This is a genomic window from Roseovarius salis (assembly GCF_044472985.1).
GTDB lineage: Bacteria > Pseudomonadota > Alphaproteobacteria > Rhodobacterales > Rhodobacteraceae > Roseovarius > Roseovarius salis.
Genome location: NZ_JBISDG010000003.1, coordinates 57,226 through 112,133, shown reverse-complemented (window position 1 = coordinate 112,133; position 54,908 = coordinate 57,226). Strand labels below are relative to the sequence as shown.

The following is a 54,908-nucleotide window of genomic DNA, read 5'->3' as shown; positions in this document are numbered from 1 at the left end:
GGTTCGAAATAGCCGGTGAACAGGGCGGCACTCCCGTTCTCGATGACGACCGGACGGAAGAACAGCTCGAAGAAAGACTTGGCGTCGGGCTTCTTGGCGGCGAGGGCGCAAAGGGCGCGCCAATCGGGATCGCGGAGGTTGGGACAGGTCACCAGAAAGGTGTCGAGGGCCTCTTCGTGATCGTCGAATTCCCATCCTTCCAGTTCGTCGAAATCAAGGATCTTGTGGGTGACATCCTCGGCCTTGGCGACAGGCGCCAGGACCAGCAGGCAGAGTGCAACCCACAAGAGGGCTTTCATTCGCCCGTCGCGACAAGCCGCCAGTTCGGGTCGTCGGATCCCATGACCCGTTCGAACGTCCACGTATCCTTCTGGCGTTTGGACTGGCCGGGCTTGCCCTCGATGATTTCACCATTGCTGTCGCGGACGACAGATATCAGCTCGCCAACGAATTTCACCGTAATCTCTGCGCGGTTTGTCGCGTTGTCGAACTTTGCATCATCCAGCGTCGTACCCCGCACGCCGACAAACTCCGCCTCGATCGTCAGGCCTTGCGCCTGTCGTTCATCGACGACCTGTGCAAAAGCTTCGTACACATCCTCGGCGAGGAAGGGGGCGACTTCGTCAAGGTTGCCGCGCTCGAAAGCCATGAGAATCCACTCATACGCCTGCCGCGATCCCTGCAGGAATTCCGTCACGTTGAATGCCGGCTCCACCCGCTTCATGTCCGCCAGCGCCGTGGCGGCATCGGAATCCTCGGAGACGTGATCGATGATGTCGTAATCGGGGCCGCCCTCGATCACTTCGAAGCCTTGCCGTTTTTCGCTATTGGCTGGCTCGCTTGGCGCTGCGCTACGCGGCGGTCCCTCGAACCCGTCACGCGTTCCCAGAACGCTCTTGAGGCGCAGGATCAGGAAGATTGCTATGCCTGCCAGCACCAGAAGCTGAAGGAGGGGAGAATTCATAAAGACCTCGTCGCCTGAACCCATGGTAACACATGGTGGTGGTCATTATGTAGGAGAGTGTCGCCGGCAAGTCCACCGTGCGCATCCCGCTTGTACAAGAGGTACTGTTCATGTTGCTTTTTCTGGCTTTCCTGATCGTCCCGCTGATCGAGATCGCCCTATTTATCCAGGTGGGCGGCGCCATCGGGCTGTGGCCGACACTTGGCATCGTCGTGCTTACGGCCGTGCTCGGGGCGTGGCTGGTCCGCGCACAGGGCGCCATGGCGATCGGCCAGTTACGCACATCATTTGCCCGGCTCGATGATCCGGCCGAACCGCTGGCGCATGCTGCCATGATCCTGATTGCCGGTGCGCTGCTGCTCACGCCGGGTTTTTTCACCGACGCCATCGGTTTCGCCCTGCTCATGCCGCCCGTGCGCCGCGCCGCTTTCGGATATCTGCGGCAGCGTGTTCATGTCCAGCGGTTCGAGATGGGTCCAGGGCATCCGCCAAACGACCACCGGCATCGGCATCGGCCCGATATCATAGAAGGTGAATACAAGGATCTCGATCCGCCGCACGACTCCGACCGTCCGGCCTCCGGCTGGACGCGGAGGCATTGAGGCCCGCGCACCTTCCTGCTAAGCCCGCGGCGAAATCGGTTTGCTTCGGAGACAGCCATGGCTGAACAGGAAAACGGCGGCGGTGCGCAGGAGACGCCAAAGGTCAAGATGGACATACTCACGCAGTTCGTCCGCGACTTGTCCTTCGAGAACGTGCTGGCACAACAGGGCACTGGCGGTGAGGTGACACCGGACGTTCAGGTTGGTGTCAACCTGGAACCGCGCAAGCGGCAAAAGGAGCACCAGTACGAGGTCGCCGTCAAGCTGACCGTCAGCTCCAAGAACAAGGGGACGGATCAGCAGCTTTTCCTTCTCGAACTGGAATATGCCGGCGTTTTCCATGTCGAGGGTGTACCCGACGACCAGCTGCATCCCTTCCTGATGATCGAATGCCCGCGGATGATCTTTCCGTTCATCCGCCGCATCGTGAACGATGTCACGCGCGACGGCGGGTTCCCGCCACTGAACCTCGAGAACATCGACTGGGTGCAACTCTACCGAAACGAGATCGCCCGCCGTCAGTCGGCGTCCGGGGAACCTGCCACGCCAGATGCCTGATCCGGGTTCAGCCGTTTCCAGAGAGCGTTGTCGCCCAGCCGGGTGACAAAGTCGCTGTGCCTCTCGGCCTCTTCGCGCGACAGTCTGCTTGGTAATGGCTCCGGCCGGGGCGGGGGACGCCACGACAGTTCGTCATCAACGGCTGCGCCGCCGTCCGAGACAGGCCCGGTGGTCAGACCGAAATCTGGTTGCCGCCCGCCGATCAGCTCAAGATAGACTTCGGCAAGGATTTCCGAGTCGAGCAACGCGCCGTGAAGGGTCCTTGCCGAATTATCGATCGCGAAGCGACGACAAAGTGCATCTAGCGACGCGGGTGATCCGGGAAACTTCCGCCGCGCGATGTCCAGGGTATCCACGGCGCGATCATAGGGAATGGCCGGGCGGCCCAGCCAGCCCAGCTCGGCGTTTATGAACTTCATGTCGAAAGCGGCATTGTGGATCACCAGCCGGGCATCACCGACGAATTCCAGGAACGCATCGGCGACATACTCGAACGCGGGATGGGTGCGCAGGAATTCTTCTGCGAGTCCATGCACATCGAACGCCTCCTGCGGCATGTCACGTTTCGGGTTGATATACTGGTGATAGGTGCGCCCGGTGGGCATGTGATTATGGAGCTCCACCGCACCGATCTCGACGATCCTGTGGCCTTGCTCGGGCTCCAGCCCGGTGGTTTCGGTGTCGAGGACGATCTCACGCATTTTCCAGCCTTTTCCGAATATCCGCGACGATGGCCTGCACCTGTTCGCGGGCATGCTCCATCGTATCCGTCTCGATGACATAGTCAGCCCGTGCCTGCTTTTCCGCATCCGACATTTGCTTTTGGCGGATGGCGTCGAAGTCTGCTTCGTTCATCGTGCCTCGTGCTAGAACGCGCTCTTTCTGTGTTTCATGTGAAACGGTCACGCAGGCGACCGCGTCCATCAACATATCACCGCCGGTTTCGAACAGTAGGGGGATGTCGAACACGGCTATGTCGGCTGACGTCGAGCGCAGGAATTGTTCCCGATCGCGGGCCACCAGCGGATGCACGATTTTTTCGATCCGGGCAAGCGCGCTAGGATCTTGCGCCATGATATCGCGCAATCGCGATCGACACACCGCGCCGCCATGAACTGCCTGCGGATAGACCTCGGCAATCGGGGCGACGGCCGCACCGTCGCGGGCATAAAGGCGATGAACGGCCTCATCGGCATCCCAGATGGCGCATCCTTCCTCGGCAAACAAGCGTGCCGTCGTGGATTTGCCCATACCGATGGATCCGGTGAGCCCTAGACGGAACGTCATCTCAGAACGGCGGCCCGCGTTGCGCTATCCACTTCCGGCCGAATACCGAACCAACGTTCGAAAGCCGGAACGGCCTGATGCAAAAGCATGCCAAGGCCATCCACGATCGTGCAGCCCATCTCTTCGGCTTCGGCCAGGAAGTCCGTCTTGAGCGGGGCATATACCAGATCATTCACCACGCAGCCCGGCTGCAACCCGTCGAGCGGTATCCGCAGGGGCGGTTTGCCAACCATGCCAAGCGAGGTGGTATTCACCGCTGTCACCGCATCGTCGAACATGTTCCCGGCCTGGACCCAATCGACGACCTGCAGCCGCTTGCCGAAATCCGCGCGCAAGGCATCCGCCCGCACGCGGGTTCGGTTAGAGATCCTGATTTCCGGTACTCCGGCATCAAGCAATGCCGCAACGACCGCTCGCGCCGCTCCGCCGGCGCCGAGAACCGCGGCCGGGCCGGCTGAAGGATTCCAGTCCGGCGCGTTCTGCCGCAGATTGTTGATGAAACCATACCCATCCGTGTTGTCGGCGTGAATCTTGCCATCCGCCCGGAAAATCAGCGTGTTGGCAGCACCTATGACGGTTGCCCTGTCCGTCACGAGATCGGCGATTTCCAGGATCTTTTCCTTGTGGGGGACGGTGATGTTCACCCCGACGAACCCCATCCTGGGAAGATCGGTGATAACCTGCCGCAGGTCATCGGCGCTGACATCCATCGGGATATAATAGCCCGGCAGCCCGTTGACCTTCAGCCAATGGGCGTGAAGCTGTGGCGATTTGGAATGTGCTACCGGCGAGCCGATTACCGCCGCAAGGGGAATCCTTTCGTCGCTCATGTATCAATCACCCCACGCAGGCCAAGATAGCCAAGAAGCTCCAACAGCGGGAGACCAAGCACGCAGAAGTAGTCGCCCTGTACCTGAGAAAACAGTCTCACGCCTTCTTCTTCAAGTTTGTATCCTCCGACACAAGCAGAGATCGCCGGCCAGTTGCGCTTCAGATACGCCTCGAGAAAAGTGTCGGAAAACTGCCGCATCGTGAGACGCACCACGCCGACATGGCGCCACACCGGTGCACCGTCTTCGTAGATCACGGCAGCGGATAGCAGTTGGTGCGTGCCGCCGCGCAGGCGTGTCAGCTGTTCCCGGGCTGCATCCTTGTTGTCCGGTTTGGCCATGATCGTCCCGTCAAAGGCAAGGACCTGGTCACACCCCAGCACGAGGGATGCTTGCAGGCGTGAGGCCGTTTTGCGTGCTTTCATTTCTGCCAGTGCATCGGCAATGTCTCTGGGATACGCGCCTTCCGCCGTCATCGCCTCCCGCAAGCTGTCCTCGTCCACGCGGGCCGGTTGGATGTCGAAATCGACCCCTGCATTTCGTAATAGCTTTTGGCGCGTTACGGACGCGGAGGCGAGCACGAGTTTCTTGGCCATTGTGGATACTTTCGGGGGTTTCTTCAGGAACTGTTAGGTACCGAACCCGTATAACACCTGTCATGCAGCGGGACGACCGACGTCACGGGGAGAACAGCCGGGTTTTGTGGGTTTTCTACCCTGTTGACGAGGATATCTTCTCGGCTGCGGCCAATCGGCCCATGCGGGAACTATCCACATGTTCATCACCCGACTCACGATGTCGTTGATAGTCCCAACATACTGAATAAATTATATTTTTTCTTTATCTGCATGATATCCAGCAGATATCAACAGCTCCGTGCACCATTTTTCAACTTGTTGATTGGTCTGTGGATGCCTGGATAATCCCCAACACTGGGCAGTCCTACAATCACATCATCCTTTCTTCTTTTCTTTTTATTTTATAGGACACCGGCGGAGCATGGAGTGGACATGACCGATTTCCTCTGGGCGCTTTATCCGTGGATCAAGGCCTTTCACATCATGGCGGTCATCTCGTGGATGGCTGGTATATTCTACTTGCCCAGGCTTTTCGTCTATCACGTCGAACAGGCTGACGGGCAGGACACTGTTTTCGAGATGATGGAAGAGAAGCTGTATCGCATCATCATGCAACCGGCGATGATCGTTGCGTGGGCGTTGGGGCTGTGTCTTGCCCTGACCCCGGGCATAATCGACTGGGGGTCGCTCTGGCCGTGGCTCAAGACCGGTGGCATCCTCGCAATGACGTGGTTCCATTTCTGGCTCGACCAGCGTCGCAAGGATTTCGCGTCAGGCGAGAACACGCTGTCGGGCCGTCATTACCGCATGATGAACGAGGTGCCGACGATACTTATGGTCGTGATCGTTCTCTCCGTGGTCGTGAAATTCTGACGGACATTGACTCCCGGCCTGTCTGCGTTTAGCTAACGCGCCAGCACCCGTCCGGGTGTGGTACCTTCCTCAAAGAACTCTGGGATCCGCGCCGCGCCGTTGCCGGATCGAAGGTGATGAATCATGTCAAACGACCGTCTCAATCTTTCCGATCTCAAGGCGCATACTGCCAAGGATCTCCTCGCCATGGCAGAGGAGCTCGAGATCGAGAACGCTTCGACCATGCGCAAGGGCGAAATGATGTTCCAGATCCTGCGCGAGCGCGCGGACGAAGGCTGGACGGTTTTCGGCGATGGCGTGCTGGAAGTTTTGCAGGATGGTTTCGGTTTCCTTCGTTCGCCTGAGGCAAATTACCTGCCCGGTCCAGACGACATCTATGTTTCCCCCGAAACGATACGGCACTTCTCGTTGCGCACGGGCGATACGGTGGAGGGCGAGATCCGCGCGCCGGACGACAACGAGCGGTACTTCGCACTGACGAACGTAACGCAGATCAATTTCGAAGAGCCGGAGCGCGCGCGCCACAAGATCGCGTTCGACAACCTGACACCGCTTTACCCGGATGAACGGCTGCGGATGGAAATCGAGGATCCGACCATCAAGGACAAGTCGGCGCGAGTCATCGATCTGGTAGCTCCGATCGGCAAGGGGCAGCGATCGCTGATCGTTGCGCCGCCACGGACGGGCAAGACCGTCATATTGCAGAACATTGCAGCAAGTATCGAGCGCAACCACCCCGAATGCTACCTTATCGTTCTTTTGATCGATGAGCGGCCGGAAGAGGTCACCGACATGCAGAGATCGGTCAAGGGAGAGGTGATAAGCTCTACCTTCGACGAACCTGCAGCGCGGCACGTGGCCGTGGCCGAAATGGTGATAGAAAAGGCAAAGCGCCTGGTGGAACACAAGCGCGATGTGGTTATCCTGCTCGACTCGATCACGCGTCTCGGCCGGGCCTACAACACGGTCGTTCCATCATCGGGCAAGGTTCTGACGGGTGGCGTTGACGCCAACGCCCTGCAAAGGCCAAAGCGCTTTTTCGGCGCTGCGCGGAACATCGAGGAAGGGGGGTCGCTGACCATCATCTCGACCGCGTTGATCGAAACCGGCAGCCGGATGGACGAGGTGATCTTCGAAGAGTTCAAGGGCACCGGCAACTCAGAGTTGGTTCTTGATCGCAAGATCGCGGATAAACGCGTGTTCCCGGCCATCGACATCCTGAAATCGGGCACGCGGAAAGAGGACCTGCTTATCGACAAGGCGGATCTCCAGAAAACGTTCGTGTTGCGGCGTATCCTGAATCCGATGGGAACGACCGACGCGATCGAGTTCCTCCTCAGCAAGTTGAAGCAGACCAAGACCAACGCGGAATTCTTCGACTCGATGAACACATGATGGTGCCGGCAATCCCGGGGCGAAGGCATGGACACGATCTTTGCGCTTTCAACAGCGCCGGGTAAGGCTGGCGTTGCGGTCATCCGGGTTTCCGGCCCGCAGTCTCACGCCGCAGTGGAACGCCTTTGTGGTGATGTTCCACCAGAGCGGTTGGCATCTTTGCGTGTGTTGAAGGACGAACAGGGGCACCGTCTGGACGAGGCGCTGGTGCTGGTATTCGCTGAGGGCGAAAGTTTTACCGGTGAGAAAAGCGCGGAGTTTCAGGTGCATGGCAGCCCTGCGGGCACGGCGGCCGTACTCGACGCATTAGCCGTACAGCCCGGACTGCGACCGTCCGTGGCGGGTGAATTCACGCGCAGAGCCATGGAAAATGGTCGGTTGGATCTGGCCCGGGTAGAGGGGCTGGCCGACCTCATCGATGCGGAGACGGAGGCACAGCGACGGCAGGCGATGCGCGTTTTCTCCGGCGATCTCGGAAAGAAGACCGAGCGGTGGCGCACGAAGTTGATCCGTGCCGCCGCGTTGCTGGAAGCGACCATCGACTTTGCTGATGAAGATGTGCCTGTGGACGTATCGCCGGAAGTGAGCGAGCTCGTCGGTTCGGTAACGTCGGACCTGATAGATGAAATCAAGGGTGTGCGGATCTCCGAGCGTATACGCGCCGGGTTCGAGGTCGCGATCGTCGGGGCGCCGAATGCTGGTAAATCCACGCTGCTCAACGCGCTGGCGGGACGGGAAGCGGCAATAACGTCAGAACATGCGGGGACGACGCGCGATGTGATCGAGGTCAGAATGGATCTTGGCGGTTTGCCGGTGACCCTTCTTGACACGGCAGGATTGAGGGAAACCGCGGACGCGGTGGAAACAATCGGCATCGACCGCGCCCGTAGCCGGGCGCATCAGGCTGACCTTCGCGTGTTTCTGGTAGCGCCCGGTGGTACACCCGAGATGGAACCGGAAGCCGATGATATCGTTGTTGTTTCAAAGGCCGACCTGCACGGATCGAGAGAGAACGGTGTGTCCGGAAAAACCGGGTACGGGATTACCGAGCTGGTCGAGAAGATCTCCGATACGCTGTCATCGAGGGCGGCGGCGTCAGGTGTCGCAACGCGGCTGCGGCACAAGGAGGCGATGCAGCGCGGTCTGGTTGCCCTGGAAGAGGCGCAGCGATTGGTGCCAATGGGCGAGGATGTAGCGGACGTGGCGGCGGAAGAGCTGCGGACAGCTATCCGGGCGCTTGATTCTCTGGTAGGACGCATAGATGTGGAAAGCGTGCTGGACGAGATTTTCGCGAGTTTCTGCCTCGGCAAGTGAGGAGTGTTTCACGTGAAACAATTCGATGTCATCGTAATCGGAGGCGGTCATGCCGGCGCGGACGCGGCCCACGCCGCAGCGCGAGTCGGTGCGCGAACCGCGCTGGTGACCCTGTCGATGGACGGTATCGGGGTAATGTCGTGCAATCCGGCAATCGGTGGCCTTGGTAAAGGGCATCTCGTGCGCGAAATCGACGCTCTGGACGGTCTCATGGGTCGCGTGGCCGACCGGGCGGGCATCCAGTTCCGCCTGTTGAACCGGCGCAAAGGACCGGCGGTACAGGGACCGCGGGCCCAGGCGGATCGGAAAATCTATCGTGAGACCATGCAGGCAGAGGTTGCCAGACAGGACCGGTTGGAGGTGATAGAGGGCGAGGCAGCCGATTTCACGATGCGTGGCGGCCACGTGACCGGTGTGGTGCTCGCCGATGGGACAGAACTGACAGCGCGCGCCGTTGTCCTGACGACGGGTACATTCCTGCGCGGAGTGATCCATATCGGCGACGTCTCGCGACCCGGTGGCCGTATGGGCGACAAGCCATCGGTAAAACTTGCCGAACGCGTTGATTCCTTTGGCCTGACGATGGGGCGACTGAAAACCGGAACGCCGCCGCGGCTGGATGGCAGAACCATCAATTGGGATGTGCTGGAAAGCCAGCCCGGAGACAGCGAGCCCACGATGTTCTCTTTTCTGTCCACCGCACCGGCGGCGCGGCAGGTGTCGTGCGGGATAACGCATACGAACTCTGCAACTCATGACATAATCCGGGAAAATCTAGAACGTTCCGCGATGTATGGCGGGCGCATAGACGGTGTCGGCCCAAGATACTGCCCCTCGATCGAGGACAAGGTTGTCAGGTTCGCCGATAAACAGTCACACCAGATTTTTCTGGAGCCGGAAAGCTTGTCGGATTCGGTGATTTATCCCAACGGGATTTCAACCTCGCTGCCGGAAGGCGTGCAAACAGAGTATGTGCGGTCTGTCGCAGGGTTGGAACAGGCTGAGATTCTTCAACCCGGTTATGCCATCGAGTATGACTATGTCGATCCTCGCAACCTCGATGCGACATTGGCGGTTCGCTCGGTTCCAGGACTTTACCTTGCCGGGCAGATCAATGGCACCACGGGATACGAGGAAGCGGCGGCACAAGGGTTGGTGGCCGGGCTTAACGCTGCGCTGGCGGCTGCAGAGCGGGAGCCGATTATCTTTAACAGGTCAGACAGCTATATAGGCGTCATGATAGACGACCTCATCACGCGGGGCGTGAGCGAGCCCTATCGCATGTTCACGTCGCGCGCGGAGTTCCGGCTGTCCTTGCGCGCCGATAACGCCGACCAGCGGCTGACGCCAGTTGGTATCAGGATTGGCTGTGTCGGAGCGGAACGCCGGAACGCCTTCGCGGACAAGATGGACCGCCTTGATCATGCGCGAGAGCGGCTGGAGTCCATGAGCTTTACACCGCGCGAGCTGGCCAACGCGGGGTTGAAGGTCAATCAGGATGGTGCGCGGCGATCAGGGTTTCAATTGCTGTCCTTCCCGGAGGTTGATTTCACGACGCTCGAAAAATTGGCACCGGACGTTTCCGATATCGACCGAGATACGCGCAGGCAGATCGAGAAGGATGCGCTCTACGCGAACTACATCGAACGTCAAAAGCGTGATGTTGAAATGATGCGGCGGGACGAGGCGCAGGCGATACCGCCTGACTTTGACTTCCAGCACATAGATGGGTTGTCGAATGAGCTGAAGGCGAAACTTTCGGCGACACGCCCTGCCAACCTCGCTCAGGCGGGCCGTGTGGATGGCATGACACCGGCGGCGCTGACCTTGATCCTCGCACGCTTGCGGCAGAAGGCGAGAGAGAAATCCGCATGAAGGCAGAGGGGCGGCTGGATGTTTCACGTGAAACAATCGAGCGCCTGGAAACCTATGCCACCCTGTTGCGCAAATGGAGCCCGCGGATAAACCTCGTCGCGAAATCGACGCTGGATGACCTCTGGACGCGGCATATCATCGATTCCGCGCAAGTTTTTGCCTTGGCACCACGGCCCGTCCGGCATTGGGCGGATCTCGGTTCGGGCGGCGGTTTCCCAGGGATCGTCGTGGCAATCCTCGCCGCCGAGGCCGGCCACCAAACAAAGGTGACGCTGGTAGAAAACGACCAGCGAAAATGCGCTTTCCTTCGTACCGTTCTACGGGAAACGGCCGTCGCGGCGGATGTGGTGCGTGGACGCATCGAGGAAATTCCACCCTTGCAGGCCGATGTCGTTTCCGCACGGGCACTTGCCGATCTGACGACATTACTGGGATACGCCCATCGCCACATGCCTTCGGACGGACTCGCCCTTTTTCACAAAGGGGTCACGTGGAAAAAAGAACTGGAAGACGCGCAAACGTCGTGGAAGTTCCAATACCGGGTTGCTAGAAGTGAAACTGGGGAAGGCCCCGTGATTTTGAGCATCTCAGGAGTATCCCGTGTCTGATCCAACCCGGCAGAGCGCACCCAAGATAATTGCCATTGCAAATCAGAAGGGCGGCGTGGGCAAGACGACAACGACGATCAACCTTGGCGCCGCCCTCGCGGAATCGGGGTGTCGTGTGCTGATCGTCGATCTCGATCCGCAGGGCAACGCCTCGACGGGCCTCGGGGTAGAACCGGAGGACAGACAATACACGACCTATGACTTGCTGCTGGACGACATCGACCTTGGTGAGGTGATCCGTCCAACCGGCGAATCGAACCTTTCGATCATTCCGGCAAATGTCGATCTAAGTTCCGCCGACATCGAACTGATATCAAACGAGAAGCGTAGTTTCCTGCTGCACGACGCCCTGCGGCAGCCGGGTATCGACCATTTCCAGTTCGATTACATCCTCATCGACTGCCCGCCCTCGTTGAACATGTTGACGGTGAATGCCATGGTCGCAGCGCATTCCGTGCTGGTGCCGTTGCAATCGGAATTCTTCGCGCTCGAAGGCTTGTCCCAACTCATGCTGACGGTTCGGGAAGTCCGGCAATCGGCCAATCCCGACCTGCGGATCGAGGGGATCGTGCTGACCATGTATGACATGCGCAACAATCTCTCTGCCCAGGTCGAGGCGGATGCGCGCGACAATCTCGGTGATCTGGTGTTCAAGACGCTCATACCCCGGAACGTCCGGGTCAGCGAGGCGCCCTCCTATGCGGTTCCGGTCCTGCGGTATGACAGTGGTTCCAAGGGCGCGCTGGCATACCGTAAGCTTGCCGAGGAAATGATCCGCAATAATACCCGCGTCGCGGCATAAAAACTGGGAGAACCGGCATGGCCGACAAGAAAACGAAACAACGCGGTCTTGGCCGCGGGTTGTCCGCATTGATGGCCGACGTGAACGAAGGCCACAGCGAGACCGCTGATCAACCGGTTCTGCCGGATCAGGTCGTCCCGATCGAAAGGATCGCGCCCAACCCGGATCAGCCGCGCCGGGCCTTCGACGAAGCGTCACTGGAGGATCTCGCCGCCTCGATCAGCGAAAAGGGTATCATCCAACCCCTTATCGTGCGGCCGAAACCATCCAGGGAGGGGCATTTCGAAATCGTTGCCGGTGAACGCCGCTGGCGGGCCGCGCAGATGGCCAAGCTCCACGAAGTGCCCGTGCTGGTCCGTGATTTCAACGATACCGAAGTCCTCGAAGTCGCGATCATAGAGAATGTCCAGCGCGCCGACCTCAACCCGGTGGAAGAGGCGACCGGTTATACCCAGTTGATGGAGAAGTTCGGCCATACGCAGGAAAGGCTTGCAAGGGCTCTTGGCAAGAGCCGCAGCCACATCGCCAACTCGGTTCGCCTTCTGTCCTTGCCCGAGGAAGTCCAGGTCTATCTGCGCGATGCACGGCTTTCGGCAGGGCATGCCCGGGCCCTGATAACGGCGGAGGACCCGGTGGCGCTGGCGCGTGATATCGTCAAGAAGCGGTTGTCGGTACGAGAGGCGGAGAAACTCGCCAAACGTGGCACCGACCAGGCACGCCAGAGCACCGCAAGAGCGAAAAGCAGTGCCAAGCCCGCCAAGGACGCCGATACCAAGGCGTTGGAAGGTGATCTTTCGGCCAATCTGGGTATGCAGGTGACGGTCGATCACAGCCCCGGCGCCGAGAACGGCCGCGTGACGATCGCGTACGATACACTCGAACAGCTGGACGAGTTGTGCCGGCTTCTAAGCGTTACCCACTCGGACGGCTCCAGATGAAAACCAGGACGGCCATCAGCACACCCGCCTGAACGAGAACAATCTGGGGACGCACTCCGGTTAACACCGAGATTACCAAGACTAGAACGATCGAAATCGATGAAATCCTTTTGACTCGTGGACTGATTGCGCCACGCTCGCGCCACTCCGTGATGGGCGGGCCAAACTGCGGGTGTGAAAGGATCCAATCGTGCAACCGCTCGGACGAGCGCGCAAAACAGAATGCCGCCAGCAGCATGAATGGCACGGTCGGCACCAGCGGCAGAATGATCCCCAAGAACCCAAGGCCAACGAATGTCAGGCCGAGCAAGAGCCAGACCAACCTCATCCCTTAAGATGACAGCAATTCACGGATCACCGCGTTGAGTACGGGCCGCCCGGACTCTGTCGCCCGGACACGATGATCATCCACCGTAATCACGCCGATTTCCTGCAAGTGGTGGATCTTCTCCGGGTCAAGCGTTGCGCCGGTGATACTCTGGAAGCGATCAGCATCAATCCCCTCGGATATCCGAAGTCCCATCATCAGGTACTCGTCCCCCTGCACCGCAGGCGGGATCGGTTCGGCCGCCCCCGCGCCGCGGCCTGCTTCGACCGCGGCAAGCCATTGATCCGGCTGATCAGGTGCTACCGTCGCATGACGTTGCCCTTGCAGCGTGATCCGCCCATGCGCGCCGGGACCGATCCCCACATAATCGCCGTACCGCCAGTAAATCAAGTTGTGCCGGGATTCGGCACCCGGAACGGCATGGTTGGAAACTTCGTAGGCCTCCAAACCGGCGGCGCGACAGGTTTCCTGTGTGATCTCGTACATATCACCGGCCTTGTCCTCGCCGGGCAGACCCTTCAGCCCACCGCGCGCGTGCCGCTCACCAAAGGCCGTGCCCGGTTCGATCGTGAGTTGGTAGAGTGACAGGTGATCCACCGCCATTTTCAGGGCCTCGGCCAGCTCCTTCCGCCATTCGTCAACGGATTGGCCCTGCCGCGCATAGATCAGGTCGAAACTGACACGATCGAAATATTTTCTTGCAATATCAAAGGCTTCGTAAGCCTCTTGCACCGAATGCAACCGCCCCAGCCTCCGCAGGTCGTGGTCGTTAAGAGCCTGCACACCCATCGACACACGCGATACACCGGCCGCCGCATAACCCGCAAACCTGCCGGCCTCGACCGACCCGGGGTTCGCCTCCAACGTGACCTCAAGGTCATTCGCCGCGGGCCACGCCGTGCGGATGGCATCGAGAATGTCAGAAACAAGCTCGGGTGACATCAGGCTTGGGGTGCCGCCCCCGAAAAACACGGAATTGAGAATCCGGCCTGGCAGCAGCTCGGCGTAGCGGGCTATCTCTGCTAGATAGGCACTTTTCCAGCGGCATTGGTCGATTTCCCGGGCGACATGACTGTTGAAGTCGCAATAGGGGCATTTGGCCTCGCAGAACGGCCAGTGCAGATAGAGACCAAAGCCGCCGTTTTGCCAGTCCTCAGCCAAAGCACCCGTTCACCAGTTTCGCGAACGCATCCGCCCGGTGGCTGATCCGGTTCTTCTGCCACCTGTCCATTTCGCCGAAGGTGATGTCGTACCCGTTGGGCTGGAAAATCGGGTCATAACCGTGCCCGTTGTCACCCCGCATGGGCCAAACGATGCGTCCTTCGACGGTTCCGGGAAATACCTCGTCATGGCCATCCGGCCACGCCAGAACCAGCGTGCAGCAAAAGCGGGCTGTCCAGGGTTCTGGCGCACCGCATGCCAACAGCTTGTCATGTGCTTTCGTCATGGCCATCACGAAATCGCGGCCAGTCTCTGTTTCGGCCCAATCTGCCGTGTAGACGCCGGGTTGACCGTCAAGCGCATCGATCACGATCCCGCTGTCATCCGACAAGGCGGGCAGGCCGGTGGCGCGGGCAGCCGCATGAGCCTTTATCCGTGCGTTTCCCGCGAACGTCGCCTCGGTTTCCTCCGGTTTCTCGAGGCCCTTTTCGGCGGCACCAACGACGGACACGCCGAACGGTGCCAGCAGATTGGCGATCTCTTCCAGCTTGCCCTTGTTGTGCGTAGCCACCAACAGAGTGTCGCCGTCGAACCTACGCATCGACGGCAGCCTTTTGCGCCGAGACGAGCGTGTTGACGCCCTGCTCGGCCAGATCCATCAGCTGATCCATCTGCGAGCGGGAAAACGTGGCGCCCTCCGCGCTCATCTGTACCTCGATCAAGCGACCCGATCCCGTCATGATGAAGTTGCCATCGACACCGGCCTCGCTGTCCTCCGGGTAATCGAGGTCAAGCACCGGCTGCCCGGCATATATGCCGCAGCTCACGGCCGCCACCGGATCGGTCATCGGGTCGTTCGTGACCTCGCCCAGCTTCATCAGTTTCTGCACCGCCAGCCGCAATGCCACCCAACCGCCGGTTATCGCCGCACAGCGCGTTCCGCCATCGGCCTGTATCACGTCGCAGTCGACGGTGATCTGCCGTTCGCCCAGTGCCACACGGTCGACGCCGGCCCTGAGAGCCCGGCCGACCAGCCGCTGGATCTCAACCGTGCGGCCGCCTTGCTTGCCGGCCGATGCCTCGCGCCGCATCCGGCTGGTGGTGGAGCGCGGCAGCATGCCGTATTCCGCCGTCACCCAGCCAAGCCCCGACCCCTTGACAAAGGGCGGCACCCGGTCCTCGATCGTCGCGGTGCATAGCACCTTGGTATCGCCCACGCAGATCATGCAGGATCCTTCCGCGTGTTTGGTTGCGCCGGTCTCGATTGAAACCGCGCGCATCTCACTTAAGTCTCTACCCGAAGGCCGCATGGCAATACCCCTTTTGTCAGCGCGCCCGGAATACATGGCCGTGATAAGCAAGTGCAACCCCGATTGACCTTTGCGATCTGCCGTCTTTAATGACGCATCACGCAACCCAGGATGACCAGGAAATGAAGGACTCCGGCAAGGTACTGTCAGACATGAACGACCGCACCCGCGAGGTGTTCAGGCGCGTCGTGGAGTCCTACCTTGCAACGGGCGACCCGGTCGGCTCGCGTACTCTCAGCCGCGACATGAGCGAAAAGGTCAGTGCGGCCACGGTGCGCAACGTCATGCAGGATCTCGAATATCTGGGCCTTCTGGACAGCCCCCACATTTCGGCCGGCCGCATTCCCACGCAGGAGGGGCTGCGCATGTTTGTCGACGGGTTGCTGGAGATCGGCGACCTTGAGTCCAGCGACCGCGAGATGATCGACGCCACCCTCGGCAGCAACTCCGACGATGTCGGAACCGCCCTGGACCGGATCGGGTCGGCGCTGTCGGGTGTCACGCACGGCGCATCGCTGGTGCTGGCGCCCAAGCACGAGGCCCCGATAAAGCACATAGAGTTTGTAAGCCTCGGCCATGACCGGGCGCTCGTGGTGCTGGTGTTTGCCGACGGTCATGTCGAGAACCGGATCTTCACCCCGCCCCCCGGCCAGACGCCAAGTTCCATGCGTGAGGCCGCGAATTTTCTGAATGCCCTGATCGAGGGCAAGACACTGTCCGACGTGCAGACGGTCATCGCGCGGGAAATCGAAACGCGGCGGCAGGAGATCGATCAACTGGCCCGGCAACTCGTCGAGAGCGGGCTCGCTGTGTGGGATGGCGAATCCGACAGTTACGAGCGGCTCATCGTGCGCGGACGGGCAAACCTGTTGGAAACGGAAACCGAAGAGGAAGAGCTTGACCGTATCCGCAGCCTTTTCGACGATCTCGAGCGCAAGCGCGACATCGCCGAGTTCCTCGAACTGGCGGATGCCGGGGAAGGCGTGCGGATTTTTATTGGCTCAGAGAACAAACTTTTCTCACTTTCGGGTTCCTCTCTGGTCGTGTCTCCTTATATGAACGCTGACCGGAAAATCATTGGCGCCGTGGGGGTGATCGGCCCCAAGCGCCTGAATTATGGCCGCATCGTGCCGATCGTCGACTATACGGCGCAAATCGTCGGCAAGCTGATCGCGGACAGACGCTAGAGGTGAAAGAATGGCAGAGCGCGACGAAGATCGATTCCTGGACGACATCGCCGAGGCCGAGACCGAAGAACAGGCACCGATGACCGAGGATGTGCCGGAACAGGACGCCGAGGCCGAGCAACTGCGTGCCGAGCGCGACGCGCTTCAGGACAAGTTCATGCGCGCCCTTGCCGAGGCCGAGAACGCGCGCAAGCGTGCACAAAAGGACCGCATGGAGGCAGAGCACTATGGCGGCTCCAAGCTGGCCCGTGACATGCTTCCCGTGTACGACAACCTGCAACGTGCACTCGGGGCGGTGACCGATGAACAGAAAGAGGTTGCAGGCCCTCTCATCGAGGGCGTCGAGCTGACCATGCGCGAACTACTCAAGGTGTTCGAGAAACACGGCATCAAGATCATCGATCCCCAGGTTGGCGACAGGTTCGACCCGCAGCAACACGAGGCGATGTTCGAGGCGCCGCTGCCCGGCACGAACGCCGGCGACATCATACAGGTTTCGGCACAAGGGTTCATGCTTCACGACCGGATGCTGCGCCCGGCCCAGGTCGGCGTTTCGTCATACCAGGGATAGGTTTCGTCGCTATTGCCTCTCTGGCCGCGGCGGCCCTCGGACAAGCCCGATCATGGTGCCGTCACGGCAAGCGGGAAAGATACGCGTCAAGAACGGTCAGGGGGTCCCTTGGCGCGGGTTCGGGCGTTTCCGCGCCGGACGCGGCGTGCGACGCCGGCGCTGGCCGCCGGGTGAGGTAATCGCTCAGCGCCTTCATGAACCGTATCGTGTCGGATTGCGACCATTGGAACGGATCGAACTGTTTCAGCGACACGTGCGGGACCAGCCTCAGGCCGCGCAGCGTCTGGCCCTCGGTGACAGCGGCGGTCATAGACCAATCGGGGAACCAGCGGTCATTCAGCTTTCTGACCGTGAGGATCCTGATATCCGTATGTCTGCTGTCATTGTTGATGCGTTCGAATATCTGCCGGACATTCGCTTTTTCGCCCTCGATCCATTGCAGGAACGTCCAGTTGTCGTAGATCAGCGCACCGGTGACCTTTGCGGTGGCATTGTTACGCCGCGATTCCTGCAGAATCTCTTCCACCCGCTGGAAGGAAAACCCCACGGGGCGGGAACAGTAACATAGCGCGACGATCTCGGTCATTGGCTCCACCCGGCGAAGATGTCCATGTATTCCCGCGAATGGTCTAAGGGGTCACGGCCCCTGGTTGCCCCGACGATGACTTGGCAAGCCAAGGAAGTATGCTTGCGGATGCCCCGGAAACCTCTTTTCCTACCGGCAATCCCGCCAGGAAACCGTGGACGGGAACGATCATCCCTCGCGCAGTTGTTGTCAACCCGTCCGGCTGGTCATGGCCTTGAGTTCATAGACCAGTTCCAATGCCTCGCGCGGCGTCAGATCGTCGGGCATGATCTCGGACAAACGGTTTTCGACAGCTGATGCGTCGCGTGTCTGCTCTGCCGCCGGGGTCGGGGCGGCCGCGAAGAGCGGCAGATCGTCGATCACCGCTTCGCGCTTGCCCCCGCCTTCCCGCTCGCCCTTTTCAAGCGCGTCCAGGACCACGCGGGCTCGCTCCACGACCGAGCGCGGCAACCCGGCGAGTTTGGCGACCTGAACGCCGTAGCTGCGGTCGGCCGCCCCCTGGCGAACTTCGTGCAGGAACACGACCTCGCCCTCATGTTCCTTGACGGCCACGGTGGCGTTATCAACACGTTCCAGCCGGTCACTGAGGTGGGTCAGCTCGTGATAGTGCGTTGCGAACAGGGCCCGGCAGCGATTGATGCCGTGCAGATGTTCCAGCGTGGCCCATGCGATCGAAAGACCGTCATACGTCGCCGTTCCGCGGCCGATCTCGTCGAGTATGACCAGTGCATGATCGTCGGCCTGGTTCAGGATCGCGGCGGTTTCGACCATCTCGACCATGAAGGTCGACCGTCCGCGCGCAAGATCGTCCGATGCGCCGACCCGGCTGAACAAATGGCTGACCATGCCCACATGGGCCGCCTTGGCCGGCACGTAGCTGCCCATCTGTGCCAGTACGGCGATCAGGGCGTTTTGCCGCAGAAAGGTCGACTTGCCCGCCATGTTGGGCCCGGTGAGCAGCCAGATATCGCTCTTATCGCCGAGCTCGCAATCGTTCGCGATGAAGGGGTCGCCGCCTTGCGAGTGCAGTGCGCGTTCCACCACAGGGTGACGGCCGCCCTTGATCGTAAGGGCGCGGCTTTCGTCAACCTGCGGGCGGCACCAGTCCTCGGCGCGGGCGAGATCGGCGAGCGCGGTTGTCAGGTCAAGCTCGGACAAGGCGCCGGCCAACTGCGACAGCTCTGCCGAGCGCTCCAGAACGGCCGCTTTCAGGTTTTCATGGAGGCGTTTCTCGATCTCCAGTGCCCGGCCCCCCGCGTTGAGAATGCGGGTTTCCATCTCGCTGAGGGGAACGGTGGTGAACCTCAGCTGGTTGGCCGTGGTTTGACGATGCTTGAAGGTTTCGTTCAACGGCGGCGACAGCATCTTGTCCGCATGCGTCGCCGTCACCTCCACGAAGTAACCCAGAACGTTGTTATGCTTGATCTTGAGGCTCTGGATACCGGTCAGCTCGACATACTCGGCCTGCATGCCGGCGATGACGTTCCGGCCCTCGTCGCGGAGCCGCCGTACCTCGTCGAGTTCCTCGTCGAAGCCTTCGGCGATGAAGCCCCCGTCCCGGACCATTAGCGGCGGTTCCGAAACCAGCGCGTCGTCGAGATGATCGAGCAGCCCGTCATGGTCGCTCAGCCGCGCCATTGCCTCTGTCAGAAGTGGCGGCAGATCCTGGTCAGCGGCGGTTTCGGAGATGGCGGCGGCCTGTGCCAGCGCGTTGCGGATTGCCGCCAGGTCGCGCGGACCACCCCGGTCTACGGCCAGGCGTGACAGGGCGCGTTCAAGGTCCGGCACCCGGCGAAGGGCATCGCGAAGATCCTCGGCAACGCGGGCATTTTCAACCGCGAACGCCACCGCGTCCTGCCGTGCCTGTATCACGTCCAGCACCCGAGACGGCGAAGAAATGCGCCGCTCCAGCAGCCGCCCGCCGCCCGCCGTCACGGTCCTGTCCATGGCCGCGAGCAGCGATCCCGACCGTCCACCCGACAGGGCATGGGTCAGTTCGAGGTTTCGGCGGGTCGCGGCGTCGATCTGCATCACGCGGGCCTGCGCCTCGCGCACCGGTGCGCGCAGCAGTGGCAGTTTGCCCTTTTGCGTGATCTCCAGATACTCGACGATCGCTCCCATCGCCGCCAGTTCCGCGCGGCCGAAACGGCCAAAGGCGTCCAGCGTCTCGACCCCGAACAGCTTGCACAGGCGGTCCGTCCCGCCCGCGCTGTCAAAGGCTGACCGTGCCAGCGGGGTTATGGAAACCCCCGTGTCAGAGACGATTTCGGAAAGTTCAAGTTCCTCGTGATCCGTCACGATAAGCTCGCTGGGCGCCAGCCTTGCCAGCTCGGGCGCCAGACGCACCTCGGGCAGCAGCATGACATGGAAGCTGCCGGTCGAGATATCGACCCATGCCAGCGCCCCCTCGCCCCGCACGCGCGCAAAGCTGGCGAGGTAGTTGTGCCGGCGGGCGTCAAGGAGCGTCTCCTCGGTCAGGGTGCCCGGCGTCACCAGCCGAACGACCTCTCGCCTGACGACGGCCTTGGCCCCGCGTTTCCGTGCATCGGCGGGATCTTCTGTCTGTTCGCAAACGGCCACGCGGAACCCCTTGCGAATGAGCGTGAGCAGATAGCCCTCGGCGGAATGCACCGGCACCCCGCACATCGGTATGTCCTCGCCCAGATGCTTTCCACGCTTGGTCAGGGCGATATCCAGCGCCTCGGCCGCCGCGACGGCATCGTCAAAGAACAACTCGTAGAAATCGCCCATGCGGTAGAACAACAAGGCCGACGGGTAGTGCGCCTTGATGTCGAGGTACTGCGCCATCATCGGCGTCACGGCACTAGTCTGAGCTGTCACGAACGCCCCCCGGGATTGGTCGGCAAAGCTTACAAACCCATCAAACCGCGCGAAACCGGAATCTGTACGCGGTTGAGCCCCGGCGAAACCCCCGGTATGGATCGATGCAGTTTTCCAGAATAACGGCGCGCCAAATGTCCAATACTCGATACTCCCGCGAAGAGGCGCTTGCCTTTCATCTCGAACCGACCCCCGGAAAGTTCGAGGTGACCGCGACGGTCCCGATGACGACACAGCGCGACCTGAGCCTTGCGTATTCACCCGGTGTCGCTGTCCCCTGCGAGGCCATCGCGGAGAACCCTGAAACCGCCTATGACTATACAAACAAGGGCAACCTCGTTGCCGTGATCTCCAACGGAACGGCGGTATTGGGCCTGGGCAATCTGGGTGCGCTCGGCTCCAAGCCGGTGATGGAGGGCAAGGCGGTGCTGTTCAAGCGTTTCGCCGATGTCAATTCCATCGACATAGAGCTGGATACCGAGGACCCCGAGGCATTCATCAGCGCGGTCAAGCTGATGGGCCCGACATTCGGTGGTATCAACCTGGAGGATATCAAGGCGCCGGAATGCTTCATCATCGAGCAGTCGCTCAAGGAGCAGATGGACATTCCCGTATTCCATGACGACCAACACGGCACGGCGGTGATCTGTGCGGCGGGCCTGATCAACGCGCTGCACCTGTCGGGCAAGCGGATCGAGGATTGCCGGATCGTGCTCAACGGCGCGGGCGCTGCCGGCATTGCCTGTATCGAACTGCTCAAGGCCATGGGCGCCCGGCCCGAGAATTGCATCGCCTGCGACACGAAGGGCGTTATTTACCAAGGCCGCACCGAGGGCATGAACCAGTGGAAGTCCGCCCACGCGATCAGGACGGATCTGCGCACGCTGCAAGAGGCGATGCAGGGGGCGGACGTTTTCCTTGGCGTCTCGGTCAAGGGTGCGGTCACGCAGGCGATGGTCGAGTCAATGGCGCCCGACCCGGTGATCTTTGCCATGGCCAATCCCGACCCCGAGATCACGCCCGAGGACGCCCACGCGGTGCGCCCGGATGCCATCGTGGCAACGGGGCGGTCGGACTATCCCAACCAGGTCAACAACGTCTTGGGATTTCCGTATCTTTTCCGGGGCGCGCTGGATGTCCACGCGCGGGCCATCAATGACGAAATGAAGATCGCCTGCGCCGAGGCGCTGGCCCGGCTGGCGCGCGAGGACGTCCCGGACGAGGTCGCCATGGCGTATGGCCGCAAGCTGAGCTTCGGCCGCGATTACATCATTCCCACGCCATTCGATCCGCGGCTTATTCACAAGATCCCGCCGGCGGTGGCGCGCGCCTGCATGGATACTGGCGCCGCGCGTCGGCCCATCGTGGACATGGAAGCCTATGAACTGGCCCTCAAGTCGCGGCTGGACCCGACGGCCTCCATCATGCGGTCGATCAACGCCCGCGCCCGGGCGGCACAGGCCCGGATGATCTTTGCCGAGGGCGACGACCCCCGTGTTCTGCGCGCGGCGGTGCAGTATCAGCGGTCCGGCTTCGGACAGGCGTTGGTGGTCGGCCGTGACGAGGACGTCAAGCAAAAGCTCGAGGCGGCCGGCCTCGGGGACGCGGTGGCCGAGATCGAGGTCACCAACGCCGCAAAGACCGGTTTCCTGGAGGAATACAAGGAATTGCTCTATTCCCGCCTGCAGCGGCGGGGTTTCGACCAGCAGGACGTTCACCGGCTGGCCGCGCGTGACCGCCACGTTTTTTCCGCCCTGATGCTGGCCCATGGCCACGGCGACGGTCTGGTGACGGGTGCAACACGGAAATCCGCGCATGTGCTGGATCGGATAAACCACGTTTTCGATGCCGGGGCCGAACAGGGCGCAGTCGGGGTGACGGCGCTATTGCACAAGGGACGGATCGTCATGATCTCGGACACCCTCGTGCATGAATGGCCCGATGAGGAGGACCTTGCCACGATCGCGGAACGCGCCGCGGGGGTTGCGCGAGGGCTGGGAATCGAACCGCGCGTTGCCTTCGTTTCGTTTTCGACGTTCGGGTATCCACGATCCGAGAGAGCGGAAAAAATGCATCGCGCGCCGGTGGTGCTCGAACGTCGCGGTGTCGATTTCGAGTTCGAGGGCGAGATGACGGTGGACGTTGCGCTCAGCCCGGCGGCGCAGGCGCATTATCCTTTCCAGCGACTGACCGGACCCGCCAACATCCTTGTCGTTCCGGCGCGGCACTCCGCCTCGATCTCGACCAAGCTGATGCAGGAAATGGCTGGCGCGACCGTCATCGGCCCGATCCTGTCGGGAATAGACAAGTCGATCCAGATCTGCTCGACTAACTCGACGGCCAGCGACGTTCTGAACATGGCAGTGCTGGCGGCGTGCAAGGTCGGCTGACCCCGTAGCGCGTCAGCCGCCCGTGAATGGCGCCTCTTCCTGCCACAATTCCTCGACGCGTTCATCCCGGCGGCAGGCCTCCCGGTAGAACTTGTATGCCGATTTCTTGGTTTTCGGTCCGCGCCGGGTAAGCACCAGGTCGGAACTCTTGTAGTAGTCCTGATGGTACTCCTCGGCCTCGTAGAATGGCCCGGCATCCAGGATCGGTGTCACGACTGTCTGTCCAAGTTGCGCCTCGGCGCGGGCCTTGGCCGCCTCTGCCGCGTCTCGCTGCGCCTGCGTCTCTACGAAAATCGCGGTGCGATAGCTCGGGCCGCGGTCGCAGAACTGGCCACCGGGATCGGTGGGGTCGATGGACCGGAAAAACAGGTGATACAGCTGTTCCTTGGATACCTGCGCGGGGTCGTAGTGGATCTGGACGGCCTCGTAATGCCCGGTCCCGCCCCGGACGACCTGCTTGTAGGTCGGGTTTTCGACGGTTCCGCCGGTATAGCCGGATACGACCTCGGTAACGCCGGACACGCTTTCGAAATCGGCCTCGACGCACCAGAAACAGCCGCCCGCGACCGTCAGGATCCGGCTGTCCCCTGCCCGTGCTTCGCTACAATGCACGGCCAGGCCGACCAGGATCAGCCCGGCCAACAGCGTCGCCTTCATGTCCTTGGCCTGTGCCAACATGGTTCTCACCTTTCGTTGTGTGGGCCACTGTGATCCACCAAAGCCCCGCGGCCAAGCCGCACGTCGCCATCATCACGCAAGGGTGAGCCGATTTTACCCTTGGCACGACCATGGTGCGCCACTAGCGTGACGCGAAACCATCCCGCATCCTTGGTTGTAAACACGGCGGTCCATGACAGAGCACCAGACCACCCACCAGGCAGAGGAGGACGCCCGGAACGAGCATGTCCTGCTGTGGCTCAACGGCCGGATCGTGCGGCGCGATGAGGCACTCGTCAGCGTTTATGACAGCGGCTTCATGCTCGGCGACGGTATCTGGGAGGGGTTGCGCCTCTATAACGGAAAATGGGCATTCGCGGACGAGCATCTCGGCCGGCTCTTCGAGGCGGCAAAGGCCATCGACCTCGATATCGGAATGACGCAGGACGCGGTTTTTCAGGCCCTGTTAGAGACACAACAGGCCAACGGCATGGAAACCGACGCCCACGCACGGCTGATGGTGACGCGCGGGGTCAAGACGCGGCCGTTTCAACATCCGTCACTGTCCCGACAAGGGCCGACGGTGGCCATTATCATGGAGCATTCCAAACCACGGATCGCCCGCCCCATTCGGCTGGGCTCGGTGCCGCATATCCGCGGCTTGCCGATGACGCAGGACCCCAAGCTGAATTCCCATTCCAAGTTGAACTGCATCCTGGCCTGTATCGCGGCGGAAAAGGCGGGCGCGGACGAGGCGCTGATGCTGGATGTGCACGGGTTCGTGAACACCACCAATGCCTGCAACTTCTTCATTGTGCGCAAGGGCGAGGTTTGGACCAGTACCGGCGACTATTGCATGAACGGTATCACCCGCCAGAAGGTGATCGACCTGTGCCGGGAAAACGGGATACCAGTTTTCGAGCGCAATTTTTCCCTCGTGGATACCTACGGTGCGGACGAGGCTTTCCTGACCGGGACGTTCGGCGCGCAGACGCCGGTGGGCGAGATCGACGGCCGCGTGATCGGTAACGGTCGCCTCGGCCCTGTCACGAAACGCATTCAGGACTTGTACAAGGCCCTGATCCGGCATGAAACGGCCTAGCGCGCCGTCAATAGCCAAGCTTGTGCCCGGGCGGGGCATATCCCCTTCAGCCCGCCGGGCACGTCGAGGTCGTCGAGCATTTCCACGCCGTACTCCGCGCCGTAGAGTTCGCGTATCTCTGTCTCCTCGACGGAAAAGGGGGGCCCGTCCATCCGGGCCGTATCGTAGACGAACGTTACCAGCAATTGCGGCGCGGGTGCGGTCAGGCGGATCATCTGGCGCGCATACCGCTGCCGCAGGTCTTGCGGCAATGCCACGAGCGCCGCACGGTCAAAAACGCCATGGACCGGGCCGAGGGTATCGGGCGTGAGCGCGAAGAAATCGCCCTCGAACACCTCCACACCACCGGCGGCATGCCGCCGCAGTGCCGCATCGCCCGTGACCTCAGGGGCCAGTTCCATCTCGTCGAAAAGTTCCGCGATCGCGATGCCGCTCAATTCCGATCCGACAACGCGATACCCGCGCTCTTTCAGCCAGGCGATGTCGCGGGTCTTGCCGCAAAGCGGCAGGAAGACGCGGGCGCCGTCCGCCATCTGCAAACGGTTGATGTATGTCTTGAGCATCCGGTTCACGTGCCCCTCGTGAAAGCCGATTTGCCCGGTTTGCCACCGCTCGTGCCAGAACTGCGCGTCCATGACCGCCTCTTGCCGTGATTGCAATTTTCCATTGTCGAGCCTACACCGCAAAGCGGCAACAAGTGCAACAGTCAGCGATGCGAAAGATGCCTTTCCTTCGTGATCGCAAGCGGGGTTAGGTCATGCGCATCGCCATGTGGTCCGGGCCGCGCAACCTGTCGACGGCAATGATGTATGCGTTCGGGGCGCGCGCGGATTTTGCCGTCATCGACGAGCCCTTTTACGCGGCCTACCTCGTGCAGACGGGCCTGAACCATCCCATGCGCGAAGAGATCATCGCGGCACAGCCCAACGATCCGGCCGACGTGATCGGCGGTCTCCTCGGGCCGGTGCCGGATGACAAGCCGCATTTTTATCAAAAACACATGACCCAGCACATGATCGCGGGCATTCCGCGCGACTGGATCACGGAGGTTACCAACGTTTTCCTGATCCGCCACCCCGCTCGCGTGGCGGCGAGCTTTTCGGCCAAGTACGAAAACCCCACGCTGGACGACATCGGGTTCCGCCAGCAATATCAGCTTTTCCAGAAGCTCCGCGCCGAGGGGCAGGGCCCCGTCGTGATCGACTCCGCCGATATCCGCCGCGAGCCCGAGGGGCTGTTGCGGATGCTTTGCGCGGCAATCGGTCTGGACTGGGACCCGGCGATGCTCAGCTGGCCCGCGGGCGGGCACGCGCAAGACGGGGTCTGGGCGTCGCACTGGTACGGGGCGGTGCACCGCTCGACAGGCTTTGCCCCCGCAGAGGGGGATTTGCCAGAGCTGACCGCCGCACAGGCCCGGCTGGCCGACGCGGCGATGCCCTTTTACGAGCCGCTATACGAAGAGCGGCTCACCCTTTGAGCCGCCTCTCCCTCGCTGCAAGCAGCTTCAGCCGCAGCGCGTTGAGCTGGATGAACCCGGCCGCGTCCTTCTGGTCATAGGCGCCGGCGTCCTCCTCGAAGGTCACGTGCGCCTCGGAATAGAGGCTGTGATCGGACCAGCGGCCGACCGTGTGGGCCGACCCCTTGTAGAGCTTGAGCCGTACTGTGCCGGTGACGTGTCGCTGCGAGTGGTCGATGGCGGCCTGCAGCATCTCGCGTTCGGGGCTGTACCAGAAACCGTTGTAGATCAGTTCCGCATAGCGCGGCATCAACTCGTCCTTGAGATGCGCGGCGCCCCGGTCCAGCGTGATCTGCTCGATCCCCCGGTGTGCCTCCAGCAGGATGGTGCCGCCCGGGGTCTCGTAGATGCCGCGCGACTTCATGCCCACGAACCGCCCCTCGACAAGATCGAGCCGGCCGATGCCGTGGGCGCCGCCGAGTTCGTTGAGCCGTGTGAGCAATGCGGCGGGCGACAGCGGTTCGCCGTCGATGCTGACGGCATCGCCCTTTTCGAACCCGATCTCCACGAATTGCGGCGTGTCGGGCGCCTTTTCCGGATCGGTCGTGCGCTGGTAGACGTAGTCCGGCGCCATCTCGGCGGGGTCCTCCAGCACCTTGCCCTCCGAGGAGGTGTGCAACAGGTTCGCGTCGACCGAGAACGGCGCCTCGCCGCGCTTGTCCTTGGCAATGGGGATCTGGTTCTTCTCGGCGAAGTCGATCAGTTTCGTGCGGCTGGTCAGGTCCCATTCGCGCCACGGTGCAATGACCTTGATGTCGGGGTTGAGTGCATAGGCCGCCAGCTCGAACCGGACCTGGTCGTTGCCCTTGCCAGTGGCGCCGTGGGCCACGGCGTCGGCGCCGGTTTCCTGCGCGATCTCGACGAGACGCTTGGAAATCAGGGGCCGCGCGATAGACGTGCCCAGCAGATACAGCCCCTCGTAAACCGCGTTGGCGCGGAACATGGGAAATACGAAGTCACGCACGAATTCCTCGCGGATGTCCTCGATATAGATGTTCTCGGGGGCGATACCCAGCAGCTCGGCCTTCTTGCGGGCCGGCTCCAGTTCTTCGCCCTGGCCCAGGTCGGCGGTGAAGGTCACCACCTCGCAGCCATACTCTGTCTGCAGCCATTTCAGGATGATCGAGGTATCAAGCCCCCCGGAATAGGCAAGAACGACTTTCTTCGGCGCGGACATGTCTCTTCCCCTGCACGGTCAATCGGGCCGCGCTTACCGGCTTTTGCGGATTTGGGCAAGGTGCGCCCCTTGCCAGCCGGGCCGCATTGCGTCAATCACCACAAGATGAACGATTTCCGATCCCTTGCCCGCGCGGCCGAGACCGCGATGCGCGGCGTCTTTGGCCCGACACCGCTGCAACGAAACGATCATCTGTCGAAGCGTTACGCCGCCGAGATCTATCTCAAGCGCGAGGATCTGACACCGGTGCGTTCCTACAAGCTGCGCGGCGCGTTCAATGCCATGCACAAGGTGATGGAGCATTCGCCGGACACCGCCGGGTTCGTTTGCGCGAGCGCTGGAAACCATGCGCAGGGGGTGGCGTTCATGTGCCGGCATTTCCAGGTGCGCGGCGAGATCTTCATGCCTGTCACCACGCCGCGGCAAAAGATCATGAAAACGGAGTCCTTCGGCGGGGAGCATGTCACCATCCATCTTACCGGCGACTACTTCGATGACACCCTGACCGCCGCGCAGGCCCAATGCCGCGATATGGGCGGCCATTTCCTGCCCCCCTTCGACGACGAGGACGTGATCGAGGGGCAGGCCTCTGTCGCGGTCGAGATCGAGCGCCAGCTCGATCCATTGCCTGATCTGATCGTTCTGCCCGTTGGCGGGGGCGGTCTGTCGGCCGGAGTGCGCAGCTATCTTGGTGGTGACGTCGCCTATGCCCTTGTCGAGCCGGAGGGAGGCGCATGCCTCGGGGCTGCGCTTGCGGCCGGGCAACCCGTGCGGCTGGCAGGTGTGGACAATTTCGCCGACGGCGCGGCGGTGGCGCAGATCGGCGCGCATACCTTTGCGCGGTTGCAGGATCTCGACCCCGCCTGCGCGATGACAGTGTCCGAGGACCGGCTGTGCACGACGATGATCGAGATGCTCAACGTCGAGGGTATCGTGCTGGAGCCCGCGGGCGCGCTGGCCGTCGATGCGCTCAAGGACCTGCGCGACGAGATTCGCGGCAAGACGGTCGTCTGCGTCACCTCGGGAGGCAATTTCGATTTCGAGCGTCTGCCAGAGGTGCGAGAGCGCGCCCTGCGTTATTCCGGCAACAAGAAATACTTCATTCTGCGGATGCCGCAGCGCCCCGGTGCACTCAAGGATTTCCTCGCAATGCTGGGCCCCGAGGACGACATCGCGCGTTTCGAGTATCTCAAGAAGTCTGCGCGCAACTTCGGCTCCGTACTGATCGGGATCGAAACCGCCAAGGCGGAAAACTTTGCGCAGATCACCGCGCGCATGGACAAGGCGGGCTATACGTACCGTGACATCACCGAAGACGAGGTCCTGGCCGAATTCCTGATCTAGGCGACGATCCGAAGGTCATTTCAGGTTTTGCAAAAGGCTGTCCCGGGACGCGGTGAAACAGGCCCTGATCCGGCCCAAGTCAAGCGCACCCGTATCGCCCTTGGCGGCTGCGGCTTCACCGGACTGGCAAAGGCGCGACAGATCACCGAGACCGAGATTGAGCGCGCTTCCTTTCAGGAAATGCATTTTCGCTTCCAGCGCGTCCGCGTGGCAAGTATCGCCGAGCCTGTCGAGCTCCTGCTCCACCTCGGCAAGAAAAAGCTCCACGACCTCGGCGAAGCCTTCCGTTCCGATTTCCTCCTTGAGTTCGGCAACACGGTTCCAGTCGATCATTGCAAAGCCCCGGTCTGATGGTGGCCGACATCGTAACTTGCATGCCTTAACCGGAACTTGCCTGTATAGTGTGCATTTTCCGAAAATTCGGCAATTCATGACTCGTTCACTTTCGCCCGCTAGGGGCCGACGGGGGCATAGTCGGGATGCGTGTCGTGGGGTGCAGCAGGACGATCAGCTTGGGGGTATCTGGCGGAACGCGGTCCGTCAGGACCGTGCTGGTGGTCGATGACAGCGCATCCCAAAGGTTCACGTTGTCGCGAATGCTGAATAACTTCGGATACCGTGTTCTTGAGGCCGCGTCTGGCCGTGATGCCCTGCGCAAGTGCCGGAATCATGCCCCGGACCTCGTCCTGAGCGACTGGATGATGCCCGAGATGGACGGCCTGGAGTTCTGTCGCGAATTCCGGCGCGCACCCCGCGACAGCTACGGGTATTTCATCCTGCTGACCTCCAAGGGAGAGAAGGAGGACATAACCCGGGGCTTCGACGCGGGCGCCGATGATTTCCTGACGAAGCCGGTTAATTCTGCGGAGCTCCGAGCGCGGCTTTCCGCGGGTGAGCGCGTCCTTCGGATGGAGGCGCAGCTGACCGAGAAAAACCGGCTGGTCGAATCGACGCTCGATGAACTTCGCGAAGTCTACCACGCCATCGACCGCGATTTGATCGAGGCGCGCAAGTTGCAGCAATCCCTCGTCACCGAAACATACCGCGATTTCGGAGCTGCCGAGGTTTCTCTCTTGCTGTGCTCGGCGGACCGTGTGGGCGGTGACCTTGTGGGGTTTTTCCCGATCGGAGAGCGGCGCCTTGGGCTTTTCGGGATCGACGTGTCCGGCCACGGCATCAGCTCGGCGATGTTGACCGCGCGGCTTTCGGGGCTTTTGTCCAATTCGGTGCCCGGGCAGAACGTCGCGTTGAAGCGCTTGCCGGGCGGTACTTACGTTCCGCGGCCGCCGGCCGAGGTGGTGGCGGAGCTGAACCAGCTTTTCCTGCGGGAACTGCGTACCGAACTCTATTTCACCCTGCTGCTCTGTGATGTCGACGTCACCAACGGGCGGGTTTGCATGGCGCAGGCCGGCCATCCCCATCCGATCCTGCTGCGTGCCGACGGGCAGGCCGAGATGGTCGGGACAGGTGGTCTCCCGGTCGGGTTGCTCGACGCGGCGACCTATGACCAGACCACGTTTTACATGCAGCCGGGCGACAGGCTCCTGATTCACTCCGATGGCCTGACCGAATGCGCCAATATGCGGGGTGAACAGCTTGGCGACGCGGGCCTGATGGCCATGGCGGCGAAACTGGCCGAGCTTCCACCGGCGGAAAAGCTGGATGCCCTGCTGGCCGAGGTGTCGGATTTCGCGGGCGGCACGCTGGACGATGATGTGTCAGCGGCGCTTTTGTCTTTCAGACAAGACGCGAAAAGCGCGCCATGAACCGCCGGTCACCGGGATTGCCGAGGAGTCTGGCCGCGTCGTCCGGCATCAGCCAATGCGCGCTGTGCCCGGGCTCGGGCGGGGCGCCGAGGGCACGCACGGGGCGCGCAAGGTATATCATGCAAACCTTTTCGGCCCATTTGTCATATTCCGGCATGTAGGCGAATCGACGGAACGCGCCCAGACGGCGGGGCGCCGCGATGGTCCATCCGGTTTCCTCCAGAACCTCGCGGTGCAGGGCGCGCAGCGGAGATTCGCCGGGGTCCACGCCCCCGCCGGGAAGCTGGTATTCAGGAGTCGGGGCAGTCTGGTGCGTGACCAGAACATGCCCACCCCGCGCGAGGATGGCATAGGCGCCGGGGCGGCGTTCGTACTTCATGCCCTTCCGCGGGGGTTGACCGTAGCGTGGCGTCATGATCGTTCCCTTGGATCGGTACTGGCGCGTCATATATACACGCGGTATGCCAAGTTCCGGCCCGCAAGGAAACTCCATGACACTCGGACAGCGAATCGCGTGGGATGATACCGTCCTGCCCTTCCAGCTCGACGCCTCTGACATGCGCGGACGTCTCGCGCGGCTCGATGGCGTGCTCGACGGCATCCTGAAACAGCACGACTATCCCCCGGCGGTGGAGGCGCTCGTGGCCGAGATGGCCCTGCTGACCGCCCTGATCGGCCAGACGATCAAGCTTCGCTGGAAGCTGTCGCTGCAGGTGCAGACGGACGGGCCGGTGCGAATGATTGCCACCGACTACTTCGCGCCCCAGCAAGAGGGCGAAACCGCCCGCATTCGCGCCTATGCCAGCTTCGACCGCGAGCGTGTCAGCGATGATGACCCGTTCCAGCAACTCGGCAAGGGGTATTTCGCGGTGCTGATCGACCAGGGGCCCGGCTCCGACCCGTATCAGGGGATCACCCCGGTCTCCGGCACGGGGCTGAGCGCCTGCGCAGAGGCGTTCTTCGCGCAGTCCGAACAATTGCCGACGCGCTTCGCGCTGAGCTTTGGAAAATCGACCGAAAGCGGTGAGGCAGAGCGCTGGCGCGCCGGCGGGATCATGGTGCAGCACATGCCCAAGGCGTCGCCGCATCTCGCGGGTGGCGGCTCGGGCGAAAACGGGCTTCTCGTCGCGTCCGACGTGGTCGACGAGGACGGCGCCGAGAACTGGAACCGCGTGAACATGCTGCTCGACACGGTCGAGGATCTCGAGCTTATCGGACCTTCGGTAACCCCGGCCGACCTATTGGTGCGTCTTTTCCACGAGGAGACCCCACGCGTCTACGAGTTCCAGCCTGTGCGCTTTGGCTGCACGTGCTCCGAGGACCGCGTGCGGCGCAGCCTCTCGATCTATTCCGCGCGTGACATCGGCACGATGACCACCGAAGAGGGCGTTGTGACCGCCGATTGCCAGTTCTGCGGTGCGCACTACCGGCTCGATCCCGCGACACTGGGGTTCGATGCGCCTAATCCACCCGACGAAGATGGGTGATCCCGCCGGCATCCTGCGCAGGGCGCTGGACAAGGCGCACACTCCGTCGTCGGACCACGACCTGAATCCGGATACGGTCCTGCCCGAGGGCCGCAGACTGCGGCCCGCGGGTGTTCTGGTGCCGGTTTTCGTGCAGGGGGCCGCGGCGCAGCTTTACCTGACCAAACGCTCCTCTGCGCTCAAGCACCACCCGGGACAGATCGCCTTTCCCGGCGGCAAGCAGGAGCCGGGGGACGTTGACGTGACGGCCGCGGCCCTGCGGGAGGCGCACGAGGAAATCGGGTTGTGCCCGGACAATGTCGAGGTGCTTGGCTGTCTTCCGGCGCATGAAACGGTGACCAGCTTCGAGGTGACGCCGGTGGTCGGCCTGGTGCGGTCCGCGTTCTCCCCCGTGCCCGAGGCCGGTGAAGTCGAAGAGGTGTTCGACGTGCCGCTGGATCACGTGCTTGATCCTTCGAATTTCAGCATTCAGGCCCGGCGGTGGCGCGGCACGTTGCGTCAGTACTACACCGTGCCGTTCGGCCCCTACTACATCTGGGGCGCGACGGCGCGAATCCTGCGGGTGATCGCGGACGCGGCGGAGGCAAGATGAGAATCGAGGGCGCCTGGATCTCGCGGCCGGAAACGCGGGCGGTCTGCGAGGCGTTGGAATCGGGCGGATACCAGGCCCTTTTCGTGGGCGGCTGCGTGCGCAATGCGCTACTGGGTGAGCCGGTGCGCGATATCGACATCGCCACCGACGCCCCCCCGGAAACGGTGATCGAGCTGACCGAGCGTGCCGGGCTGAACCCCGTGCCGACGGGCATCGATCACGGCACCGTCACCGTCGTCTCGGCCGGCCTGCCGCACGAGGTCACCACGTTCCGCAAGGACGTGGAAACCTATGGCCGCCATGCGCGCGTGGCCTTCGCGGCCGAGGTCGCCGAGGATGCGCGGCGACGGGATTTTACCATGAACGCGCTTTATGCGCGCGCAGATGGCAGCGTCATCGATCCGCTCGGCGGTCTACCCGATCTCAGATCCCGCACGGTGCGGTTCATCGACGAGCCGGAGGATCGTATCCGCGAGGATTACCTGCGGATCCTGCGTTTCTTCCGCTTCCACGCCTGGTATGGGCACGGGGGGCTCGACGCAGAGGGGCTGGCCGCCTGCAGCGCGCTGGCCGAGGGGCTGCACGGCCTTTCGCGCGAGCGCGTGGGTGCGGAGATGCTCAAGCTGCTCGGGGCGCCCGACCCGGCACCGGCGGTGGCGGCGATGCGGGCCAGCGGGGTACTTGCGCATGTGCTGCCGGGCGCCGACGATGCCTGTCTCGCCCCGCTTGTCCATCTAGAGGACGCGGCCGGAATACCGGCGGAACCCGTCCGGCGGCTTGCCGCGCTGGGTGGTGAGTCGGTCGCTGTGCGTCTCAGGTTGTCCAACGCGCGGGCACGGCGGCGCGATACGCTGGCCGAACAGGCCGCAGGCGGATCGCCCGTGTGGGAGCTGGGCTACCGCCACGGGGAAGAGACGGCACGCGATATCCTGCTGCTGCGCGCGGCAATGGCCAACCGCCCCGTCAAGACAGAGGAACTTGCTGATCTGTCCGTCGGCGCGCGGGCCAGTTTCCCGGTTTCGGCACGTGACCTGATGCCCGAGTATCAGGGGCCCGCGCTTGGCCGGAAACTCGCAGAGCTCGAAAGGCGCTGGATCGACTCGCGCTTCACTCTCGGACGTGATGAATTACTGTCCACGTAACAGGCGGCGCATCCCGGCACGGACCGTCGGCAGCAGGACACCCGAATGTTCAAGTTTTTCGAAAACCTTGTCGATCCGTATTGCGACTATACCGAGAACGACACGCCGCCAACGCGGCTTTGGCCCTTTCTGCGGTCGTACATGGGGCCGTTCCGCAAGGTGTTCGCCTATGCCACGGTGATGTCGGTCGCCGTGGCGGTCATCGAGCTTTGGCTGATCTACTACATGGGCCGCGTGGTTGACCGTCTGTCGGGCGATCCGGACACCGTTTGGCAGGATTACGGCCTGGAACTCCTTGCCGTGGCGCTTTTCATCCTGTTCCTGCGCCCGCTGGTCCAGCTGGTCGACGTGCTTCTTATCAACAACGCGATCCTGCCGAATTTCGGTACGCTCATCCGCTGGCGGGCCCACCGGCATGTGCTGCGGCAGTCGGTAGGCTGGTTCGAGGACGATTTCGCCGGCCGCATCGCCAACCGGATCATGCAGACACCCCCTGCGGCGGGTGAGGCTGTTTTCCAGGTCTTCGACGCGATGACCTATTCCATCGCATACGTTCTGGGGGCGGTCATCCTGCTGTCCAACTCCGATCCACGGCTGGCCGTTCCGCTGGTTCTCTGGCTTGTGTTCTACGGGGTGCTCGTGCGCTGGACGGTGCGGCGTGTCGGCCCGGCCTCCAAGGCGGCGTCGGATGCGCGCTCTCAGGTGACGGGGCGCGTTGTTGACGCCTATACCAACATCCATTCGGTCAAGCTCTTCGCCCATCACAAGCGCGAACTCGATTACGCCAAGGAGGCGATAGAGCACGCGCGCCGCACCTTCCGGCGGGAAATGCGGATCTACACGATCATGGATTTCGTTCTGGTCGTTCTGAACGGGCTCTTGATCGTCGGGGTCGTGGGGTGGGCGGTGCTGCTCTGGTCGCAGGGCACGGCCTCGGTCGGGGTAGTGGCCGCGGCGACGGCACTGACACTGCGGCTCAACGCCATGACCGGCTGGATCATGTGGGCGCTCACCAGTTTCTTCCGCGAACTGGGCGTCGTGGCGGAAGGGATGGAAACCATCGCCCAACCCATCGACCTGACCGACCGTCCCGATGCCGAACCGCTGCAACTGACCGAGGGGCGCATCGAGGTGCAAGCGGTGTCGCACCACTATGGGCGGGGGGCCGGCGGGCTCGACCGGGTGACGCTCGATGTCGAGCCGGGTGAGAAGATCGGCCTTGTCGGCCGTTCCGGCGCGGGAAAGTCCACGCTCGTCAAACTGCTCCTGCGTTTCTACGACGTCGAGAGCGGCCGTATCCTCATCGACGGGCAGGACATTCGCGATGTCACGCAGGACAGCCTGCGTGACGCGGTCGGCATGGTCCAGCAGGACAGCGCGCTGCTGCACCGGTCGGTGCGCGACAACCTTCTTTACGGGCGCCCCGACGCCACCGAGGAAGAGATGCTCGCGGCGGCGAAACAGGCCGAGGCGCACGAGTTCATCCTCGATCTTCAAGATCCGCAGGGGCGCAGCGGATACGATGCGCATGTCGGCGAACGCGGCGTAAAGCTCTCTGGCGGTCAGCGCCAAAGGATCACGCTCGCCCGTGTCATCCTCAAGAACGCCCCGATCCTGTTGCTTGACGAGGCGACGAGCGCGCTGGACAGCGAGGTGGAGGCGGAAATCCAGAAAACGCTGTACGGCATGATGGAGGGCAAGACCGTCATTGCCATCGCGCACCGCCTGTCCACCATCGCGCGGATGGACCGGATCATCGTTCTCGACGGTGGTCGCATCGTGGAGGAAGGCAGCCATTCGGACCTGATGGCCAAGGGTGGTCTATATGCGCGTTTCTGGCACCGGCAGTCTGGTGGCTTCATCAACGCGGACACGGCGGCGGAATAGGACGTGACGGAATACCGGATAACCCGGCTTGGCCATATGGGTGACGGGATCGCCGAGGGGCCGGTCTATGTTCCCGGCGCGCTGCCCGGCGAGGTTGTGACCGGCGTGGCGGATGGCGACCGTCTGGCCGACATGCGAGTCGTCGTTCCCTCGCCTGACCGCGTCTCGCCGCCGTGCCGTCATTTCAGGTCCTGCGGAGGCTGCCGGATGCAGCACCTTTCGGACGCGGCAATGGCGGCATGGAAGACGGAAACCGTCAAGACCGCGCTTGCCGCGCAGGGACTGGAGGCCGAGTTCCTGCCCATGGCCGTGTCGCAGCCCAACACGCGCCGCAGGGCCACCGTTGCAGCCCGCCGCACCAAGAAGGGTGCAATGGCTGGGTTCCACGGCCGCCAGTCCGGGACCATTACCGAAATACCTGATTGCAAGCTCCTGCACCCGGAGTTGATGAAGGCGCTGCCGGTGGCCGAGGCCGTTGCGATGGCCGGGGCGAGCCGCAAGGCGGCGTTGCGGGTGACTGCCACCTTGTCAGAGGCGGGTCTGGATATCGCGGTGGATGAGGGCAAACCGCTGGACGGGCCGTTGAGGCTCGCCCTCGCACAGGTCTGCGCGGCGCATGATCTCGCCCGGCTGAGCTGGGGGGATGAGACGATCGCGACGCGGCGACCCCCCGAGCAGGTGTTCGGCGGTATCAGGGTTGTCCCGCCGCCGGGCGCGTTTCTTCAGGCGACGGCGGAGGGTGAGACGGCATTGCGCGACGACGTGCTGCGGATCATCGGGGGCGCGGCGCGCGTGGTCGATATTTTCGCCGGTTGCGGGACATTCGCCCTGCCCGCCGCGCGCACCGCGCAGGTCCATGCGGTGGAGGGGGATGCCGCCATGGCCGCCGCTCTGGACAGTGGATGGCGCCACTCCACCGGATCGAAACACGTGACGACCGAGACGCGCGACATTTTCCGCCGCCCCCTGACGGCAGAGGAACTGAGAGGATTCGATGCCGCGATCATCGACCCGCCGCGCGCGGGCGCGGCTGCCCAGATTGCCGAACTCGCCGTGTCGGGCATCGGGGTCATCGCGCATGTCTCCTGCAACCCGGTCACTTTCGCCCGCGACGCCGCGCTGCTCCGGCGCAACGGCTACGAGCTTGCATCCTTGCGCATCGTCGATCAGTTCCGGTGGTCCGCGCATGTCGAGCTTGTTGCGGAATTCCGTCGCGGCGGGGCCTGAATGCGTGCATTTCAGGTGACGGACAGCTGCTTTTGGGGATAAGCTGTTAACCGGGAAAGCGCGGTTCAGAGATCGGGAAATGCGGGCGATTAGATGCGTTGCAATGCTGTTGCTGCTTGCCGGGCTGGCGGCGGGCTGTTCGAAGTTCAAGACATACGACGGCCCAGAGGTAACGCGCGTCATTGTGCAAAAGGGCGAGCGCAACCTTTTCCTCATGCATCACGACCGGGTTTTGCGCTCCTATCCGGTCGAACTCGGCTTCGCGCCGCAAGGCCACAAGCGGTTCGAGGGCGACGGGCGCACGCCGGAGGGATATTATTATATCGACCGGCGCAATCCCGACAGCGCGTTTCACCTGTCTCTGGGGATTTCCTATCCCAATCCCAGCGACATGGCCTATGCATCGACGCGCGGCAAGAGCCCGGGCGGCGACATATTCATCCATGGGCGGCCCAATGCGCGACCGTTCGATCGGCGCGAAGACTGGACCGATGGCTGCATCTCGCTGAAGAACCGGCACATGCAGTGGGTGTATGCCATGGTCAAGAACGGCACGCCGGTGATCCTGACACCCTAGACGGCGCGCAAGTCACGTCGCGGCCGGTCGGGACTCCTGCGCGCTGCGGCCCATGACCAGCGTCCACCAGATCTTGCCGCTGGCTTCCTGTTCCCAGGCGAACCCCATCTCGTCGGCTTCGGGCGACAGGATCACGCGGCGCGTGTTCTCGTCCTCCATCCACGCGGCAAGCGTTTCCAGCTCCGTTTCGTAGGTTTCCGAGATATTCTCACCGATGAGCGCGCCCGCGTAGCCGACGCGCCGCACCCTGTCGATGGGCGACGACCCGTCAGAGCCGAAATGCCACGGGCGGTTCTGGATCGACATGTCGCGCGAATGGGTCGCGGCCGCGGCGTTGAGGCGAGAGTCGAGCTCAACCGGCGCCTGCCCGGCCGCTTCCCGCAGGGAATTGACCGCATCCAGCATCCGGAACTGGATCTTCGAGGTCTCACCCGAACCGATCCGGTAGATCTTGGGAAGCGGCTTGCCGTCAGACCCCATCCGCGGCCCGGTCGCTGGTGCCGAGCACGCCGAGACAAGCATCAGGGCCGAAAGAAGAAGTCCAAGGATACGCGCCATAATACCTGCCACCTGACGAGTCGTTGCAACTGCTCTATCCCGACCGGGTGCACGATTCAAACACCTGTGCGCATACCCCGGCCGATTGACGTTTGTTTGAATTGCGGCTGCGGCATTCCCGCAATATATTCTGCCTTCATAAATCGCCGTGACGGAGAAGATAGATGGCCAAGACGTTTTCCGGGAGGTTGAGCAGGCGGACGTTCCTCGCAGGGTCCGCTGCCGCAATCGGTGCGCCCGCCCTCGCGCAAAGCGCCGACAGCGCCGCCAGCGTCGAGATGGAAGAGGAGATCACGCAGACGGTGCGGCGCAACATCTCCAGCTTTCGTGCGCTGGACTGGCGGCCGTATTTCTCCAACCTGCGCAATGGCGCGATACTCGTCGACACGCATTCCCGCGCCCTGCATTTCTGGTCGGAAGACGAAAGCATCTACAAGCTCTACCCCACCAGCGTGCCCATGACCGAGGAGCTGACGCGTCGCGGCAGGACCCGCGTGGTCCGCAAGGTTGTCGGCCCCGACTGGCGCCCGACGCCATCGATGCTGGAGCGTAATCCCGACTGGCCGGAATACGTCCCGCCGGGGCCGGACAACCCGCTCGGGACGCACGCGCTCTATCTCAGCTGGACCTATTACCGCATCCACGGCACGCACGACACGCGCAAGATCGGGCGGCGCTCCTCGAACGGCTGCATCGGCCTCTATAACGAACACATACAGGAGCTCTTCGATCTCACAGAGGTGGGCTCTCAGGTGTTGCTCATCTGACGGCGCGCCGGATATGTCCCCGCAGAAGAAGCGCGGGGCGGAGGTCAGTCGAGCCAGCCCTTGAGATTGTCCTCGATCACCGTGCTCAGCGCCTTGATGTGCGCGTCATCATCGTTGAGGCAGGGAATGTAGGTGAACTGCTCTCCGCCCGCCTCCTCGAAGCTTTCCTTGATCTCCTCGTTGATTTCTTCGAGCGTTTCGATGCAGTCGGCCGAAAAGGCCGGCGCAATGACGGCGATCTTTTTCTTGCCGTCCTCCCGTGCGAGCCGCGCCACTTCCTCGACCGTGTAGGGCCGCAACCATTCCTCGGGGCCGAAGACCGACTGGAAGGTCGTGGTGATCTCCGTCTCCTCCCAGCCGAGGCGTTCGCGCAGCAGCCGCGTCGTTTTCTGGCACTGGCAGTGGTAAGGGTCGCCTTGCATGAGGTACCGCTTGGGCATGCCGTGGTAGGACACCACGAGGATGTCGGGCCTGTCGTCGATCTCGGCATAGGCACGCTCGACCGACTGTGCCAGCGCCTCGATGTATAGGGGGTGCTCGAAATAGGGTTCAACCACGCGGGCCGTGGGCTGCCATGGCTCCTCCATCAGCGCGCGGAAGAACTGGTCGTTCGCGGTGGCCGATGTCGCCCCGGCATAGTGCGGGTAAAGCGGGAAGAACAGGATGCGTGTGCACCCGGCCTCTGACAAGGCGCGGACCTTGGACTTGGTCGACGGGTTGCCGTAGCGCATGCAGAAGTCGACCATGACCTGATCGCCGTAGCGATCGTGCAGCACCCTGGACAGCTTTGCCGTCTGATCACGCGTGATGGTCATCAGCGGGCTTTCGTTCTTTTCCTCGTTCCAGATCGACTTGTAGGCCTCGCCGCTGGTAAACGGCCGTTTGGACAGGATGATGAGTTGCAGCAGCGGCTGCCACTTCCACGGCGAATAGTCGATTACCCGCCGGTCCGACAGGAACTCGTTGAGATACCGGCGCATCGGCCAATAACTGTAATGGTCCGGCGTCCCGAGGTTGGCTACGAGGATTCCCGTTTTCGCCCTGGGAATCGCCGGGTGGTCGGCGGGGGCATGGGCGGGCCGTGTCGCCGGGGTGCTGGCATCGGGCATGGCGTGCTGTCTCTTCTGTTCTTGATCCGCGTTTGACATAAAGGCTTGAGGCGCGCGGTCAATCTTTGAGCGGTGTTTCCTGTGTTCCAAGCGCGTCGGCCAGCCGCGCCGTTGCCGATCCGGGCCGCAGCGGCTGTGGCTGGCTGGCGTCCGGTGCCCAGCCGGTGAGGACAATGAGCTCGAACGTCGCCTGAACCCGGCCCTCCGGATCCCCGAATGTTTCCGCATAGATTTCTGCCGCCCGCGCGATGAGCGCTCTTGGGGTCGGTGCGCGCCGGCGCGAGGCCAAAGCGTTGCCCTCGCCCATGAAGCGCAGTTCGCGCATGAGATGCAGGGGCGAAGGATAGGAGGCGGTGAGCACGAAACTGTCGGCCACCGGCAGGGCAAAGCCGGCCCTTTGCAGCAGCGCGCCGAGGTCGCGGATTTCGCCCATCGGCGCCACGCGCGGCGACAACCCGCCGTAAAGATCCGATTCGGCCTGTGCCAGCGCGGTCCGTAATTCGTGCAGCGTCTCGCCGCCGAAGAAGATCGCGAGGAAAAGCCCGTCGGCACGCAGCGCGCGGCGGCTCTGGATCAGCTGGCCGACCGGGTCATTGGCCCAGTGCAGGCACATCGCGTGCAGCACAAGATCAAGAGATCCCTCTTCCAACGGCAGGGTGTCGGTGTCGTCAACCAGCCGTGCGCCGGGCCTGAACCCGTCCCAGAAACCCGGCAGTCCGGTCACGAGCGCCTCGTCCCGAAAGGTTTTGTTAACCATCGAGAGGCGATCCTCAAGCTCGGCCTGCGCGGCTTCGTGCACGAAGGTCACCGGCGCGGCATTGGCGCGGCGGCGGTTGCGCATCAGGGCGGTACGGTCGGTCAGGGCTGTTGTCATGACGAAAGAATAGGATGGCCATGACGGCATTTCAAACCGTGCTGCGGCTGGTTTACCCGCCTCGGTGCCTGCGGTGCGGAACGCAGGTGAACAGCGATTTCGGATTGTGCGCGCCGTGCTGGCGCGACACGCCGTTCATCAGCGGGCTGGTGTGCGATCTGTGCGGTACGCCCCTGCCGGGCGAGGACAGCGGATCGGCCGAGCATTGCGACGATTGCCTGCGCATCGCGCGGCCATGGGGCCGCGGGCGTTCGGCGATGCTTTACCGCGACAACGGGCGGCGCCTGGTGCTCGCGCTCAAGCACGGCGACCGGCCCGACGTGGCGCGCGCCGCGGCGCCCTGGTTGGCCCGCGCGGCCGTGCCGCTGATCACGCCGGATACGCTTGTTGCGCCGGTGCCGCTTCACTGGGCGCGGATGCTGCGCCGCCGTTTCAACCAGTCCGCCCTGCTGGCGCGCGCGCTGGCGCGTCATGTCGGCCTGCCGGATTGTCCCGACCTGTTGCGGCGACGGGTCCGAACCCGGCCGCTGGACGGGATTGGCGCGGATAGCCGTTTCGCGATGCTGGAGGGTGCCATCGTGATCGATCCCTCCCGCAAGCGGCTGGCACGGGGTCGGACCATACTGTTGGTCGACGATGTCATGACCTCCGGCGCCACCCTGTCCGCGGCGACGCAGGCCTGTTTCGCGGGCGGGGCACGGGACGTGCATGTGCTGACACTGGCGCGCGTCGCCCGTGATACCTAGATAGGCGGAAAAGGTCTTTCCGGGGAAAAACATGCAAACCGTCGAAATCTACTCCTCTCCGCTCTGCGGGTTCTGTCACGCGGCCAAGCGATTGCTCAAGAAGAAGGGCGTCGCCTATGCCGAGATCAACGTCCTGACCGACCCCTCGCGCAAGCCCGAAATGATCCAGCGTGCCGGCGGAAGCCGCACCGTGCCCCAGATCTTCATCGGGGGTGAGCATGTGGGCGGCTGCGACGAGCTTTACGCGCTCGACCGCGCGGGCAAGCTGGATTCGATGCTGGCCGCATGAAGGCGGCCCTGCTCCAGCTGAGCAGCGGTGACGACCCCGGGGTGAACCTCGCGGACGTCTCGGCGCATTTTGACACGGCGGTGGAGATGGGGGCAGGCTTCGTGCTGACGCCAGAGGTCACCAACTGCGTGTCGATGAGCCGCGCCCGCCAGCGGGAGGTGCTATGCCACCAGCGCGACGACCCCACCCTTGCCGCGTTGCGCGACAAGGCGCGGGCGGCCGGCATCTGGTGTCTTGTCGGCTCTCTCGCGCTCAAGAGCGACGCCCGTGACGGGCGCCTCGTCAACCGTTCCTTCCTGATCGCGCCGGACGGGACAGTGGCGGCATGGTACGACAAGATACACATGTTCGACGTGGAGCTTTCGGAGACGGAAACATACCGCGAATCGGACGGCTACCGTCCGGGTGAGCGGGCGGTCGTGGCCGGAACACCGTTCGGGGCGCTCGGGCTTTCAGTGTGCTACGACCTGAGGTTCCCGCATCTCTACCGCGCGCTGGCGCGGGCGGGGGCCGAGATCCTGACCGTGCCCTCGGCCTTTTCGGTGCCGACCGGAAGGGCACATTGGGAGGTTCTGCTGCGGGCCCGCGCGATCGAGACAGGCTCCTACGTCCTTGCCCCGGCGCAGACGGGAACGCACGCTGCCATCCGCGGCAAGCAGCGCCAGACCTATGGTCATTCCCTGGCCGTCGGACCCTGGGGCGACATTCTGAAGGATGCCGGGACATCGACAGGTGTGATATGCGTTGACCTCGACCGCCGTCAGGTGGAAGACGCCCGGAGGCGCATCCCCGCACTGCGGCAGGCACGACGCTTCGAGGGGCCGGCATGACCGAAAGACGCGAGAACCCACTGGCGGTGACGCTGTTCAGCGAAATACTGACGAATGAACAGCTAATCCGGAACAAGCTGAGCCCCGCCCTGCCGAAGGGTATGGAGATTTCGCATTTCTCGGTGCTCAACCACCTTGCTCGCGTCGGCGGAGAGCGCAGCCCCGCGCAGCTCGCCAAGTCTTTTCACGTGACACGCGGGGCGATGACCAACACCCTGCACAAGCTGGAATGGGCGGGCTATGTGCACATCCGGCCCGACTGGGACGATGCACGCCGCAAGATGGTGGCCGTCAGCCCGGCCGGCCGGAAAGCGCGCGACGCGGCGATTTCGGCGATCACGCCCATCATCTCGGAGCTGCTCGACGAGCTGGGCGAGGCCAAGGTCCGCGCCACGCTGCCCGTCCTGCGCGAGTTGCGGATCAAACTTGAATCCGACAGCTGAGCGCGCCGCGGAGGCTACGTGCAAATCGTCCCGCGGGGCGCTACCCCTTTAGCCGGGCCGCACGCTCGCGGTGACGTAGTTCACGCTGAGATCCCGGTCGGAGAGAGACCATGACCACGCGACCGGGTTGAAGACGAATCCCTTGCGGTCCACGGGGCGCAATCCCGCCTGCTCAAGCAGGGCGTAAAGCTCGTCCGGGGTGATGAATTTCGACCATTCATGCGTGCCCTTTGGCAACCACCGCATGACGTACTCGGCCCCGACGATGGCCATGGCAAAACTCTTGGCGTTGCGGTTTATCGTCGAACAGATGTGTATCCCGCCGGGCCGCAGCAGGGTGCGGCAGGCGCCAAGATAGGCCGGTGGATCGCTGACATGTTCCACAACCTCCATGTTGAGCACGGCATCGAAGGTTTCTCCCTCTGCCGCCAGTGCCTCGGCCGAGCTGTGGCGGTAGTCGATCTCCAGCCCTGACTGTTCCGCGTGAATCCGCGCCACCGGGATGTTGCGCTCTGCCGCGTCTGCGCCCACCACGTCGGCGCCAAGGCGGGCCATCGGTTCGCTGAGCAGCCCGCCGCCGCAGCCGATATCGAGAATCCGCAGCCCGTCGAAAGGCGCCGGGCCGGACAGGTCGCGGTCGAATTCCGCCGCGATCTGTGCCGTGATATAGTCGAGCCGGCACGGGTTGAGCATGTGCAGCGGCTTGAACTTGCCGTGGGGGTTCCACCATTCGGCTGCCATCGCCTCGAACTTGGCAATCTCGTCGGCGTCGATCGTGGACTGATCGGCTTGCATTCTGCTCTCCATGTGCTCATCTGGTCGCGCCCTCTATATAGGACGGTCATGGACAAATACTCAGGCCAAAAGAGCGCAGTCCAGTATCTCTATCCGCCGGTCGAGCCCTTCGACCGGCAGATGATGGATGTTGGCGGGGGGCATTCCATCTATGTCGAGCAGTCCGGCAACCCGCAGGGCCAGCCGGTGGTGGTGCTGCATGGCGGGCCCGGGGGCGGCTGCAGCCCGGCGATGCGGAGATATTTCAACCCCAGAGCCTATCGGATCATCCTGTTCGATCAGCGCGGCTGCGGGCGGTCGCGGCCGCATGCCAGTGTCGAGGCCAATACCACATGGGACCTCGTGGCCGACATAGAGCACATCCGCCGCACGCTGGGCATCCCGTCGTGGATCGTCTTCGGCGGCAGCTGGGGTGCGACCCTTGCCCTGATCTATGCGCAGACTCACCCCGATACCGTGCGGCACCTCGTTTTGCGAGGGGTCTTTACCATGACGCGGGCCGAGCTGGACTGGTTCTACGGTGGCGGTGCCGGACGCTTCTGGCCCGAAAGCTGGGAACAGTTCCAGCGCCTCATCCCCGAGGACGAGCGCCACGACATGATCGGCGCCTATCACCGGCGCCTGTTTTCCGGCGACAGGGCGGAGGAGGCGCGTTTCGGCAAGGCCTGGGCGGCGTGGGAAAACGCGCTGGCCACGGTGCATTCCAACGGGGCGGGCGGCGACAGCCCGCCGGATTATGCCCGCGCCTTCGCCCGGCTGGAGAATCACTATTTCATCAACGCCGGCTTCCTCGATCGCGACGGCCAGATCTACGAGAACCTGCCGCGCATCGCGCACATCCCGGGCACCATCGTTCAGGGACGCTACGACATGATCTGCCCGCCGGAGGCGGCGTTTCGTCTCGCAAGTGGCTGGGACAAGGCCGATCTGCGGATGATACCACTTGCCGGGCACGCGCTGTCAGAGCCGGGGATCAGCGCCGAGCTGGTACAGATCATGGACCGGCTGGCGCGCGCCACCTAGGGCGGGCTTGTGGAAACCCGCCGCGCCGGCCACATATTCCCGGGAACGACAGCAAGGGAGAGCGGAATGAGCGACCAAGCCGAGATCGAGCTCAAGGAAAACGGCCCACTCATGGTGCGCAACGTCGGGCGCATGGTCGGGCCGGACGGTCACGAAATCGAGGTGAAGGCGGCCATGGCCCTGTGCCGGTGCGGATATTCGGGCAACAAGCCCTTCTGCGACGGCAGCCACAAGAAACAGGGATGGTCGTCCGATTAATCGGGCGCCCCCCTTGCAGAGTCGGCAAGGGGGGCGTATATAAACGCCAACAGCGGCGCCTCCGGGTCCAAACCGGGGGCACCACCGAAAGATACGGCGGGCCGCGTGCCCGTTTTTTTATGTCTGGACCCATGACAAACGACCTGATTGCCAAATCCGCGATGGATCGGCGAATGGCCGAGATCCTGACCCCCGTCATCGAGGACATGGGGTACGAGCTGGTGCGCGTCCGCGTGATGGGTGGCAAGACCGCCACGCTGCAGGTCATGGCCGACAAGCCGAATGGCGGCATCGAGGTGGACGATTGCGCCGAGATCTCCACGGCCGTGAGCGCCGTTCTCGATGTCGAGGATCCGATCACGGACGCCTACACGCTGGAGGTGTCCAGCCCCGGCATCGACCGGCCCCTCACCCGGCTCAAGGATTTCGATGAGTTCGAGGGGTACGAGGCCAAGCTGGAAACGTCCGAGCTCATCGACGGGCGAAAGCGTTTCAAGGGCGTGCTGGCCGGGGTCGAGGGCGACGAAGTGCTGATAAACATCGACGCGGGCACCGTGGGCCTGAAATTCGAATGGCTTTCCGATGCCAAGCTGGTTCTGACCGACGACCTGATCCGCGACATGCTCAAGGCGCGCAAGGATGCCGGCGCGCTCAACGAAGACAGTTTTGACGATATCGAGACCGAGGGGTCCGAGGAGGAGACAAGATGGCAATAACCTCTGCGAACCAGCTGGAGCTTCTGCAGACCGCCGAGGCGGTGGCGCGGGAGAAGATGATCGACCCCTCGCTGGTGGTCGAGGCGATGGAAGAAAGCCTCGCCCGTGCGGCCAAGAGCCGCTACGGCGCGGACATGGACATCCGCGTGTCGATCGACCGCAAGACCGGGCGCGCGACCTTTACCCGCGTGCGCACCGTGATCGGCGATGACGAGGATATCGAGAATCACCAGGCGCAGTTGACGGTCGAACAGGCCCGCCAGTACCTCGACGATCCCCAGCCGGGCGACGAGATCCGCGACGAGGTGCCGCCGGTCGAGATGGGCCGCATCGCCGCACAGTCGGCCAAGCAGGTCATCCTGCAAAAGGTGCGCGAGGCCGAGCGGGACCGCCAATACGAGGAATTCAAGGACCGCGCGGGCACGATCATCAACGGCATCGTCAAGCGCGAGGAGTACGGCAACGTCATCGTCGACGTCGGCAGGGGCGAGGCCATGCTGCGCCGCAACGAGAAGATCGGACGCGAGAGTTATCGCAACGGCGACCGGATCCGCTGCTACATCAAGGATGTGCGCCGCGAGGCGCGCGGGCCGCAGATATTCCTGTCGCGCACCGCGCCGGAGTTCATGGCGGAGCTGTTCAAGATGGAGGTGCCGGAAATCTACGACGGCATCATCGAGATCAAGGCGGTGGCGCGCGACCCCGGCAGCCGGGCCAAGATCGCCGTTATCTCCTATGACAACTCGATCGACCCGGTGGGGGCCTGTGTCGGCATGCGCGGCAGCCGGGTGCAGGCGGTGGTCAACGAACTCCAGGGCGAGAAGATCGATATCATCCCCTGGAACGAGGACCAGGCGACATTCCTTGTCAACGCGCTGCAGCCGGCCGAGGTGGCGAAAGTCGTCATCGACGAGGAGGCGCAGAAGATCGACGTTGTCGTGCCCGAGGACCAGCTGTCACTCGCCATCGGGCGGCGAGGGCAGAACGTGCGGCTGGCCAGCCAGCTGACGGGTCTGGACATCGACATCATGACCGAGGCCGAGGATTCCGAGCGCCGCCAGAAGGAGTTCGAGGAGCGCTCGAACCTGTTCATGGAGGCGCTGGATCTCGACGAGTTCTTCGCCCAGCTTCTGGTGTCCGAAGGGTTCACCAGCCTCGAGGAGGTCGCCTATGTCGAGCTCGACGAGCTGCTGGTGATCGACGGAGTGGACGAGGACACGGCCAACGAACTGCAGGCCCGCGCGCGAGACGTGCTGGACGCGCAGGCTCGCGCGGCACTTGAAAAGGCGCGCGAGCTGGGCGCCGAGGACAGCCTCATTGACTTCGAGGGGCTGACACCCCAGATGCTACAAGCGCTGGCCGAGGACGGCATCAAGACGCTCGAGGACTTCGCCACCTGCGCCGACTGGGAACTCGCCGGCGGCTGGACGACCGTCGATGGCGAACGGGTCAAGGATGACGGCATCCTCGAACCGTTCGACGTTTCCATGGACGAGGCGCAAAACCTCGTCATGACGGCCCGCGTGATGCTGGGATGGGTCGATCCCGCGGAGCTCGAAAGCGACGCCGAGGAAGAAACCGAAGAGGAGGCCGAGGCCTGATCGGGGTCTCGTGAGGCGCAGTATGGGTCGCGGAGGGCAACCCAAGCAGCGGCCGGAGGGTCCCGAGCGCAAGTGCATCGCCACTGGCGAGGTCTTGCCGCAGTCCCGCCTGATCCGTTTCGTTGCGGGCCCTGACGGCCAGGTCGTGCCGGACGTTCTGGGCAAGTTGCCGGGGCGGGGCGTCTGGGTCGCGGCCACCCGCGAGGCGCTGGAGCGCGCGGTCGCCAAATCGCTTTTCGCGCGCGGGTTGAAGCAGCCTGTCACCATCCCCCAAGGGCTGGTCGATAGCATCGAGGCGCAGCTGGCCGAGCGGGTGGTGAACCTCGTGAGCCTTGCCCGCAAGAGCGGCGAGGCCGTGACGGGATATGAAAAGGTGAAGGACCGGCTGACGCGCGAAGACGCCCGCGTGCTGATCCAGGCCAGCGATGGCTCCGGCCGCGGGAAGTCAAAGCTGAGCACGCCGCATGGCGGCGATTACATCGGTTGGCTGACGGCGGAGGAGCTCGGCCGGGCCTTCGGGCGACAAACCGCGGTCCATGCTGCACTGGGGGATGGCGGTTTGGCGCAACGTGTTGTAGAGGAGGCGGCAAGGCTCAAGGGCCTGCGCGTCTCGGACGGCGAATTGGGACGCCGGAAAGGAAAGAAGACCAGATGAGCGACAACGACGGCAAGAAAACTCTGGGTGTGCGCGGCGGTTCCCGGTCGGGGAATGTGAAGCAGAGCTTCAGCCACGGCCGCACCAAGAACGTCGTGGTGGAAACCAAGCGCAAGCGCGTCGTCAAGCCCCAGCAGGGCGGGGCGGCCGGCCGCTCCGCCTCCGGATCTTCCCAGGCGCCTTCCACGTCGAAGGAAGCGTCCAAGCGTCCCGCAGGCATTTCCGATGCGGAGATGGAGCGCCGGATGAAGGCGTTGCAGGCCGCCAAGGAGCGCGAGGCCGAGGAACAGGCCCGCCGCGAGGCCGAGGAAAAGGCCCGCGAGCAAGAGCGCCAGCGGCGCCGCGAGGAAGCCGAGGCCAAGGAGCGTGAACAACGCGAGGCCGAGGAACGCGCCCGCAAGAAAGCCGAGGAAGAGGAACGCCAGCGCCGCGAAGAGGAAGAGGCCGCGAAGCGCAAGGCCGAGCAGTCCGCGCAGCCTTCGGCCGAGGAACAGCAGCCCGCCCGCAGTGCGCCCAAGCCGGCCCCGCGGCGCGACGACAAGTCCGACCGCGACCAGAAGGGCAAGGGCCGCGGCAAGGGCCGCGACGACGGCGGGCGCCGCGCGGGCAAGCTGACCCTCAACCAGGCGCTGTCCGGGGGCGAGGGCGGCCGCCAGAAATCGCTGGCCTCCATGAAGCGCAAGCAGGAGCGCGCCCGGCAAAAGGCCATGGGCAACGCGCCCGACCGCGAAAAGATCGTGCGCGAGGTGCAGCTGCCCGAAACCATCGTCGTTTCCGAGCTTGCGGGCCGCATGGCCGAGCGCGTGGGCGATGTCGTCAAGGCGCTCATGCAGAACGGCATGATGGTGACGCAGAACCAGTCCATTGACGCGGACACGGCCGAACTCATCATCGAGGAATTCGGCCACAAGGTCGTTCGAGTCTCCGACGCCGACGTCGAGGACGTGATCGACACGGTCGAGGACAAGCCCGAGGACATGAAGCCGCGCCCGCCGGTCATCACGGTGATGGGGCACGTCGACCACGGCAAGACATCCGTCCTTGACGCCATCCGCGATGCCAAGGTCGTCTCGGGCGAGGCGGGCGGCATCACCCAGCACATCGGCGCCTACCAGGTGACGACGGACAGTGGCACGGTGCTGACCTTCCTCGACACGCCGGGCCACGCCGCGTTCACGTCCATGCGGGCCCGTGGCGCGCAGGTGACCGATATCGTGGTGCTGGTCGTGGCGGCGGACGACGCGGTGATGCCGCAGACCGTGGAGGCCATCAACCACTCCAAGGCGGCCGGTGTGCCGATGATCGTGGCGATCAACAAGATCGACAAGCCCGAGGCCAACCCCGACAAGGTGCGTACCGACCTGCTCCAGCACGAGGTCGTGGTCGAGGCGATGTCCGGCGACGTGCAGGATGTCGAGGTGTCCGCGATTTCCGGTCAGGGTCTGGACGAACTGCTGGAGGCGATCGCGCTTCAGGCCGAAATCCTGGAACTCAAGGCAAACCCCGAGCGCGCCGCCGAGGGCGCGGTGATCGAGGCGCAGCTCGACGTGGGCCGCGGCCCGGTGGCCACGGTTCTGGTGCAGCGGGGAACGCTGCGGCAGGGCGACGTGTTCGTGGTTGGCGAGCAGTATGGCAAGGTCCGGGCGCTCATCAACGACCGCGGCGAGCGGGTAAAGGAGGCGGGCCCGTCGGTCCCGGTCGAGGTGCTGGGCCTGAACGGCACGCCCGAGGCGGGCGACGTGCTCAACGTCGTCGAGACCGAGGCGCAGGCCCGCGAGATTGCGGAATACCGCCAGAACGCCGCCAAGGAAAAGCGCGCCGCCGCCGGTGCGGGCACGTCGCTCGAACAGCTTCTGGCCCAGGCCAAGGAAAACGAGAACGTCAAGGAGTTGCCGGTCGTGGTCAAGGCCGACGTTCAGGGCAGCGCCGAGGCGATCGTTCAGGCGATGGAAAAGATCGGCAACGAGGAGGTGCGCGTTCGCGTGCTGCATTCCGGTGTCGGGGCCATCACCGAATCCGATATCGGCCTTGCCGAGGCCAGCGGTGCGCCGGTGATCGGCTTCAACGTGCGTGCCAACGCCCCGGCACGCAACAGCGCCAACCAGAAAGGCGTGGAAATTCGCTATTACTCTGTCATCTACGACCTCGTGGATGACGTGAAGGCTGCGGCGAGCGGGCTGCTCGGTGCCGAGGTGCGCGAGAAGTTCATCGGCTATGCCGAGATCAAGCAGGTCTTCAAGGTCTCCGGCGTCGGCAAGGTGGCCGGCTGTCTCGTTACCGAGGGCATTGCCCGCCGGTCAGCCGGGGTTCGCCTGCTGCGCGATGACGTTGTGATCCACGAGGGCACGCTCAAGACGCTCAAGCGCTTCAAGGACGAGGTGGCCGAGGTCCAGTCGGGTCAGGAATGCGGCATGGCGTTCGAGAAGTACGAGGACATCCGCGAGGGCGATGTCATCGAGATCTTCGAGCGCGAGGAGGTCGAGCGCAAGCTCGACTAAGCCGCGAGGCCGAACGAAAAAGGGGGGCGCCGCGCGCCCCCCTTTTTATCTTGATCGTGGCGTTTTCAGCTGGCGGCCTTCAAGAGCCCGTCCTCGGCAAGCTGCCGTTGCGTGAGGTCCAGCGCGGCGCGTGCGCGCTCCACCAGCGTATCGATTTCGCCGGGGGTGATGATCAGCGGCGGCGAGATCACCATGCGGTCGCCCACATGCCGCATCACCAGACCGTTGGCGAAACAGTGTTCCCGGCAGATGAGGCCGGCAGTGCCCTTGTCGGCGGCAAAGGCGGCCCGGCTTTCCTTGTGGGGTGTCAGCGCGATGGACCCCATCAGCCCCGAAATCTTCGCCTCGCCCACTATCGGATGATCGGCCAGCGATTCCCATTTCTCTTTCAGGTAGGGGGCCGTCTCCGCGGCCGCGCGTGCAACGATACCCTCCTCGCTCAGCAGGCGCAGGTTCTCAAGCGCCACGGCACAGGCCACCGGGTGGCCCGAATAAGTATAGCCGTGCGCGAACTCGCAGTCGTTGAGCACCTGTGCGACCTCGTCGCACACGATCGAGCCCCCGATGGGCTGGTAGCCAGAGCTCAGCCCCTTGGCGACGGTCATGATGTGGGGCCGGATGCCATAGGTTTCCGAGCCGAACCAGTTGCCCGTGCGGCCAAAACCGCAGATCACCTCATCTGCGATCAGCAGGATGCCGTGTTCATCGCAGATGCGCTGGATCTCCGGCCAGTAGCTGTCGGGCGGAACGATGACGCCCCCGGCGCCTTGTACCGGCTCGCCGATGAAGGCGCCGACACGGTCTGCCCCCAGCTCCTCGATCGCCTGCTCCAGTTCGCGCGCGCGGGCGATCCCGAACTCCTCGGGCGTCATGTCGCCGCCCTCGGCCCACCAGTCCGGCTGGTTGATGTGGTGGATTCCCGGGATGGGCAACCCGCCCTGCGCGTGCATCGCCGCCATTCCGCCCAGAGAGGCGCTGCCCATGCTGGAGCCGTGATAGGCGTTGCGGCGTGAAATGATGATGTTCTTCTCCGGCTGTCCCTTCTGGGCCCAGTAGGTCCGCACCAGCCGGATATTGGTATCGTTCGCCTCCGATCCGGAACTGGCATAGAACACGTGGTTCAGATCATACGGCGTCAACTCGGCCAGACGGTCGGCCAGCGCGATGGCCGGGACATGCGTGGTCTGGAAGAACGTGTTGTAATACGGCAGCTCTTTCATCTGCCGCGCCGCGGCCTCGGCCAGCTCATCCCGTCCGTACCCGAGGTTCACGCACCACAGCCCCGCCATGGCATCGAGCATCTCGTTGCCGTCGCTGTCGGTCAGCGTGACGCCCTTGGCGCGGGTGATGACGCGTGCGCCCTTCTGGTTCAACTCGTCGCCGTGGGTAAAGGGGTGCAGGTGATGGGCCGCATCCAGCGCTTGCAGCTCGGCGGTGGGCATGTGGTTGGTGATCAGGGTCATTTCGAAACCTTTCCAATCGTGAACCGGGTCTTTCCGGCGCGGGGCCGTTCCCGATCCATAATATGATCAAATTATTCGGCGTCAATCGAATCAGCGCCCGCGGCTCTCGGCCTACAGCGACTGGCGCACCTGCTCCATCCCCTGGATCACGTCCTCGCGGATCGCTCGCGCGGCGGCTTCCGCATCCCGGGCATGCATCGCGTCCAGCATGGCCTTGTGCTTGTCCGGCAGGTTCTGCGTGCCCATGCGCCCGCAGACGACCCGCAGGGAGGGACCGAAGCGCAGCCAAAGACCATCGGCCAGATCGGCCAGTATCGGTGCATCGGCAATGTCGTAGATCGACTTGTGGAAAAGATAGTTGCCTTCCAGATAGGCCCGGAGGTCGCCCGTGGCGATCGCCGCGTCGAGCTCCTGATCCAGCGCGGTCAGGCGATCGAGGTCTTCCAACGAGGCCCGCTCTGTCGCCCGAAGCGTGAGATGCGGGTCAAGCCACTGTCTTGCCAAGATTATTTCGCTTATATTTTCAGCCGTCAGCAGCGGCACCGAAACCCGGCGGTTTCCCTGGAATTCCAGCGCCCCGTCCGAGATGAGCCGGCGGATCGCCTCTCGGACGGGTGTCATGCCCGCGCTCAGGCGCTCGGTCAGGCCCTGGATCGTGACCGCCTGGCCGGGAGCAAGATCACCAAAAAGGATCAGTGCACGCAATTGCCGGTAGATCCGTTCGTGAGCTGGCAGGCGCGTGACCTCGGTGTTTCCATCGGTCGTGTCATCTTCTGCGTTCGTCATCGTTTTCCTTCGCCTGTGCGCGGTTCGCGCCCGCCCTGCCACGCCGGATGCGGGAGTGTTGAATACCATATTGCCACGCACCACCGCTTTTGATCAAATCCTTATGGCAGTGACGAGAGGTGCAATGATGACCCAGACGCCGCAACCGGAACGGTGCATCCGTGCAGCCGCGCAACAGACGGGGGGCCGGCCATGAACAGTCTCGACAGAATCTGGGAACCGCAGGCCTACGGTGCCGCGCCGATTGCAGATTGCTGGTGGGCCGACACCGCGGCGATCGGCCATTGGCCCGCGCTGGCGGGGGATACGCAGACCGACGTCGCCGTCATCGGGGCGGGGTTCACGGGGTTGTCGGCCGCGCTCAACCTCGCCGAGGCCGGGCTGGGTGTCACCGTCCTTGAGGCGCAGCAGCCGTTCTGGGGGGCGTCGGGCAGGAACGGTGGATTCTGCTGTCTTGGCGGCGCCAAGGCGGGGTTTGCCGACATGGTCCGCATGTTCGGCAAGGAGGAGGCACGCGGCTATTGCCGGGCCGAACGCGCGGCGGTCGACCATGTCGCGGAGTTGCTCGAGCGGCTCGACCTCGACGTCGATCGTCATTCGGACGGTGAAACGCAGCTTGCCCACCGGCCGCGCGATTTCGCTGCTCTGCGCGACAGCGTTGACCATATCCGCGATGTCTACGGGGTGGAGCCAACCGTGACCCCGCCCGAGGAACTGGCGCAGGCCGGGATGAAGGGGCCCTTTCACGGCGCGGTGACCACCCCAATAGGCTTTGCGCTCAATCCGCGCAAATACGCTGCCGGGCTGGCAAACGCCGCCAGGAGCGCCGGGGCCGCGATCCATGGCGACAGCGCCGTGACCGGGATCGATACCCTGCCCGGCGGTGGCTACCGCCTTCATACCGCGCATGGCAGCGTCACCGCCGAAAGAATCGTCGTGGCCACCAATGGCTACAGCTCCGACAACGTGCCGCGCTGGATGGCTGGCCGTTATCTTCCCACGCAATCCAGCGTGATCGTCACGCGCCCCATGTCGCGGGAGGAACTGTCGGCACAGGGCTGGACGAGCACGCAAATGTGCTATGACACGCGCAACCTGTTGCATTACTTCCGGCTGATGCCGGATGGCCGAATGCTGTTCGGCATGCGCGGTGGCCTGAGGCACACACCGAGGAGCGAAGCGGCGATACGCAAGGCGATTCGCAGCGACTTCGACACCATGTTTCCCGCGTGGCGGCATGTCGAAACGCCGCATTACTGGTCGGGTTTCGTTTGCCTCACGCGCGACCTTTTGCCCTATGCCGGCCCGATCCCGGACATGCCCGGCGCCTTTGCCGGGTTCGCCTATCATGGCAACGGCGTGTCGATGGGCAGCTACACCGGAGCGTTGCTGGCCGATCTGGTTCAGGGGCAAACGCCCGAACGCCCCTATCCCGCCCCCATGCGCCACACGCCGCGGCGCTTTCCGCTCGGGCGTTTCCGGCGCGTGCTGATGCGTCCCGCCTACCTGCATTACATGCTGAAGGATCGTTAACCCTGCGGCGTCCGGACGGATCGTGCGCCACCGCGCCGCAAGCCGAGCTGCCGCTCTCGCAAGATGATGGCGATCCCGGCGGCGATGATGAGCGCAGCGCCGGCAAGCATCTGCGCGGTCGGCACCTCGTCGAAGATCACGTAGCCGATCACGATGGCAAAAAGCATCGAGGCGTAATCGAACGGCGCGATGACGCTGGCATCGGCGAAACGGTAGGACGCGGTGAGGAAAATCTGCGCCGTGCCGCCGAGCAGCCCGGCAAGGATCAGCAGGCCGGTTTCCGTTCCGCCCGGGATCACCCAGCCGAAGGGCAGGGTGAGCAGCGACAGAAACGATGCGGTCATGGAAAAATAGAACACGATGGCGCTGGTCTGTTCGGTCTGCACCAGCTTGCGGATGTATATCTGCGCCAGCGCCGCACAGGTCGCGCCCATCAGCACGACGATCGCGCCCAGAGCCTCGGCCGCCGCGACGCCCTCGCCGGTGAGGGTG

General features: G+C 63.3%; 58 protein-coding genes (2 of these 58 only partly in view). 34 read left to right on the top strand and 24 right to left on the bottom strand.

Annotation, left to right across the window (positions count from 1 at the left end; genetic code table 11):
* Positions 1–299, bottom strand: the start of a protein-coding gene (locus ACH13J_RS01980) for an MltA domain-containing protein (RefSeq protein WP_397541630.1). It extends 736 nt beyond the left edge of the window; 299 of the gene's 1,035 nt are visible here — the first part of the coding sequence; its start codon is at positions 297–299; its stop codon lies beyond the left edge, outside the window.
* Positions 296–964, bottom strand: a complete 669-nt coding sequence (locus tag ACH13J_RS01975) for a Tim44/TimA family putative adaptor protein (RefSeq protein ID WP_397541629.1) — start codon at positions 962–964, stop codon at positions 296–298. The genes ACH13J_RS01980 and ACH13J_RS01975 overlap by 4 nt, the downstream gene beginning before the upstream one ends.
* Before the next feature lie 110 nt (positions 965–1,074).
* On the opposite strand from ACH13J_RS01975, the gene ACH13J_RS01970 reads away from it, so the two are divergent.
* Both ACH13J_RS01970 and secB read left to right on the top strand, forming a co-directional pair.
* On the top strand, positions 1,075–1,566 hold the full coding sequence (locus ACH13J_RS01970) for an FxsA family protein (RefSeq protein ID WP_397541656.1): 492 nt from the start codon (positions 1,075–1,077) through the stop codon (positions 1,564–1,566).
* A 57-nt stretch (positions 1,567–1,623) separates the two neighbouring features.
* Positions 1,624–2,124, top strand: a complete 501-nt coding sequence (gene secB, locus ACH13J_RS01965; RefSeq protein ID WP_397541628.1) for a protein-export chaperone SecB — start codon at positions 1,624–1,626, stop codon at positions 2,122–2,124.
* On the opposite strand, the gene dnaQ is transcribed toward secB, so the two are convergent.
* From dnaQ to ACH13J_RS01945, 4 genes are read right to left on the bottom strand one after another with little or no spacing between them, the layout of a single operon-like run.
* The gene (gene dnaQ / locus ACH13J_RS01960; protein ID WP_397541627.1) at positions 2,085–2,825 is read right to left on the bottom strand and encodes a DNA polymerase III subunit epsilon; all 741 of its coding nucleotides are present in this window, start codon (positions 2,823–2,825) and stop codon (positions 2,085–2,087) included. The genes secB and dnaQ overlap by 40 nt on opposite strands.
* On the bottom strand, positions 2,818–3,411 hold the full coding sequence (gene coaE, locus ACH13J_RS01955) for a dephospho-CoA kinase (protein ID WP_397541626.1): 594 nt from the start codon (positions 3,409–3,411) through the stop codon (positions 2,818–2,820). Before coaE ends, dnaQ begins: the two co-directional genes overlap by 8 nt.
* Complete coding sequence (locus tag ACH13J_RS01950; RefSeq protein WP_397541625.1) at positions 3,408–4,241, bottom strand: shikimate dehydrogenase; 834 nt, start codon at positions 4,239–4,241, stop codon at positions 3,408–3,410. The genes coaE and ACH13J_RS01950 overlap by 4 nt, the downstream gene beginning before the upstream one ends.
* The gene (locus ACH13J_RS01945) at positions 4,238–4,837 is read right to left on the bottom strand and encodes a Maf family nucleotide pyrophosphatase (protein WP_397541624.1); all 600 of its coding nucleotides are present in this window, start codon (positions 4,835–4,837) and stop codon (positions 4,238–4,240) included. Before ACH13J_RS01945 ends, ACH13J_RS01950 begins: the two co-directional genes overlap by 4 nt.
* 414 nt (positions 4,838–5,251) lie before the next feature.
* Between ACH13J_RS01945 and hemJ the strand changes: the two genes are divergently transcribed.
* From hemJ to ACH13J_RS01910, 7 genes are all read left to right on the top strand, one after another.
* On the top strand, positions 5,252–5,692 hold the full coding sequence (gene hemJ, locus ACH13J_RS01940) for a protoporphyrinogen oxidase HemJ (protein ID WP_397541623.1): 441 nt from the start codon (positions 5,252–5,254) through the stop codon (positions 5,690–5,692).
* A gap of 123 nt (positions 5,693–5,815) precedes the next feature.
* Positions 5,816–7,087, top strand: a complete 1,272-nt coding sequence (gene rho, locus ACH13J_RS01935) for a transcription termination factor Rho (protein ID WP_397541622.1) — start codon at positions 5,816–5,818, stop codon at positions 7,085–7,087.
* Positions 7,088–7,114: 27 nt separating this feature from the next.
* Positions 7,115–8,401: a tRNA uridine-5-carboxymethylaminomethyl(34) synthesis GTPase MnmE gene (gene mnmE / locus ACH13J_RS01930; protein ID WP_397541621.1), complete on the top strand. Its 1,287-nt coding sequence runs from the start codon at positions 7,115–7,117 to the stop codon at positions 8,399–8,401.
* A 3-nt stretch (positions 8,402–8,404) separates the two neighbouring features.
* Complete coding sequence (gene mnmG, locus ACH13J_RS01925) at positions 8,405–10,276, top strand: tRNA uridine-5-carboxymethylaminomethyl(34) synthesis enzyme MnmG (protein ID WP_397541620.1); 1,872 nt, start codon at positions 8,405–8,407, stop codon at positions 10,274–10,276.
* Positions 10,273–10,884 (top strand): 16S rRNA (guanine(527)-N(7))-methyltransferase RsmG, encoded by a 612-nt coding sequence (gene rsmG, locus ACH13J_RS01920; protein WP_397541619.1) that lies wholly within the window; start codon positions 10,273–10,275, stop codon positions 10,882–10,884. Before mnmG ends, rsmG begins: the two co-directional genes overlap by 4 nt.
* On the top strand, positions 10,877–11,686 hold the full coding sequence (locus ACH13J_RS01915) for an AAA family ATPase (protein WP_397541618.1): 810 nt from the start codon (positions 10,877–10,879) through the stop codon (positions 11,684–11,686). Before rsmG ends, ACH13J_RS01915 begins: the two co-directional genes overlap by 8 nt.
* Positions 11,687–11,703: 17 nt before the next feature.
* Complete coding sequence (locus tag ACH13J_RS01910) at positions 11,704–12,624, top strand: ParB/RepB/Spo0J family partition protein (protein ID WP_397541617.1); 921 nt, start codon at positions 11,704–11,706, stop codon at positions 12,622–12,624.
* On the opposite strand, the gene ACH13J_RS01905 is transcribed toward ACH13J_RS01910, so the two are convergent.
* Genes ACH13J_RS01905 through rph form a run of 4 tightly spaced genes read right to left on the bottom strand, consistent with a single transcriptional unit; the run spans position 12,599 to position 15,423 of the window.
* A complete protein-coding gene (locus ACH13J_RS01905) occupies positions 12,599–12,952 on the bottom strand; it encodes a DUF454 family protein (RefSeq protein WP_397541616.1) in 354 nt (117 codons plus the stop codon). The genes ACH13J_RS01910 and ACH13J_RS01905 overlap by 26 nt on opposite strands.
* Before the next feature lie 3 nt (positions 12,953–12,955).
* Entirely contained in the window at positions 12,956–14,113 is a 1,158-nt protein-coding gene (gene hemW / locus ACH13J_RS01900; RefSeq protein WP_397541615.1) for a radical SAM family heme chaperone HemW, read from the bottom strand.
* Entirely contained in the window at positions 14,106–14,714 is a 609-nt protein-coding gene (rdgB, locus tag ACH13J_RS01895; protein ID WP_397541614.1) for an RdgB/HAM1 family non-canonical purine NTP pyrophosphatase, read from the bottom strand. Before rdgB ends, hemW begins: the two co-directional genes overlap by 8 nt.
* Positions 14,707–15,423 (bottom strand): ribonuclease PH, encoded by a 717-nt coding sequence (gene rph, locus ACH13J_RS01890; RefSeq protein WP_397541613.1) that lies wholly within the window; start codon positions 15,421–15,423, stop codon positions 14,707–14,709. Before rph ends, rdgB begins: the two co-directional genes overlap by 8 nt.
* A gap of 122 nt (positions 15,424–15,545) precedes the next feature.
* Between rph and hrcA the strand changes: the two genes are divergently transcribed.
* Together hrcA and ACH13J_RS01880 are read left to right on the top strand one after the other, a co-directional pair.
* Positions 15,546–16,610 carry a heat-inducible transcriptional repressor HrcA gene (gene hrcA, locus ACH13J_RS01885; protein ID WP_397541612.1) on the top strand — a complete coding sequence of 355 codons (1,065 nt, stop codon included), beginning with the start codon at positions 15,546–15,548 and terminating at the stop codon, positions 16,608–16,610.
* A 10-nt stretch (positions 16,611–16,620) separates the two neighbouring features.
* Positions 16,621–17,181 carry a nucleotide exchange factor GrpE gene (locus ACH13J_RS01880; protein WP_397541611.1) on the top strand — a complete coding sequence of 187 codons (561 nt, stop codon included), beginning with the start codon at positions 16,621–16,623 and terminating at the stop codon, positions 17,179–17,181.
* A 61-nt stretch (positions 17,182–17,242) separates the two neighbouring features.
* On the opposite strand, the gene ACH13J_RS01875 is transcribed toward ACH13J_RS01880, so the two are convergent.
* Together ACH13J_RS01875 and mutS are read right to left on the bottom strand one after the other, a co-directional pair.
* Positions 17,243–17,767: a BLUF domain-containing protein gene (locus ACH13J_RS01875; RefSeq protein ID WP_397541610.1), complete on the bottom strand. Its 525-nt coding sequence runs from the start codon at positions 17,765–17,767 to the stop codon at positions 17,243–17,245.
* 189 nt (positions 17,768–17,956) lie between these two features.
* Positions 17,957–20,578, bottom strand: coding sequence for a DNA mismatch repair protein MutS (gene mutS, locus ACH13J_RS01870; protein ID WP_397541655.1), 2,622 nt, complete (start codon positions 20,576–20,578; stop codon positions 17,957–17,959).
* A gap of 164 nt (positions 20,579–20,742) precedes the next feature.
* Here mutS and ACH13J_RS01865 point away from each other — a divergent pair, with 164 nt between their 5' ends.
* Complete coding sequence (locus tag ACH13J_RS01865; protein WP_397541609.1) at positions 20,743–22,998, top strand: phosphate acyltransferase; 2,256 nt, start codon at positions 20,743–20,745, stop codon at positions 22,996–22,998.
* Between the two features lie 12 nt (positions 22,999–23,010).
* Here the strand turns inward: ACH13J_RS01865 and msrA are convergent, their stop codons facing one another.
* Complete coding sequence (gene msrA, locus ACH13J_RS01860) at positions 23,011–23,676, bottom strand: peptide-methionine (S)-S-oxide reductase MsrA (RefSeq protein ID WP_397541608.1); 666 nt, start codon at positions 23,674–23,676, stop codon at positions 23,011–23,013.
* A gap of 172 nt (positions 23,677–23,848) precedes the next feature.
* Between msrA and ACH13J_RS01855 the strand changes: the two genes are divergently transcribed.
* Positions 23,849–24,757 carry a D-amino acid aminotransferase gene (locus tag ACH13J_RS01855; protein ID WP_397541607.1) on the top strand — a complete coding sequence of 303 codons (909 nt, stop codon included), beginning with the start codon at positions 23,849–23,851 and terminating at the stop codon, positions 24,755–24,757.
* On the opposite strand, the gene tmpT is transcribed toward ACH13J_RS01855, so the two are convergent.
* A complete protein-coding gene (gene tmpT, locus ACH13J_RS01850) occupies positions 24,754–25,392 on the bottom strand; it encodes a thiopurine S-methyltransferase (protein ID WP_397541606.1) in 639 nt (212 codons plus the stop codon). The two genes, ACH13J_RS01855 and tmpT, sit on opposite strands and share 4 nt — an antisense overlap.
* Before the next feature lie 122 nt (positions 25,393–25,514).
* Between tmpT and ACH13J_RS01845 the strand changes: the two genes are divergently transcribed.
* On the top strand, positions 25,515–26,234 hold the full coding sequence (locus ACH13J_RS01845) for a sulfotransferase-like domain-containing protein (protein WP_397541605.1): 720 nt from the start codon (positions 25,515–25,517) through the stop codon (positions 26,232–26,234).
* Here the strand turns inward: ACH13J_RS01845 and ACH13J_RS01840 are convergent.
* Complete coding sequence (locus ACH13J_RS01840; protein WP_397541604.1) at positions 26,224–27,450, bottom strand: argininosuccinate synthase; 1,227 nt, start codon at positions 27,448–27,450, stop codon at positions 26,224–26,226. The two genes, ACH13J_RS01845 and ACH13J_RS01840, sit on opposite strands and share 11 nt — an antisense overlap.
* Positions 27,451–27,555: 105 nt before the next feature.
* Between ACH13J_RS01840 and ilvA the strand changes: the two genes are divergently transcribed.
* Positions 27,556–28,794: a threonine ammonia-lyase IlvA gene (gene ilvA / locus ACH13J_RS01835; protein ID WP_397541603.1), complete on the top strand. Its 1,239-nt coding sequence runs from the start codon at positions 27,556–27,558 to the stop codon at positions 28,792–28,794.
* A 15-nt stretch (positions 28,795–28,809) separates the two neighbouring features.
* On the opposite strand, the gene ACH13J_RS01830 is transcribed toward ilvA, so the two are convergent.
* Entirely contained in the window at positions 28,810–29,127 is a 318-nt protein-coding gene (locus tag ACH13J_RS01830; protein ID WP_397541602.1) for an Hpt domain-containing protein, read from the bottom strand.
* Between the two features lie 146 nt (positions 29,128–29,273).
* On the opposite strand from ACH13J_RS01830, the gene ACH13J_RS01825 reads away from it, so the two are divergent.
* Entirely contained in the window at positions 29,274–30,560 is a 1,287-nt protein-coding gene (locus tag ACH13J_RS01825) for a SpoIIE family protein phosphatase (RefSeq protein WP_397541601.1), read from the top strand.
* On the opposite strand, the gene ACH13J_RS01820 is transcribed toward ACH13J_RS01825, so the two are convergent.
* The gene (locus tag ACH13J_RS01820) at positions 30,532–30,975 is read right to left on the bottom strand and encodes an NUDIX hydrolase (RefSeq protein WP_397541600.1); all 444 of its coding nucleotides are present in this window, start codon (positions 30,973–30,975) and stop codon (positions 30,532–30,534) included. The genes ACH13J_RS01825 and ACH13J_RS01820 overlap by 29 nt on opposite strands.
* 76 nt (positions 30,976–31,051) lie before the next feature.
* Here ACH13J_RS01820 and hslO point away from each other — a divergent pair, with 76 nt between their 5' ends.
* The 6 genes from hslO (at position 31,052) to ACH13J_RS01790 (ending at position 37,472) form a co-directional block, all read left to right on the top strand.
* Positions 31,052–32,047, top strand: a complete 996-nt coding sequence (hslO, locus tag ACH13J_RS01815) for an Hsp33 family molecular chaperone HslO (RefSeq protein WP_397541599.1) — start codon at positions 31,052–31,054, stop codon at positions 32,045–32,047.
* A complete protein-coding gene (locus ACH13J_RS01810; RefSeq protein WP_397541598.1) occupies positions 32,040–32,639 on the top strand; it encodes a CoA pyrophosphatase in 600 nt (199 codons plus the stop codon). Before hslO ends, ACH13J_RS01810 begins: the two co-directional genes overlap by 8 nt.
* Entirely contained in the window at positions 32,636–33,781 is a 1,146-nt protein-coding gene (locus ACH13J_RS01805) for a CCA tRNA nucleotidyltransferase (RefSeq protein ID WP_397541597.1), read from the top strand. The genes ACH13J_RS01810 and ACH13J_RS01805 overlap by 4 nt, the downstream gene beginning before the upstream one ends.
* A 45-nt stretch (positions 33,782–33,826) precedes the next feature.
* Positions 33,827–35,668 carry an ATP-binding cassette domain-containing protein gene (locus tag ACH13J_RS01800; RefSeq protein ID WP_397541596.1) on the top strand — a complete coding sequence of 614 codons (1,842 nt, stop codon included), beginning with the start codon at positions 33,827–33,829 and terminating at the stop codon, positions 35,666–35,668.
* 36 nt (positions 35,669–35,704) lie between these two features.
* On the top strand, positions 35,705–36,895 hold the full coding sequence (locus ACH13J_RS01795; RefSeq protein ID WP_397541654.1) for a class I SAM-dependent RNA methyltransferase: 1,191 nt from the start codon (positions 35,705–35,707) through the stop codon (positions 36,893–36,895).
* A 103-nt stretch (positions 36,896–36,998) separates the two neighbouring features.
* Positions 36,999–37,472, top strand: coding sequence for a L,D-transpeptidase family protein (locus tag ACH13J_RS01790; RefSeq protein ID WP_397541595.1), 474 nt, complete (start codon positions 36,999–37,001; stop codon positions 37,470–37,472).
* A 12-nt stretch (positions 37,473–37,484) separates the two neighbouring features.
* On the opposite strand, the gene ACH13J_RS01785 is transcribed toward ACH13J_RS01790, so the two are convergent.
* Positions 37,485–38,030 (bottom strand): CAP domain-containing protein, encoded by a 546-nt coding sequence (locus ACH13J_RS01785; protein WP_397541594.1) that lies wholly within the window; start codon positions 38,028–38,030, stop codon positions 37,485–37,487.
* Between the two features lie 164 nt (positions 38,031–38,194).
* On the opposite strand from ACH13J_RS01785, the gene ACH13J_RS01780 reads away from it, so the two are divergent.
* On the top strand, positions 38,195–38,797 hold the full coding sequence (locus ACH13J_RS01780) for a L,D-transpeptidase family protein (RefSeq protein WP_397541593.1): 603 nt from the start codon (positions 38,195–38,197) through the stop codon (positions 38,795–38,797).
* Between the two features lie 44 nt (positions 38,798–38,841).
* Here ACH13J_RS01780 and hemH read toward each other — a convergent pair whose 3' ends face one another.
* Positions 38,842–39,906 carry a ferrochelatase gene (gene hemH / locus ACH13J_RS01775; RefSeq protein WP_397541592.1) on the bottom strand — a complete coding sequence of 355 codons (1,065 nt, stop codon included), beginning with the start codon at positions 39,904–39,906 and terminating at the stop codon, positions 38,842–38,844.
* 58 nt (positions 39,907–39,964) lie between these two features.
* Entirely contained in the window at positions 39,965–40,780 is an 816-nt protein-coding gene (locus ACH13J_RS01770) for a methyltransferase domain-containing protein (RefSeq protein ID WP_397541591.1), read from the bottom strand.
* A 14-nt stretch (positions 40,781–40,794) separates the two neighbouring features.
* Between ACH13J_RS01770 and ACH13J_RS01765 the strand changes: the two genes are divergently transcribed.
* From ACH13J_RS01765 to ACH13J_RS01750, 4 genes are read left to right on the top strand one after another with little or no spacing between them, the layout of a single operon-like run.
* A complete protein-coding gene (locus ACH13J_RS01765; protein ID WP_397541590.1) occupies positions 40,795–41,526 on the top strand; it encodes a double zinc ribbon domain-containing protein in 732 nt (243 codons plus the stop codon).
* Between the two features lie 31 nt (positions 41,527–41,557).
* Positions 41,558–41,815: a glutaredoxin 3 gene (gene grxC / locus ACH13J_RS01760; protein ID WP_397541589.1), complete on the top strand. Its 258-nt coding sequence runs from the start codon at positions 41,558–41,560 to the stop codon at positions 41,813–41,815.
* Positions 41,812–42,645, top strand: coding sequence for a nitrilase-related carbon-nitrogen hydrolase (locus ACH13J_RS01755; protein WP_397541588.1), 834 nt, complete (start codon positions 41,812–41,814; stop codon positions 42,643–42,645). Before grxC ends, ACH13J_RS01755 begins: the two co-directional genes overlap by 4 nt.
* Positions 42,642–43,088 (top strand): MarR family transcriptional regulator, encoded by a 447-nt coding sequence (locus ACH13J_RS01750; RefSeq protein ID WP_397541587.1) that lies wholly within the window; start codon positions 42,642–42,644, stop codon positions 43,086–43,088. The genes ACH13J_RS01755 and ACH13J_RS01750 overlap by 4 nt, the downstream gene beginning before the upstream one ends.
* Positions 43,089–43,136: 48 nt before the next feature.
* On the opposite strand, the gene ubiG is transcribed toward ACH13J_RS01750, so the two are convergent.
* A complete protein-coding gene (gene ubiG / locus ACH13J_RS01745) occupies positions 43,137–43,883 on the bottom strand; it encodes a bifunctional 2-polyprenyl-6-hydroxyphenol methylase/3-demethylubiquinol 3-O-methyltransferase UbiG (protein WP_397541586.1) in 747 nt (248 codons plus the stop codon).
* Positions 43,884–43,931: 48 nt separating this feature from the next.
* Between ubiG and pip the strand changes: the two genes are divergently transcribed.
* From pip to infB, 6 genes are all read left to right on the top strand, one after another.
* A complete protein-coding gene (gene pip, locus ACH13J_RS01740; RefSeq protein WP_397541585.1) occupies positions 43,932–44,906 on the top strand; it encodes a prolyl aminopeptidase in 975 nt (324 codons plus the stop codon).
* Between the two features lie 66 nt (positions 44,907–44,972).
* Positions 44,973–45,164, top strand: a complete 192-nt coding sequence (locus ACH13J_RS01735) for a CDGSH iron-sulfur domain-containing protein (protein ID WP_397541584.1) — start codon at positions 44,973–44,975, stop codon at positions 45,162–45,164.
* Between the two features lie 131 nt (positions 45,165–45,295).
* A complete protein-coding gene (gene rimP, locus ACH13J_RS01730; RefSeq protein ID WP_397541583.1) occupies positions 45,296–45,880 on the top strand; it encodes a ribosome maturation factor RimP in 585 nt (194 codons plus the stop codon).
* Positions 45,871–47,481, top strand: coding sequence for a transcription termination factor NusA (gene nusA, locus ACH13J_RS01725; RefSeq protein ID WP_397541582.1), 1,611 nt, complete (start codon positions 45,871–45,873; stop codon positions 47,479–47,481). Before rimP ends, nusA begins: the two co-directional genes overlap by 10 nt.
* 22 nt (positions 47,482–47,503) lie before the next feature.
* Positions 47,504–48,136, top strand: a complete 633-nt coding sequence (locus ACH13J_RS01720) for an RNA-binding protein (protein ID WP_397541581.1) — start codon at positions 47,504–47,506, stop codon at positions 48,134–48,136.
* Positions 48,133–50,634 (top strand): translation initiation factor IF-2, encoded by a 2,502-nt coding sequence (gene infB / locus ACH13J_RS01715; protein WP_397541580.1) that lies wholly within the window; start codon positions 48,133–48,135, stop codon positions 50,632–50,634. The genes ACH13J_RS01720 and infB overlap by 4 nt, the downstream gene beginning before the upstream one ends.
* A 65-nt stretch (positions 50,635–50,699) precedes the next feature.
* On the opposite strand, the gene ACH13J_RS01710 is transcribed toward infB, so the two are convergent.
* Both ACH13J_RS01710 and ACH13J_RS01705 read right to left on the bottom strand, forming a co-directional pair.
* Complete coding sequence (locus ACH13J_RS01710) at positions 50,700–52,097, bottom strand: aminotransferase (RefSeq protein ID WP_397541579.1); 1,398 nt, start codon at positions 52,095–52,097, stop codon at positions 50,700–50,702.
* A gap of 111 nt (positions 52,098–52,208) precedes the next feature.
* Positions 52,209–52,883 (bottom strand): FCD domain-containing protein, encoded by a 675-nt coding sequence (locus ACH13J_RS01705; protein ID WP_397541578.1) that lies wholly within the window; start codon positions 52,881–52,883, stop codon positions 52,209–52,211.
* A gap of 192 nt (positions 52,884–53,075) precedes the next feature.
* Here ACH13J_RS01705 and ACH13J_RS01700 point away from each other — a divergent pair, with 192 nt between their 5' ends.
* Positions 53,076–54,416 (top strand): FAD-dependent oxidoreductase, encoded by a 1,341-nt coding sequence (locus ACH13J_RS01700; protein ID WP_397541577.1) that lies wholly within the window; start codon positions 53,076–53,078, stop codon positions 54,414–54,416.
* Here ACH13J_RS01700 and ACH13J_RS01695 read toward each other — a convergent pair.
* Positions 54,413–54,908, bottom strand: the 3' portion of a protein-coding gene (locus tag ACH13J_RS01695) for an EamA family transporter (RefSeq protein WP_397541576.1). The gene runs 428 nt beyond the window's last position; 496 of the gene's 924 nt are visible here — the last part of the coding sequence; its start codon lies beyond the right edge, outside the window; it ends in the stop codon at positions 54,413–54,415. The genes ACH13J_RS01700 and ACH13J_RS01695 overlap by 4 nt on opposite strands.

Bases quoted from the DNA above. Each gene is read 5' to 3' on its own strand.
- ACH13J_RS01880 (WP_397541611.1), top strand. From the start codon at position 16,621: ATGGCAGAGCGCGACGAAGATCGATTCCTGGACGACATCGCCGAGGCC.
- grxC (WP_397541589.1), top strand. From the start codon at position 41,558: ATGCAAACCGTCGAAATCTACTCCTCTCCGCTCTGCGGGTTCTGTCAC.
- ACH13J_RS01755 (WP_397541588.1), top strand. From the start codon at position 41,812: ATGAAGGCGGCCCTGCTCCAGCTGAGCAGCGGTGACGACCCCGGGGTG.
- ACH13J_RS01820 (WP_397541600.1), bottom strand. From the start codon at position 30,975: ATGACGCCACGCTACGGTCAACCCCCGCGGAAGGGCATGAAGTACGAA.
- mnmE (WP_397541621.1), top strand. From the start codon at position 7,115: ATGGACACGATCTTTGCGCTTTCAACAGCGCCGGGTAAGGCTGGCGTT.
- coaE (WP_397541626.1), bottom strand. From the start codon at position 3,411: ATGACGTTCCGTCTAGGGCTCACCGGATCCATCGGTATGGGCAAATCC.
- ACH13J_RS01845 (WP_397541605.1), top strand. From the start codon at position 25,515: ATGCGCATCGCCATGTGGTCCGGGCCGCGCAACCTGTCGACGGCAATG.
- ACH13J_RS01905 (WP_397541616.1), bottom strand. From the start codon at position 12,952: ATGAGGTTGGTCTGGCTCTTGCTCGGCCTGACATTCGTTGGCCTTGGG.
- ACH13J_RS01805 (WP_397541597.1), top strand. From the start codon at position 32,636: ATGAGAATCGAGGGCGCCTGGATCTCGCGGCCGGAAACGCGGGCGGTC.
- ACH13J_RS01950 (WP_397541625.1), bottom strand. From the start codon at position 4,241: ATGAGCGACGAAAGGATTCCCCTTGCGGCGGTAATCGGCTCGCCGGTA.
- ACH13J_RS01865 (WP_397541609.1), top strand. From the start codon at position 20,743: ATGTCCAATACTCGATACTCCCGCGAAGAGGCGCTTGCCTTTCATCTC.
- ACH13J_RS01855 (WP_397541607.1), top strand. From the start codon at position 23,849: ATGACAGAGCACCAGACCACCCACCAGGCAGAGGAGGACGCCCGGAAC.
- mutS (WP_397541655.1), bottom strand. From the start codon at position 20,578: ATGATGGCGCAGTACCTCGACATCAAGGCGCACTACCCGTCGGCCTTG.
- ACH13J_RS01970 (WP_397541656.1), top strand. From the start codon at position 1,075: ATGTTGCTTTTTCTGGCTTTCCTGATCGTCCCGCTGATCGAGATCGCC.
- ubiG (WP_397541586.1), bottom strand. From the start codon at position 43,883: ATGCAAGCCGATCAGTCCACGATCGACGCCGACGAGATTGCCAAGTTC.
- rho (WP_397541622.1), top strand. From the start codon at position 5,816: ATGTCAAACGACCGTCTCAATCTTTCCGATCTCAAGGCGCATACTGCC.
- ACH13J_RS01945 (WP_397541624.1), bottom strand. From the start codon at position 4,837: ATGGCCAAGAAACTCGTGCTCGCCTCCGCGTCCGTAACGCGCCAAAAG.
- ACH13J_RS01975 (WP_397541629.1), bottom strand. From the start codon at position 964: ATGAATTCTCCCCTCCTTCAGCTTCTGGTGCTGGCAGGCATAGCAATC.
- rimP (WP_397541583.1), top strand. From the start codon at position 45,296: ATGACAAACGACCTGATTGCCAAATCCGCGATGGATCGGCGAATGGCC.
- ACH13J_RS01700 (WP_397541577.1), top strand. From the start codon at position 53,076: ATGAACAGTCTCGACAGAATCTGGGAACCGCAGGCCTACGGTGCCGCG.
- ACH13J_RS01770 (WP_397541591.1), bottom strand. From the start codon at position 40,780: ATGACAACAGCCCTGACCGACCGTACCGCCCTGATGCGCAACCGCCGC.
- ACH13J_RS01790 (WP_397541595.1), top strand. From the start codon at position 36,999: ATGCTGTTGCTGCTTGCCGGGCTGGCGGCGGGCTGTTCGAAGTTCAAG.
- hemH (WP_397541592.1), bottom strand. From the start codon at position 39,906: ATGCCCGATGCCAGCACCCCGGCGACACGGCCCGCCCATGCCCCCGCC.
- ACH13J_RS01825 (WP_397541601.1), top strand. From the start codon at position 29,274: ATGCGTGTCGTGGGGTGCAGCAGGACGATCAGCTTGGGGGTATCTGGC.
- msrA (WP_397541608.1), bottom strand. From the start codon at position 23,676: ATGTTGGCACAGGCCAAGGACATGAAGGCGACGCTGTTGGCCGGGCTG.
- hslO (WP_397541599.1), top strand. From the start codon at position 31,052: ATGACACTCGGACAGCGAATCGCGTGGGATGATACCGTCCTGCCCTTC.
- infB (WP_397541580.1), top strand. From the start codon at position 48,133: ATGAGCGACAACGACGGCAAGAAAACTCTGGGTGTGCGCGGCGGTTCC.
- hemJ (WP_397541623.1), top strand. From the start codon at position 5,252: ATGACCGATTTCCTCTGGGCGCTTTATCCGTGGATCAAGGCCTTTCAC.
- ACH13J_RS01795 (WP_397541654.1), top strand. From the start codon at position 35,705: ATGGGTGACGGGATCGCCGAGGGGCCGGTCTATGTTCCCGGCGCGCTG.
- nusA (WP_397541582.1), top strand. From the start codon at position 45,871: ATGGCAATAACCTCTGCGAACCAGCTGGAGCTTCTGCAGACCGCCGAG.
- ACH13J_RS01720 (WP_397541581.1), top strand. From the start codon at position 47,504: ATGGGTCGCGGAGGGCAACCCAAGCAGCGGCCGGAGGGTCCCGAGCGC.
- ilvA (WP_397541603.1), top strand. From the start codon at position 27,556: ATGAACGATTTCCGATCCCTTGCCCGCGCGGCCGAGACCGCGATGCGC.
- dnaQ (WP_397541627.1), bottom strand. From the start codon at position 2,825: ATGCGTGAGATCGTCCTCGACACCGAAACCACCGGGCTGGAGCCCGAG.
- ACH13J_RS01810 (WP_397541598.1), top strand. From the start codon at position 32,040: ATGGGTGATCCCGCCGGCATCCTGCGCAGGGCGCTGGACAAGGCGCAC.
- ACH13J_RS01840 (WP_397541604.1), bottom strand. From the start codon at position 27,450: ATGTCCGCGCCGAAGAAAGTCGTTCTTGCCTATTCCGGGGGGCTTGAT.
- ACH13J_RS01830 (WP_397541602.1), bottom strand. From the start codon at position 29,127: ATGATCGACTGGAACCGTGTTGCCGAACTCAAGGAGGAAATCGGAACG.
- ACH13J_RS01875 (WP_397541610.1), bottom strand. From the start codon at position 17,767: ATGACCGAGATCGTCGCGCTATGTTACTGTTCCCGCCCCGTGGGGTTT.
- ACH13J_RS01910 (WP_397541617.1), top strand. From the start codon at position 11,704: ATGGCCGACAAGAAAACGAAACAACGCGGTCTTGGCCGCGGGTTGTCC.
- tmpT (WP_397541606.1), bottom strand. From the start codon at position 25,392: ATGGACGCGCAGTTCTGGCACGAGCGGTGGCAAACCGGGCAAATCGGC.
- ACH13J_RS01765 (WP_397541590.1), top strand. From the start codon at position 40,795: ATGGCCATGACGGCATTTCAAACCGTGCTGCGGCTGGTTTACCCGCCT.
- rsmG (WP_397541619.1), top strand. From the start codon at position 10,273: ATGAAGGCAGAGGGGCGGCTGGATGTTTCACGTGAAACAATCGAGCGC.
- ACH13J_RS01750 (WP_397541587.1), top strand. From the start codon at position 42,642: ATGACCGAAAGACGCGAGAACCCACTGGCGGTGACGCTGTTCAGCGAA.
- ACH13J_RS01710 (WP_397541579.1), bottom strand. From the start codon at position 52,097: ATGACCCTGATCACCAACCACATGCCCACCGCCGAGCTGCAAGCGCTG.
- rdgB (WP_397541614.1), bottom strand. From the start codon at position 14,714: ATGCGTAGGTTCGACGGCGACACTCTGTTGGTGGCTACGCACAACAAG.
- hrcA (WP_397541612.1), top strand. From the start codon at position 15,546: ATGAAGGACTCCGGCAAGGTACTGTCAGACATGAACGACCGCACCCGC.
- rph (WP_397541613.1), bottom strand. From the start codon at position 15,423: ATGCGGCCTTCGGGTAGAGACTTAAGTGAGATGCGCGCGGTTTCAATC.
- ACH13J_RS01780 (WP_397541593.1), top strand. From the start codon at position 38,195: ATGGCCAAGACGTTTTCCGGGAGGTTGAGCAGGCGGACGTTCCTCGCA.
- secB (WP_397541628.1), top strand. From the start codon at position 1,624: ATGGCTGAACAGGAAAACGGCGGCGGTGCGCAGGAGACGCCAAAGGTC.
- ACH13J_RS01735 (WP_397541584.1), top strand. From the start codon at position 44,973: ATGAGCGACCAAGCCGAGATCGAGCTCAAGGAAAACGGCCCACTCATG.
- ACH13J_RS01705 (WP_397541578.1), bottom strand. From the start codon at position 52,883: ATGACGAACGCAGAAGATGACACGACCGATGGAAACACCGAGGTCACG.
- ACH13J_RS01785 (WP_397541594.1), bottom strand. From the start codon at position 38,030: ATGGCGCGTATCCTTGGACTTCTTCTTTCGGCCCTGATGCTTGTCTCG.
- ACH13J_RS01800 (WP_397541596.1), top strand. From the start codon at position 33,827: ATGTTCAAGTTTTTCGAAAACCTTGTCGATCCGTATTGCGACTATACC.
- pip (WP_397541585.1), top strand. From the start codon at position 43,932: ATGGACAAATACTCAGGCCAAAAGAGCGCAGTCCAGTATCTCTATCCG.